Source organism: Bacillus sp. 005/A4HT-01/001, assembly GCF_004634445.1.
Classification (GTDB): domain Bacteria; phylum Bacillota; class Bacilli; order Bacillales; family Bacillaceae; genus Bacillus; species Bacillus altitudinis.
On sequence record NZ_SEIZ01000004.1, the window covers coordinates 246,115 to 303,785 of the forward strand.

A 57,671-nucleotide genomic window follows, 5' to 3' on the forward strand; every position below is an offset into this window, starting at 1 on the left:
AAAAATCCGTCAAAATGAAGCACTGAAAAATAAAAAAAATGCTTGCGGACACCGCAAGCAAAATGGAGTTTTTCAACAAAAACATAATATTTTTTTTAAAAAAACAGGCTCTCCAGCCTGTTCATTAGCGATAATTGACAATCTAATTCTTCTCTATTCGAAATTTCTCCTCCCAATTAAAAGAATCTTAATTGCGGACACCGCAACTGAAAAATAAAATTCCCACCATATTACCAATTATAAAGAAATAAATGGTAGCATTGGAATATATCAAAGAAAGTGAGTGATTTTTATAAGCCCTTGTCTCTTATGACTCTTTATGCAACCATTTTTTAGACTCTCTTATGATCCCCCAAAATAGGAACCTGTACAGAACTACAAGCAAGAAAAAAGTATAAACAAACTCAAAGGGAGAGAATGGTTCATAATCAATTATGTATGCATTAATAAACACTATTACCAAAGAAAACAATTCCATCAAAGAATCTATAAATCTGTTTTCTTTGAACACGTCCCTTGTCTTTTTGAAATTAAAGATGTCTTTAATTTCCCCACTGGAAAGTCCTTTGATTAAAGCTAAACCTATCAAGTACACACCAAAAGACATCTCAAAGGAAAAACTCAACATCTGTGTGATTACACAATAAATCAAAGTGAATAAGAATAAATACATTTTATTACTCTCCTTAACCTCTAAGTATTCCACCCCAATAGAAGGAAATACCATGTATGCGTTACCCCAAAAAACAAATAGGAGTGGCACGTATGTTTAAAAAATTTCTAGTAGTGTTATGTGTGCTTACTATTACATTTGGTTTCTCTTCTCCAATGATTAGTCATGCCAGTCAAGGTAATAATGAGACCCCCCCAGTCAGTGTAGATCAAAAACAATTGGAATTAGCAGAGAAACTATCTAATTTCTTTGAATTAGATGCGGATGGAAATATTCATTTTACAGCTGATAAAGAAACCCTTATGGAAATGGGAATTTCAGAACACGACAGTCTACTAATAACTTCAATGAAATCAGAAGAATTTAGTTTTGAAGAGAATGAGAAAAAAGGTGACATGCAGACATTAGGTTTTGTAGGTTTACACCTCAAATTAGGACCGAAAGTTAGAAGCATGAATGCCATAGTAGCAGGTGGATTTGCAGCCGGATATATCGGTTGGTACACAAGTCGAATTGCTGCTGCTGGACCATGGGGTGCTGGAGCCGCTGCGGCTATTACTGCTGGAACTTCTGGTGCTGTTGCATGGGCAGTTAAAAACAAATATAAGAAAGTTGATGTAGGCGTAAATATTATGTTTGTTAATTTAGCATATACTGTAAAAATACCTTAAAAATTACTGTTAAGCAACAATAAATAAAAAGGTCTCCCACAGACCTAGCCTAGCTTGGCTAAGTCTGTGGAAATCTTTTCATGTTCTAGCACGCAGCTGTGAAAAGAACTTGCACACTCACATTCTGTTTTCCCCTCAACCAACAGTAGCGAAGCCCATGCAGTTGTTTTGAATCTGCAAAGCTTCGCTCTATTTTTTCTTTTCTCTTTTTATATAACTTTTTTCTATAGATAGACAGACGATTTTGTCTAATCTTTTCTTTTTGTTCCTCCCATACATGTCTTGAGATCACTTTTTGATGATTTTTCGATCTTGTACAGCTTTCAAGGAAAGGACAAGAAACGCATTTTTTAGGGTCTGATTTATAGTACCTATAACCTTTTCGGTCAGTTGTCGTATATGATAGCTTTTCACCATTTGGGCATATGTAATGATCATGTTCAAAATGATACTGGAATTTCCTCTTGTTCGATGAAAGCGTCTATGTGCGATGACACCAAAAATGCGGCGATCGGATAAATCCTTTACAGATTGATGTTGTATCTCTATTATAAAATTTGAATATGGAAAATTTAAGAAAAAAATAAAGCTGTCGAGATTTTCTCGACAGCCTGAAACCCCTCCATCTTCTGGAGAGGTCTCTTATTTTATTTCCACCAGTCATCGAACATGGAAGCGGGTACTTGGCGTTTATGCTCTGATTGAACATAGCGTTTTTCAATCGCTTCTGCTGCTTGATCTGAAACTGGTTTTCCTTCTAAGTAATCATCAATATCATTGTACGTAATACCAAGTTCTGTTTCATCCGTTTGCTGAGGCTTGTCATCCAGCAGATCGGCTGTCGGTTTCTTTAAGTATAATCGCTCCGGCGCCTGAAGAGTCTCAAGCAACAACCGTCCTTGGCGTTTCGTTAAACCTGTGAGCGGAAGGACATCTGCACCGCCATCCCCATACTTCGTGAAAAAGCCCGTCACAGCTTCAGCTGCATGATCCGTTCCAATGACAAGTAAGCCTTCCTGTCCACCGACAGCATACTGTGCGATCATTCTCATGCGTGCTTTGACGTTCCCTTTATTAAAATCAGACAGCGCACCGCCTGTTTCCTTTTGATATTGTTCACTGAATGCCGTCACGGCAGGCGCGATGTCATATTTCCAAGACTTGTCCGGCTGAATAAATGATAGAGCCAGCTGCGCATCATCTTCATCTTGCTGCGTGCCATGCGGAAGACGGACTGCAATAAAGACAGCATCCTCTTTTCCTTCTTGACGAAGCTCACTTACAGCGAGCTGAGCGAGACGGCCGGCAAGCGTTGAATCCTGTCCGCCGCTAATACCAAGAACGAATCCTTTTGCACCGGTCTTTTTCAAGTAAGCCTTTAGAAATCCAACCCGTTTTTCGATCTCCTGCTTTGGGTCAATTGAGGGCTGCACATGCAACTCTTGGCTGATTTTTTTCTGCAAACTCATACACTTTTCCTCCTAAGCATCCTCTACATGAAGAGAACAGGTTTTACTTCCATTTCAATTGATTTACCTACGATTTTAGCCACTTTATTATATCATGTTTTGAAAAAAGATATTTTTTAGACGTTCCCCTTTTTCTTAAATGATCAAACATTCACAAACGAAATAGACCAAGTCTCTTTGACTGGTCTTTCCTTTTCAATCAATCTCCACCCGGATGGATGTACAGCTTGAGCCATTGCATTTTCCAATGTCAGCAGGACATGCAGACACCGCGACGATAAGGTCCATTTCTGCACGCAGACGAATGTAATCACCAGGGAGCGATTTTGGTAGCTCGACAGACAGTTTTCCTTTCTCATCAATGACTGTATTCATAAACGCATTAAAAGGATAATACATATCCTCCTTTGGAATCCCGAATGGCTCAAAAGCCGTTCTGAGATTATCGTAGCATGTATGCATGACCTCTAGGTGCGTACGCCCATATAAGAGCTGATACATTTCTTGCCGGCATGCAGGCATATATAAATCATGACATTCAACTGTATCTTCGATGACCGTAAACATTGGTTTATATAAATTAGAATATAGCTGATCTCCCTTTTTCACCTTGGAAGAGAACAGGCTGTCCATTGTAGCGCCTTGATCAAATTTTTCATAAAAATCCTTTTCATGATAGGCCATCACGTCTGCTACTTGCTGCCCTTCGACATCAACCACTCGAATACATTGTCCTTTTCCTAACCGAAAGCCAAATCCATCCTTTGGTAAAATCACGTATTCTCCATTCATCACATGCACTCCTTTCCATGTTGACAGTATGCCCAAAACGTCCTCTTGATCATGTATAAAAAAAAGAGGCGGTCACAAGCTAATGCTATTGAATCAGAAAGGTGTTGCACATGCATTGAAAGAAGAACAATCTTTATCTTGGTGGCAGCTTTCTCTTATCGGAGTCGGCTGTACAATCGGCACTGGTTTCTTCCTTGGTTCCAGCATCGCCATTACAAAGTCCGGTTATTCCGTCTGTATTTCATTTTTGCTTGCGGCAGTCGGCACATATCTCGTCTTTAAACACCTGGCTGCGATGACAGCCGAAAACCCAGATAAGGGATCATTTTGTTCCTATGCCCGAAAAGCCTATGGGCGCTGGGCGGGTTTTAGTAATGGCTGGGTGTATTGGTTTTCAGAAATGCTCATCACAGGGAGTCAGCTGACGGCGATTTCTCTTTTTACTCGTCACTGGTTTCCATCCATTCCACTATGGGTGTTTTCAGCGATTTATTCCGCTCTTGCCCTGCTTGTGATTATCATTGGGCTTTCTTCTTTCCAAAAGACGGAAAATGTCCTTGCCGTGCTGAAGACCGGGGCAATTCTGCTGTTTATGATTCTTGCCGTTCTTGTTTTATGTGGCATTCTCACAGAGCATAGGCCCACCCTTCATCTTCCAAATAATGATCACGAATGGATGCCGCTCGGTCCGCTCGGTCTATGGAATGGGCTAATTTATGCGTTTTATGCTTTCGGGGGGATTGAAGTCATGGGGCTGATGGCGGTTCATTTAAAAGACCCGAAAGACGCCGCAAAATCTGGACGTGTGATGCTGATCATTCTTGCTGTCATTTATATCGTCTCCATCGGACTTGCGCTTTTGCTTGTTCCAGTGACAGCCTTTAACGAGAATAGCAGTCCATTTATTACATCACTGGAGCCATTTCATTTATCGATTTTCCTTCATATTTTTAATGGCATTTTCATTATTGCGGGGTTTTCCACATTGGTTGCCTCCCTCTATGCGGTCACAACACTGCTCGGCACGATGTCGGAGCATCAGGATGCACCTGCTTGTTTTAAACAAAAAGAACCATCTCATGTCAGATGGTCTTCAATTCTTTTAACTGCTGCAGGGTTGATTGTCTCGATTTTGCTGGCACTCTTTTTGTCCAAACACATTTACGAGCATCTCACAACGGCAGCCGGTTTAACTCTTTTGTACACATGGGTGTTTATTCTGCTTTCAAGCAAAAAACTGTCAAAGCCATCCACTCGCCAAACGTGCGAAATGGTTCTTGCCCTGATCTTAATTGGTGCAGCTGTTTCAGGTACTCTGACAGAGGCAAGCGGACGACCTGGCTTTTTTATTAGCCTTGGAATCATTGCTGTCATTGGCATCATGGTACTCTTTATGAGAAAAAAGTGGAAACAGGATCAGGCCGCATCATAATTTCATCATGTTTTTTAAAGCAGTAAATGGACATTTGGCGGAGGCTGGTTTCTCCGCCTCATCATCTGAGAGAAAGTATTGTTTCCATTCTAAATTTTTCTGATCCCCATACCATTTTAATGCTGGGTGTACATCTACTTGATCATACGCCTTCAGCCTCTTCCGAACGAGTTTACTCATTTTTTGACCAAATGTGGTGGAACCGTTCATCTTTTCAAACACCCACCTTGGTTGAAAGGCCCACATCACATAAGGAAAGTGACGACTTTTTCTTAGCTTATGCGCTGGTGTCGCGCATAAAATAAAATAAGGCTCCCCATGAAAACAAAATTCCCATTCATGATTTTCAGGATCTGATGGAATTTCCTCTGGCCATTTCATTTCATCCTTTTGATGTAATTGCTGAACCATCGACCAAAACTGCTCCTCATACTCTTCGAGCGAATACTCCTTCATATCCTGCGGTGTTTCAAAAAAGCAAATGAACGAAGCATATTGACCGGTTTCCCTAGAGCAGCTTTGGTATTCCCTTAAAAGCTCTGCTAATTCATTCACGGCCTCTTCTCCCCGCGGATCACCGACAAACCCATAACGCAAATGATCGAGAAAAAATCCTTGTCTGCCTGGTACACACGGAAATGTATCTGCCTCATCACCGACCATTTCTCCAAACTGTGTGAAAGCATCCTGCTTCCATTCTTCGAGTGATCGTAGATTTTGATCAAGGCAACTTTTTGCATACAGCTGGGCCATTTTCTTCCACCTCGTTTTAGCGTCTTCTCCATAGCCTATGAGGAGGAAAAAGCTGTGGTGACTGTCCTTCAACGACTTTCACTGGACATTTACAAGGTGATTGATTTGCCGGATGAGGCAGGAATTCACTTCCATTTATCTAATCATGTATGAGTATGCTTCTGCAAATCATCATTTAGCCGCCTCTATCTAATAGAGTTGGTCATTATAAAAGAAATGGGTGAATGACATGCGTCTTCTTTTTCTCCATCCGATGTATCTGATCTTATTTACACTACCAGTGATGGCTTTCCTTTGGGGATTTGTTGGCTATCTGCTATTCAAGCGGATATGGCCTGTCCTCATATTAACGTCCGTGATCTCGATGATTTTCATCTTCGCTTATACTGGATTTGACCTTAGCAATCTATATTGGGTCCTTCTGATGACGGCTCTTGCTTTTGTATCAAGCGGACTCTCGAAGGTCATACACGTTCATGTTCAAGAGAAAAAACGGGAAAAGCCTTTATGATTGTTTCTTCTTTAAAAAGACGGAATCAAGCAGCCAATAAATAAAGGCCGCACAAAAGCTAAATAGATAAACTTTGTAGCTAATAAAGACAACAACACCATAATCAATCCATAAAGCAAGCGCCGAACAAACCACCCACGCCCCGATAAAATAAACCAATAAATCACGGCGTCGAAACTTCTCAGGATGACGGTGTAAAACCATTTGGATAGGTGCAGCAAATAGGACATAAGCGATCAAAATAAAAAGACTGGTGACCTCCACATAACTGAATCTGGATTCAGGTAGGGCAAACAACATGGTATAAACGAATGTCGCTGTGATCACAGACAAAATCAGCATACACACATAGTTGAATGCTGGCAGGAACATACGCATGGCAAAAACTCCTTCAATTTTATGTATCTTCCATCATTATTGAAGAGTGTCCTATTATTGTCAAATATGAAAAAGGGCTAAAATGATTTAAATTTTAGCCCTTTTTCTTATCAACCTTTCTATCCAATGAGCGCCATGATTCCTTGATATCCAAAATAGGCACCGAAGCCAAGTAAAGAGAGACCTGCCAGAACGGATAAGCCGTGCAAAATTCGTTCATTTAAATACCGTCTAAACGTACTGGCGAGCAGCGCCATACAGAAATCCCATAAGAGCATGCCGATGAAAATAGCAATGCTGTACATCAGCATTTGAGATGCCCCGTACTTTTCAATCGTATTGGCTAAAATACTGCCATAGATCCCAAGCCAAAATAATATACTAAGCGGATTGGAAAGGGAAATGAAAAATCCCGTCATGAACGAATGCCCGATCGACGTGTTTCCTCCGTCCTTCTTTGGGCTTTCATGCAAATTGATTTTACGAAGGCTTTCAATACCGGTATAGGTCAGAACGAAAAAGCCGAACAGCCACAAAAAGGTTTTCACAAGAGGTGCAGTCAAAAGCTGGGCGACACCAAAATAGATGAGGATCATATAGACAATATCCGCAGCCATAGCCCCCACACCAAAAATCCAAGCGTGCCAAAATCCACTTTTAATCCCTCTGTCGATTTGGGCTGCATTGACTGGCCCAACAGGCGCTGAAAGTGACAACCCTAAAAAGATATAACCAAAAAACACCGCCACATAGACGTCCTCCTTTTGATGCTGACTTGTACATGTTATTCACGCTTTCGTTGTTTTAGTACAAGTCCTTCGTCACCTTTTCTGAAGATAAGCTATACAAAAGGAGGAGCCACCAGATCAGCTGCTTATCGATCTGCTTTCATCGCCGGCGGCTGTGTGGGTATGGTTTCTTTTTTCCGAGATCGATTCATTTGAATGGCAGCCGCAAAAAGGAGAACAGCTAAAAAGGCGAAAACAAAGACGGCGCTTGCCGCACCTGCCCACTCAAGGCTAAACCCAATCAAAAAGGACAAACAAGCTCCACCTAAACTAGCGGCGGCAATAAAATAACTCGTGGCCTCGTCGATGGCATTTTCAATCATTAATGCAGATGCCGTTAGGGCAATAGGGAACATGCCAGCTGCGCACAGACCGATGAAAAAGATAAGAATTAGCTGCGCGGCGATGTGGGTGGCTAGAGCAAATATGGCGAGCAGCACAATCATCAGCGCTGCGCTTAACTTTAAAAAACGCAGCGGATGCAGCTGATCGGCTTTTCTCGCAATGACAGTTCTGCCAATGACGATCGCTGTCCAAAAAGTAGAGACCGCAAAAAGACCCCAGTTGTCTCCCCCTTTTTCCAGCATGATCGACGGTAAAAAGTTCGCAAAGTTCGTTTCAATTCCTGCGTAGAAAAACGCAAAACAGATCATCAGCACCACAATCATTCGATTCCCTCGATCAAACAGCAAGGACGATTTCTTCATGTCTTGAACAGGAGCCGCCATCTGCCCACGAGGGAGTTTATTCATAAAAGTAAGCCAGAGCATGAGAAAAAAAGTCAGTGCACCGACTTGAAATAAAAACACATAATGCCACGTTTCCTCTGTCACAGTCAACAGAATCAATAGAGGAAATAATAATGCACCTAATCCAAAAAAGACCTCCATGATGCTGATTCGCTTTGCACTGTTTGCCATTGAAATGACATACGCCCCGGCCGTCGTCTCAAGACTGCCTGCACCGCTCCCAAGGAAAAAACCTGCCACCACAAGAATCGTCCAGCCCGGCACTAAAAGGCCAAGAAGAAGCGCTCCGATCATCAGCAGCAATCCCATCGTCAGAACAGTGCCATAGCCTTTTTTCCTCACAAGAATGGGCGACAAAAGAACGCCTGTCAAAAAACCAATAAACTGAAAGAAGATTAAAGAAGATAATTCCCCAGGACCCTTATCATAACTAGACAGCAAATAAGGCGTTAAACTGCCAAAAAACACATGAATGGTCCCAATAAAAAAATAAAAGATACAGCCAAAATAAAACACCTTTTTCATCTTTTCACTTCCTCTAAAAAGGAGCGGAGTCATGATATCCTCCGCCCCACCTCTTCATTAATATGCGCGGGCAGAGACGACAGCCTCTTCCCTCTCGAAGCACGTATTCAGCGCAGCCTGCGCGCGATAACCATCTTCAAAATCAGCTACCTTCATATGAGATGGATATGAGTTTGTATTTACCCAATGCATCAGCTGATCACGGAATGTATCAGACCATCCATAAAATTCATTTGGTGGATCTGTCAGCAATGTTTGCGGCATTTGATGACGCTCTACACACAAGCCATCACTGATCTCATATTCGTTTTTCATGTTTGTATGGTATTTAAAAACCTTGTCATGCCCCACCACTTCTACACTAAATCCACATTCCTCCGGCTGCGTACTTTTGGACGTCACCAAATGAAAGAACACTTGATTCTCCATTTGCCCAAAAATTTCGGTATGGTCATCAACCTGTACCTTTTTCTCTTCTTTTTCCTTTACATGTGTCAGCATCTTCGTATTAAGGGATTCTTTTTTCATTTCACTGCCAAATAAGTACCACAGCATATCAATCAAATGAATCCCTAAATCTCCTAATGCACCGCTTGTACGCAGACTTTCGCCGCTGTCTCTCCACGAAAATGTCTTTCTTCTAAGGGCACTATTTTTCTTAAAATGTGTCCGTACTGTCAAAACGCGTCCTAATTCACCATTGGCGATCAAGTTCTTCAAAATATTCACAAAGGATAAATAGCGATAGTTAAAACCCATACTGGCTTGAACCTGGAACTGTTTGGCTGTCTCCACCATTTCCTTCGCTTCTTTTAACGATACAGCCATCGGTTTTTCGCATAAAATCGGCTGTCCTGTTCTAAGCGCCTGAAGGGCATGGTCCTTGTGACAGAAGTTAGGGGAAGCAATGATCAATCCATCTGATGCATCCGCTAGTGTTTCGATACTGGCATACACCCGTCCGCCGTACTGTTTAATAAATCCTTGTGCAACGGATTCGTGCAAGTCATAGACCCCAGATAATTCTGCACCTTTGATCGTTGATAATGCTCTAGCATGTGCTTTTGCAATATTCCCTGCTCCAACAATTCCAATTTTCTTCATGAATGTGCCTCCTCATGTTTATACATCACTGTTTTCAATGTTTCATAGATTCCTTTTGCATACCCATGATGACAAATTTGATGATGGTGCCGTTTGGCTTCGGCTGTTGCATTTTGGACAAGAAAGCCGTGCGTGACGGATTGAAGCATCCGCAGGTCATTCCCACTATCACCAAAAGCAAAGCCCTTATCTTTTGACAGGTTATATTGATTCAGCATAAACCGAACGATTTCATCCTTCCCTGTTCCCACTGGTAAAAAATCAACGTCATAGCAATCCGCAGGGTCACCCGCAAGTGGGTTGCATTTGTTGATGTTCACCGCCACACCCCGCTCCTTCGCAAGTGTTTGGATGAACGATAGATGATGGAGATCTGTTCGTTCATCCTGCTCCTGATAATAGAAATTCTTTTTATACCCAGAGCTGCCTAGCTGCGTTTGCGGCCTAAGGGTGATCCCCTTTTCACGTACGGCTTGCAGAATATCTTCAATTTTTTCGTCTGAAAAGCCCTGTGCATCAAGCCGTTTCATCCATTCTGCATCCGGCTGTCCAAATTTCCCATCTGATGTATACACGATTTCAGTTCCTAAATTCGACGCAATAAAATGCGGGAATTGATAGAAACCACCTTTCTCCATTTTGCTCGTAACAGAATCGAGGCTGCTTCCCGTCACCCAGCCCAGCATGAGCTGTCCGGCTTCGCTCTTTTCTGCCACAAAAGCTTCCAGCCGTTTTACATCCTCTCTCTGCTCCTCGGTCATTCCGTGAGAATAATAGGTCTCATCGAAATCACAGAAGACGATCCACTGCGGATGTTGCGGTTGATGCACAAGCTTTTTATTGAATGGAAGATTTGATAACATGATGGACCCCCTCGATGACTTTCTCCTGATCTTGCAGCGGCATACCTGGATAAAGCGGCAAGTGGAGTAATTGCTGTACGGCTTTTTCCGTATGTGGTAGTTCCGTTTGTCTATACTTTTGAGAAACAAGATTCGTTTGATGCTGATGCGATAAAATTGGGTAATAGACGTCTGTTTCTATGCCCATTTCCAATAATTTCTCTGCCAGCTCATCTCGGCTTCCCTTCACCACTCTGATCGGGAATAGATGCCATACATGATCGTCTGTCAGCTTCGGAAGCTTAATATAGCCTTCGTCATCCAGCCTTTGCAGCTGATCTATGTATCTCTTTGCCAAGTAAAAGCGTTTAAAGTTTTGTAAACCTAAATATTTCATTCGTTCTAGCCCGATTGCGGCCTGTAAGTTATCAATCTTAGAATTAAAGCCATAGTCACTGCGCTTCACGTTTTTCTTTCCTGGTTCAAAACCGTGATAGCTGATTTCCATGCATTTTTCTGCTAGGGCTTCATCATTTGTCGCGATGGCTCCAGCCTTCCCGCAAACTCCAAGGTTTTTGTACGGGTTAAAGCTGAGAACAAGTCCATCCCCAAATGCCCCAAGCCCGCTGCTGCCAATCGCCTGACAGCCATCCTCAATGATGGATAGACCATGCCGTTTCGCAATCGTCGAAATGGCCTTCATATCCGCTTGCTTTCCATACAAATGAACCGGGAGAATACATACTGTCTTATCTGTGATATGCTTTTCTATTTCATTCGGCGCTAGGCAGTAGGTGTCTGGATCAATATCGGCATAGACTGGAACCGCACCAATCGCAAGCACTGCATTTTCTGTTGCAGCAAAGCTGTTAGCAGGTAGGATGACCTCATCTCCAGGATGGACGCCTGCTGATATTAAACTGATCATCAAGGCATCTGTTCCACTTGATGTGGCAATGACATATTTTTTCCCTAAGTACGCTGCGAGCGTCTTTTCAAACTTTGGAATATAAGGGCCTGATGTAAAACGGCCTGAACTTAATACTTCTTTCAGCACCTGCATAATATCATCGATCTCATCCTCCGAAATCAGTTTATCGACCGGCAGGAACGGTATCTTTTTTTCCTTATTTTGTTTATAATGGAAGAGAATTTTTTCCAAACCCGTACGCGCAATATCTTGCTCAAGGAACGCAGCAAGCTTATCATTCGCTAGATTCTTTTCAACTGAATCAGCCTTTACTTGAACACCTTGATTGATCATATCCAGCAACGGTAGATAATCCTTGCTTTTACCTGATATCTTCGTCAATATTTGCATTCCATTCCCTCCAATTAATCAATTCCATTTGTTAATATTTAACTTGTTTCACATTGTAAATGATGTTATCGATTTCAGAACAATAACTTTGTGTAAAGGATTTGTTAATATGTGTACAATTTATGAAATTGCCAAACGCTGCGGGGTTTCAACGACCACTGTTTCTCGGGTGCTGAACAACCATCCATATGTATCAGAAGAAAAGCGCCAGCACATTTTACAGGTGATGAAGGAAATGGAGTATACACCAAGCTCAGCAGCCCGCACCCTTCGGTCACATCAGACAAAAACCATTGCTGTGTCTGTTCCAGCTGTGGACCATCCTTTTTTTGCACAATTGATTAAAGGCATTTCAAAGGAAGCACTGGATCAAGGGTATAAAGCCATCGTGCTCCAAACGTTTTATCAAGAATCAGTAGAACTTGAAGGGCTTCAATTATTAAAAAGAAAAGAAGTAGATGGTGTCATATTGGGGGCGTTAGAAAATAAGTGGGAAACAATCGAGCCATTTTTATCAAACGGCCCGATCGTCATGGCAAATGAGTATCATCAAACAGCAGACATTCCGATTATCGGATATGATGAGCGGGAAGCTGCTTATAAAGCGGTTGACTACTTGATTCAATCAGGGCGTACATCCATTGGATTTTGCTTTGATACAGAAAGCAGTGAAGCGCAAAAACAAAGAAAGCAAGGCTATCTTGATGCGCTTTCTGATCACGGTTTGCCGCTTAAAGAAGATTGGCTGTTCGGCGAGGCTTTTACCATTGAGGACGGCTTTCGTTTAATGGACTTAATCCACAGGATGCCGGATGCGCCGGATGCGATTTTCACCGGCAATGATCAAGTGGCAGCAGGCCTCATTAAACAAGCCATTTCATATGGATATGACATTCCTAAAGATTTAGCGGTGATCGGTTATGACAATCAAGACATTTGCGAGGTGACAGCTCCAACGATCACGACCATCGACATCCCTATCGTCGAGCTTGGCCAGCAGTCTGTCAAACAAATGATTCAGCTGTTGCAAGATCAAAAACCATTACAACGTGAACATATTCAGCTACCTACTCGGCTTGTCACACGAGAATCTACATAAAAAAAAGACTGAGAAATCTCTCAGTCTCAGCGTGTAGACAAACCCTCGCATTCTTTGTCAGTCCTGCGCTCTGGTGCTCACGAATGCCGAATTCGCTCCGCTCCAGTGCTCGTCCTTCCTAGACTGAAAAGGTTTTCTTTCACGCTGAAAAGAAGACAAAGGGCTAAAAAAAGTACATTTTAGCCCTTTGTTAACAATCTGAAGACTGAGAAATCTCTCAGTCTTTCATTTTTCAATCAATCGATCAACCTATATAAATTGAGCAAGAATGAATGTCCATATACATACGATGCCGAGCAAAATGAAGCTGTACTTCACTGTTTTTTGGAAGAGCTCAGATTCTTTACCTGTTTCTCCAACAGCTGCTGTTGCAATAGCGATAGATTGTGGAGAAATTAATTTCGCCATTACACCACCGGTCGTATTTGCCCCGATTAACAAACCTGCCTGAGAGCCGATTTGAGAAGCGGTGACTGCTTGAAGGTTACCAAATAAGGCATTGTTACTCACAACAGATCCCGTAATAAACACGCCGATCCAGCCAAGCACTGGGCTGACAAGCGGGAATAAATCGCCTGTTTTAGCAAGTGCTAGTCCGATAGCAGAACTTAGGCCTGCAAAGTTCGCCAAGTTGGCAAAGCCCATGACAAAACAAATCGTAAGAACAGGGACCCAAAGCTCTTTGACCGCTGCATTTAAGCAGGCAGCCCCTTCTTTTAATGTAATATGTCTGCTGAACAACCCTGTCAGCATCACCGCAATTAGAATGGCGGTACCTGTTGCACTAATAACATCAATTTTAAAGATCGCATCAATCGGTGTTTCTGTTTGGGCAATTGGTGGTAATTTCACAATTTGCTGATGCAGAAACGGCATTTTCACTAAAATGGTTGTCCAGTTAAGCGGTCCTCCTACAGCAAATAATGCTTTAAAAGCTGGTAGGCTCCATACAGTAATGACGGCAGTTAAAATATAAAACGGAGACCATGCTTTCAGCACCTCAACTCCGCTAAACGTTTGTTTTTGTTCAATGGCCGGTGCGCCTTCTTCACGGTAAATGTGTTTTGGCTGCCATTTTCGAAGAAATAGTGCCAGAATTCCCATACTCGCTAAAGCTGAAATAATATTGGCAAGCTCAGGACCCATCGTGACCATTGTAACAGCCTGCAGAATCGCATAGCTTCCACTCACAACAAGCAAGGCTGGTAGTGTTTCTTTGATTCCCTTAAAGCCGTCTACAATGAGAATCAGCAGAAATGGGATACAGAAAGAAATAAACGGAATGGTGTACACAAGGGTTTGAGACAGCTCAAGCGGCGTCATATTCCCCATTTGTGCTCCAGTAATAACTGGGATACCTACTGCACCAAAAGCGCCAGACGCAGCATTTGCAATCAAGCAGAGCATGGCGGCTTTTAGTGGTTTAAACCCAAGCTCTGTTAAAAGAGCGGCACTAATCGCAATCGGTACACCGAATCCAGCGGCTCCCTCTAAAAATGCGTTAAAACTAAAACCAATTAATAAGAGCTGTAACCGTTGATCTTGAGAAATTCCTGCAATACTAGAACGAATGACATCAAACTTTCCAGACTTCACAGCAATTTTATAGAGCCACACGGCCATGATGACGATATATCCAATCGGCCACAGCCCATTAGATACACCGAGCACCACAGCAGATAATGCTTTTTCAATTGGCATATGAAAGAAGAAAACAGCTGTTACAAAACTGACGATCAAGGTAAAACAAGCGGCTAATACCCCTTTTAACTTAAATACAGTCAATGCAAGTAGGAAAAACAAGATTGGAAGCATGGCCACCAATGCACTGACGAACTCATTACCAAACGGATCATATATTTGCTGCCACATAGTGATTCATCCTTTTCTGCTCAGATAGGTTGCCTTTGATTGATTAAAAATGAGGAGCTAAAATTTCTTTTAACACATTCACACTATGTGCGAATTTTTCTTTTTCTGTGTCGTTCAGTGCGAGCTCCATCACTTCTGTTGCACCATTTCGGTTCACGAGGGCAGGTACACCAATGTAGACATCTTCTGCTCCGTATTCCCCATCTAAATAAGTGCTGACAGTCAAAATACTGTTTTCATTGTGTAAAATGGCTCTAGTAATACGGGCTAAACTCATCGCTACGCCGTAATAAGTCGCTCCTTTTTTCTCAATGATTTGGTAAGCAGCATGACGGACATTCTCCATGATGTCGTCTAAATCTTCTTGTTTGTATTGGTCATTTCTCTTCATTAATTCTGTGATCGGTACACTTCCGATATTCGCATGGCTCCAAACAGCAAGCTCTGTATCTCCATGCTCTCCAATGATGTACGCATGCACATTGTGCGCCGCTGCTTCAAAGTACTCACTAAGCATGTATCTGAATCTTGCCGTATCAAGCGTTGTTCCACTACCAATCACTCGTTCTTTTGGCAGTCCGCTGAATTTCCAAGTCGCATATGTCAAAATATCAACTGGGTTCGTAGCAACTAAGAAAATACCATCGAATCCGCTTTTCATCACATTGTCTACAATGCCTTTAAATATATTTAAATTTTTCTCAACAAGATCAAGTCTCGTTTCACCTGGCTTTTGGTTTGCACCAGCGCAGATACATACAATGTCAGCATCCTGACAATCCTCATAATCTCCATACCAAGTATTCACAGGATGCGGGGCGAATGCTTTCCCGTGGTTTAAATCCATGACGTCACCCATTGCTTTATCTTGATTCAAATCGATGACTACCAATTCATCTGTGATTGCTTGATTTATTAATGTAAAGGCATAACTGCTGCCGACAAAACCTGCTCCAATAAGTGCTACTTTGTTTACTTTTTCGTTTGTCATTTATCTCATCCTCCTGAGTAAAACTAGGTTGTTTTTCTTATGTGAAGTATTTCACATTCTTATTGTGCAACACTTCACAAACTTTTGCAAGGGGATTGCTCAAAAAAATAATGTAGCCATTTTGTGAACACCTATGGAAATATAAAAAGTTTATAACAAATTAGTCACCTAACCTCGTTTAATGGTGTGCTATTCCTCTTAAACCCTCTCTTTTAATCGACATAAAAAAAACATTTTAGAATTTTATTTTCAGATAACCAATACCGAAATAAAATTAAAAAATGTTTTTATCTAAACCATTTGAGAACAACTATTCCGTCTTCAAAATGAGGAAAAATTATAAAAAAGTAATTTCATTAATTTCTAACTGATCGTAAATAGATTCTATAGAGTCAGGTTGTAAAGCCCACCGATAAGCCGGATGAATTTCCCAATCAAATCCAAAGTCAGCAAAATTTCCAGATATATATCTAGATTCCTCAAAATATTTTCTGTGCAACTTTCCATCTCCAGATAATTTTCTAGCCGTTAGAAAATTAATTTTATATAAAAATGCAGCTAATTCCTTAGAAGATGCCTTATTTCTATTTGAAAAGAGCATCTCTCCGCCTTGTAATACGTTAGAAATTTTAGTGTATAAATCAGCAGAAGTGTAAACATAACCCTTTGAAGCTCTCTTCTCAACTTTATTGGGTTTCATCCCCATTAGTAGACGCTCTATTTCAGGTAGCTCAGATCTGTACTCGTTTATTGTGTCTTGAATTCTTCCTTGAGAATACTCCTCAAAAATATTTTGAAAATCTAGTGAAGTAATAATACTTCTATCCGCTTTGTATGCTGACCTGGCAGCTAATGTACATAATTTAACCAAATCCCTGGGTCTCTTACGAATTAGCGACATAAGAATTTTATATGTCGGTACATGACTCCATTTTCCTTTACCTTTGAATATATGCTCCATTGTAGTGTTTAAATACTTTGAAAGTTCTTGTTGATTTTTAGATTCTAGATCTATATCGGGAATAGGATCGTTAAGAAATGTAGTAATACGTTTAACTAATAATTGAAGAATCTCATGATTACTCCAAGAGTACCAAATCACAGAACCTTCTATCTTATCAGTAGACTCGTCTGAAGTTCTAACAGCATAATAAACATCTGTTCTTAGTGCAATCTTGAATAAGACATTCCTGTTTTCATTTGAAATATCACGAATAGCATTTAATAAAGCGGAAATCCTTTTTATATCTTCTTTTTTGTTTAACCAACCTCTGTCTAAATCATCAATATAAACAACTACTTTTTTATTATTTAAAAATTGCTCGACTAGTTTTCTTTGAGTAGGATCTAAATCTATACTATCTTTAACGTTTTTTACTGTTTCCAATACAAATTCCATTATTTTGTTTCCAAAGTGCTTTATTTTTTGAATGTCATTATTATTATGGAAATTTAGTCTCTCTAGTATCTTTTTTTGAATAATGGTTTTCAGCCCTTCTTCCCACTCGCGCACTGAAGTTAAAAAATCATTGGAAGTGCTACTATTTATATTGTAAACATCATTTGGTTGAATAAATATGGGCAGCCGTCCGTTTTCATAGTCTTCAAATGCAGAAAACTTAACCATTGCTGATTTTCCAGTACCCTTATGCCCAACTAATATACGAAGAGGCAAATTTGATGTGAAATTATTGTATATTTTTGTCTTGAAAAAATATTGTTTTAATCTTTCATCATTCTCATCTTCTGCGGCCTCATGACCAAAAAGTTTTTGAATATTTTCATCATTGAAATCTAAATGAACTCCCATAATAATCTCCCTTTAGTATTGTATTTTAGGAAAATACATCCTCTATATAAATTTAATTTTCTATTTAAACTTATCCAAATTTTATTTTTTTGTCAATTCTTTCATGTCCTAGAAAACTTTTCGCATATAAACTTATAACCTATTAGCAATTGCTAAGTTCACCGTAGATAAAGCCCCAAGAATAAAACTGTAAAATCATATTACTACCATAACTATATGGTTCTAATATATTCTTAATTCCACTGGTAGCGCACGTGCCTCTATAAAACTTTTGATCATTTCTGTGAAAAGTTCTTTCTTTTCAAAAGTAAACGTATGTCCAATGTCAGGAACGATGACCCCCGCTGCATTTGGGTGTGCATTCGTAATTTTTTCTGCTGACTTAGTCATGATGCCCTTTTCCTTTTCTCCCACTGTCACAAGAATCCGTGCCTTCGCTTGTTGAAATGTGTCAGGAAGCTTGTAATGAAGATTTTCTTGAAACATCGTAAGCAGCGTCTTCTTCTGCAATTGTTTGGAATCCGCTGCATAATGATCCAGTACATCGTTTGGAAGTCCCATCTTTTCTGCTTGCAGCTGGATGAACCAATCTTTCTTTAATAACGGATATGTAAGAGGTAAAATGGGCCTTACCATCAAATAGAGCCATGGTAATGGCAACACAAGGGCGCTATTGATGATGGCGATGTCTGCGATGTCTGGCTCTCTCGATAACACATCAACGGCTACCTGTGCACCTAGAGAGAAGCCAATTAGAATGACTGTACGGCCATGTGCATGCTCCTTTATCCATGAAATGATTTCATAAGCACTTTCTCGCATGGAAAACGACGTTTCATTTGCTCTTGTCCCGTGACCAATAAAATCAGGGGTATAGCATTCATACGTTTCCTTGAATATTTCCATATGCTCCTGCCACATCCAGCTGCTTACGCCTCCACCGTGCAGGAAAATCATCATTGGTTTTTCCACCATCGACAACTCATCCACCATCCTTATATATAAGAAAAAGCAGTCGCTTTTTGAGCAGACTGCTTTTTCCATATGCTCCCTTCTATTATAAGGGAACTGTTATACAATTGGCTATTTTTTCAAATCTTCGATCGAGTTGACGTTTTTCATATAAGTCGGAACAACGAGACCCATGCGAAGACCCTTCATACTTGTACCGAGATCATCATATTTTCCTTTAAACTTCGCTGCATACGTTTTATGCGTATTTGGAAGCCATGCAGATAATGATGCATCAGCACTTCCGGTTGCAATTGCTGTCCACATTGGGCCCGCTTCAACCTGAGTCAAGGTCACTTTAAAGCCAAGTTCACGCAATACCTCTGCGGCCACATTGGTACTTGCAATCTCACTATCCCACGCAACGTAGGCAAGATTGATTTTGTCACCGTTTGACTTTTTTACGCCTTTTGTCCATTTCGCTACTTGATCTTTATGCTTTTTCACATATTTAACAGCAGCATCCTTTGGTTTGACGCCATCCTGAATATCAAGCATCACTTCACCCATGTCATCTTGAGACCATTTAAACTGACTGAGCATTTTGGCTGCTTCCGGCTGATCCTTCGCAAATCCTTTACGAGAAATGGTGTGAATTTCTTCTTCGTCACCATATGATTTTTTCGGATCATCTAAATATTTCAAATCGTAGCGGGAAAACATCCAGTGAGGATTCCAGCCAGTGATGATAATCGGTTTTTTACGGTCATACGATTTCTTCAATGTCGCTGTCATCGCTGCACTTGAGGCAGATACAACCGTCCAATCCTCTAAACCGTAATCCTTTTTCGCTTGATCGGTTAAGGCCATAATACCTGAACCCGGATCAATCCCGATAATCGTTTTATTGACCTGCTGTGCTGCACTTGCATTTGAATCTGATTGTGCACCACAAGCCGCTAGTAAAAAGACGAGCAGGGCGGTCATCCCAATGTAGAGAGACTTTTTCCACATTAAGCATTCCCCCTGGTTTTTTTCGTTTTAATGTTTTGTGTAATACGATCCAGTGTGATCGCTACAATAACAATGGCAATACCAGCTTCAAAACCAATCCCTGTTTTCAGCTGCGTTACTGCACTATATACTTCCGAACCAAGTCCTGGTGCACCAACCATTGCCGCAATGACGACCATGGATAGAGCAAGCATGATACTTTGGTTAATCCCAGCTAAGATGGTTTTTGTAGCAAGTGGAAGCTGAACTTTGAACAAACGCTGGAATGTCGTTGAACCAAAAGCTTCTGTTGCTTCAATTAAATCAGATGGTACTTGTTTAATCCCGAGAATGGTCATACGAATCGTTGGCGGCATAGAGAAAATAACCGATGCCACAACGCCAGGTACTACTCCGATGTTAAAGAAGAAGATTGCTGGTAAAAGATAAACGAATGCAGGCATTGTCTGCATTAAGTCTAAAATAGGTGTGACAATTTTACGCACCGTTTCCTTCTGTGATGCCCAAATACCGATCGGAACCCCGATCACGATAGAAATGACCACAGCTGTCAGAACGAGCGCAAGTGTTTGCAGCATTGGCTGCCAGTAGCCTAAATAGTCGATCAGTAAGAATCCGATAAGTGTGAAAAGAGCAACTCCTCTTGTACTGATCCACCAAGCAATGCCGGCAAAGATAAGCGTTAAAATAATGGATGGAATGACGCCAAGTGCAGCTACAATACCATTTACTGTTCCAGCTAATCCATTTGTGATGCCATCAAAGAAACCACCAAAGGTTAATGTTAACCAGTCAACAAATTGATCGATATAATCCGCGAACGGAATTCTAGGTAAATCACTCATACTAAACATCTTATTCTACCTCCTGTGCAGAAGGCTCTTGTGCTTTAATTTCCTCTAGCTTGTTAGAAGACATGTTGATATATTCATCATTACCTGATAATGCACCAATCAATGCACCTCTGACCACAATACCCTTCATTCTGTTTTTCTCATCTACAACGGCAATTGGAATGTTCGCATCAGACACCGCGTCAAAGATCTCTGTTAAATACGTTGATTCCAATACTGTCGTAAATTCTTTATCAAGAACAGTTTCTAGCGACGCACCCGTTTCTGCCGCTTTTTTCGCTGCTTGTGCAGAAATAACACCTAATAAATGCTTTTTCTTATCTACTGCATAGATAGACGAAATACCAAGGTTCTTCATGAGCGTGAGCGCAACACGTGCCCCTTTATCAAGCTGAACTGTTTCTGCACGTTTCATAATATGACCAGCGGTTAATACTTTAGAAAGGTCTACATCTTCAACGAAACGTTCAACATACTCGTTCGATGGGTTCATCAGAATTTCTTCTGGTGTTCCGATTTGAACGATATTCCCGTCTTTCATGAGGACAATGCGGTCGCCAATACGAAGCGCTTCATCTAAATCATGCGTGATGAAAATAATTGTTTTTCCTACAGACGTATGAAGCTCAAGCAATTCATCCTGCATGTCTTTACGAATTAATGGATCTAGTGCGCTGAATGCTTCATCCATTAACAAAATATCAGGGTCATTAGCTAGTGCACGTGCCAATCCAACACGCTGCTGCATACCGCCACTTAATTGATTTGGGTACTGCTCTTCAAAACCTTCAAGTCCAACAAGCTTTAAAGATTCAAGCGCTTTAGAGCGGCGCTGTTCTTTCTCTACACCTTGCAATTCAAGCCCGTATTCTGTATTCTCCAGAATGGTACGATGCGGGAACAATGCGAAGTTTTGGAAGACCATGCTGATCTTTTTCCGTCTAACTTCACGCAATTGATCCTTTGACATATTTGTTATCATATCCCCATCAATATAAATTTCGCCGGAGGTTGGTTCGATTAACCTATTTAGCAGCCGCACAAGTGTGGACTTTCCGCTCCCTGATAGCCCCATGATGACAAATATCTCGCCGTCATACACATCAAAATTTGCTCGATTGACACCAACTGTTGCGCCGGTCTCTTTTAGGATTTCTTTCTTTGTCTTCCCTTTTTCAAGCATTTGAGATGCTTTTTTAGCATTTTTACCGAAAATTTTAGATACATTATTTATCTTGATTTTGATCTTTCTCTCTTCAGAATTCATTTTTTCCCTCCAAATTAGCATCTTTATAACCGTAACATAAGCGTTATGATGCGAACAATCTTTAGAATTCGCTTATTTCCGTACAATATGTATGAATTCCATATAGAGGTCTGGTGATTACAGTTTATACGCCGTATTACTCGTAAATCCTATAGAATGCTTCATAAACTACATATTTTACGGGGTATTTTCTCTCACCATACAATATTTTACTGGAAATTCCTTATTGTGCTAAAAAATAAGTCGAATCCTTGTGATAGCAGCCTTTTTCTTTCATGGGTGAACCATGCCCCTGAACAGGATTTACCCGAAAAAGGTCACATAAAAACCTTTTTTCTCAAATTTTAATCAAATTCATGAAAAAACTGCCTGCAACTTTCGTTACAGACAGCCTGTTTTTTTAGGACTCTAGGGCAGCTTTCTTAATATTATCTTGAAGCTCAAGCATACGTTTTGTTCCGTCCTCACGTAATCGTTTGTTTTCTTCTTCAATCTGCTTCGTCTCTTTCATCCCTTGTACAATCGTATTGAAGGATGATTCGATCGTTTCAATGTCGATGCTTGGACGACCTGATAATTTAGCAATCTCAACACTTTGACTTGAGATATTTTCAGCATTTCGTTTCAGCATTTCATTCGTTCTTCTGTCCAGTTCACTCATGGAATCAGCCACAAGCTTTTGTCTCTTCACTGTCACCGCTTGAATGATTCCATTTTTGAAAATTGGAATCGTAATGATGAAGGCAGAGTTAATTTTCCCGATTAATTTCGTATTACCACGCTGTAGCAAACGGATTTGCGGTGCCGTTTGAAGTGCCACCATCCGTGCCATATCAAGATCATATACACGCTCTTCAAGCGCTTGAATCCCATTACGAAGCGTATCCAGCTCCATTTGTGCTAGCTGGTTTCCCCCCGCCGCTTTTTCTTCATAAGAAGGAACCAATTGTTTTAATTCTTCGATCTTCATTTGCCCTGCGACGACATACTTTTCAAGCTCCATATAGTATTGAATGTTATGCTCATACATTTCTTCAAGCGTAACCGTCGATTTGGTCATTTCATCTTTGTATTTACTGATTTCCACATTGATTTTTTCAATTTCTGCACCGAGCGTTTGATATTTGCTGAAAATCTTTTCGATCATGCTGCCACCGCGTTTAAAGATTTTTGATAACAAACCGCCCTTTGGCTCGTCAAAATCATTTTTATCAAAACGATCCATAATTTTTCCAAGCTGTGTAAGCATCGTTCCTGAGTCTGTGACACTTGTTGAACGCATCATAGAGAGAATACGGTCAGAAAACTTAGAGATTTCGACAGCCGGCTGTTTCCCGTATTCAAGCAGTTCAAGCTGATTTTTGGCATCAATCTGTCTCGCAATGTTTTGGACTTCTGGTTCATTGCGCAGCTGAACGCGAATATCGTCTGCCTTTTCAATCGTGATTTCCTCTTTATCAATTGAAATGATGTCATTTCCGTTTGTATTTGTCATAAGCTTTGATCTCCTTATCGGTTTTTAATGGATTGAAATAACTTTCTCACAATGGACGGCTCTTTAAACTCTTGGTTCATGACCATTTCATCAAGCCAATGTGTATCAAATAATTGATCGTCTATATACCGCTCTATACACTGATAGCCGGCGGGATGATACACGAAGAGATCCACACCCATTTCATTTAGGAAAATCAGGGCAGCCGCATCAGAACGAGTCAGCTCACCATTATATTCCGTATGGTATAAAATCACTTTCGGCACAGTTTGGGCATAATCAAAGGTTTGAATGAGTTCAATTACATCTTGGTTCATATGCAAAAGCTGCTTGAATAAATAAATACGCACATCTAATTCGGTCTCATGGCCTTCTTTTAACAGCTTCGGATGCTGACATATGCGAGAAATGGCCTCTGCGATCGCACGCTGCGTGCCCTCATACAAATGCGAGAACTGCCACACATTGCTTTTCATTAACAAATCAGGGTCAACCTCTCCTGCTTTAGAAAGTGCATGCTGATAATGAAATTGATAATTCGAAGACACTTCTTGTGTGAAAGGGAAATGACGGATCGTTTTCGTTTCTTTCCCCTCCATTAGCGTGTGGATACGGTCCCAATATTCTCGCTTGTCTCTCGTCACCCCCATCATCTTCGCAAAAAGATTCGGAATCTGTATGGTGTCACGGTCTGCTTTGAAATTCGGGCGGATAAACGACCGTTCCTTCGCAATTAAAAACAGCTCATCATACGTTGTCTTTAGCGTAATAGAATGAGGAGTATGATCTCTGAATTGCCATGGCTTATACAGCATGGAATCTTCTGTGTGAAGTACCTCTTCAAGCTCTCTTGTCGAACGGTACGCCACCGTTGATTTCCTCTCAGGCTTTTCAGTAGGGAACGGTTCAAGCTTTGACGTCCCTGGATACTGATCAATAAAAGTCAGCTTTTCTTCTGGATCTAATTCACGAAATTGATCCTTGCCTTCTGGATGAAACAGCACCACATCACAGCCAATCAGCATGACATAGTAAAGAAAATAAAGCTGACTTTTATTCGCCTCTCCATACCAAATGACAGCTGGCATTTTTTCTTCCATATTGCCTTCCTTCAGCCATGGTCCTAGATGATTATTTGAAAACTTCACCACATCTAGCAATACACGGCGGAAATCAGGATGCTGGAATCCCCCTTCATGCAGCTGCTTGAAATGTTCAAACACCTGAATTAACGAAAGGCGAATATGCCGGTTCATCACTGGGTTTGGATGACGGACAATGAGCTGTTCACCATCTAAGAAAGCCACAAATCGATTCACAGACAATCCCTTTTCTTCCTGATTGATCATATGAATCCGCTGGAGCGCTTGAAAGTGCTCCGGCTCAATATGCCGGTTGAGGGTTTCACTTAAAATATGCATGCCGTCAGTTTCGTATAATTCATGTAAATAAATAAAATAATCGGTTGCATCATGCGGAGTTCCAAGGACACGGGCGGCGAGACGCGGCAAGGATAAGGTGTGCTCGTCCTTGCCGTAGCCGTCTCGTTCAGGGAGCGGCTTTTTCAGCAGGTTTTTCCAGGCTTCCTGTTTCGCCCGTGTCTGGGTTACGTTGATTTCTTTATAGCTCACGCCGCTCCTTCCTTTCTCCTATATTTTCTCGAAAGCTACTACTATCATATCATTCAGCCTTCTACTTCTGCTATCGAATCGAAGGCTTTTTTGCTGTGTTCATCTTCTTTGCGACAGAAGCGGCGATTTCGTCTGCCGCCGCCATGCCAGAGGCTGTCGTCGGTTCAAGCGATAGATCAACATCTAAGACTTCCCCATGACTCGGAGCGAAGCCCTTATCCGCTTGACGTATGAGATCAGCATCTAACAAGGAATCGCCCGCACCATATACATATTCAAGGTGTAGCCTTTCTTTTAGAAAAGCAACAGCAGCCCACTTATTGAGCGGCTTTGGAATAAAATATAGCTTCCGGCCCTGAAGGGAAACCTGCCAGCCTCTCTCCTCACCCCACAGCCTTAATTCAGCAAGCGGAATATGAGAAAGAAACTCGTCTTTCATAATCAAATAAAGAAATCTTCCCTCAGCTGTTCGAGTACGTTTCACCCAAGCGGCAACCGGAAGTTCAGAGATCGCCCTCAGCATATCTCTCACCGGCATACACTCTTGCAGTCTCTCATCTACAATCGCCTGCCAATCCTCAAGCGGCTTACCGTGATGAAGGATACAGCCGCCGTTTGTCGTGACGGCATACTCTGGTTTGATCTCTTGCTGAAAGAGAGTGATTCGTTCAAATTGTGCTGTCGTTCTTGTCGTCACTGGGATAAACCAGCCTGCTTGATGAATTGCCTGCAAGGAGACTTTCGTTTCAATCGACATATAGGAAAGCGGCCGGTCGTCCAGCACCTCAATTAATTCGTATGCTCCCTTGTATGCATACTGCTCCAGCATTCGATGTGAGTATATCAGTGTCCGGTCTAAATCACTGGCAAATGCGATATTCTTCATGACGATTGCTCCAACGGGCGGATGAGCCCGCAGCATGTGTAGGACATGTTGGCATATTCAATGACGGGCACGCCTCTGTCCTCTGCGAGTAGTAAAATGTGCTTGAGCTTCTCCCGAGATCCAGGCTGAATGAGGATTTTCCAAGGGACTCTTCTGAGAAGCACACGGGTCGTCTCACCGACGCCCGGCTTAATCAAATGTGTATTGTCTATTTTGAAATCCTGACCAATTGCTTCAATGGAGGTCATCCCCCGCCAGTCAGGAGGCGTTCCTTGTGCGAGCAGGGTCTCTGCTTTCTCTTGTACATTTGCATCAAGTTCAGAAAACGCTTCTTCAATTGTATTGACATACAAATTAGAGACATCCTCATCAATGAGCTCTTCATAATACTTAGCCCCATGGAAATCATCGGCATGGATCCAGCGGTTGTTTAGCACCGTTCGACTAACTAGACCAGAGACCGTTGAATTCAAGCAGGCACTTGGAATGAGGAAATCCTCTCTCGTTCCGTAAACACTCGTACAATAACCAGGATCAGCCAGCACAGCTAGCTCACTCGAAAGACGAATTCCATATTTCTGTTCAAAATCGAGCACCGCTTTTTGAAGCTCTTTGGAAATAGCACCCTTTCCGGTCCAGCCGTCAATAAAGGCAATCTCAAAACCTGGATGTTCTTTGAGGATATAATGCAGCGCATTTTCATCTATTCCACGGTCACGAATAATAGAGATGCTATAATGCGGCAAATCGAGACCATACGTCTTTCTGATATACCGTTTAATAAGCACCCCGATTGGTGTCCCAGCCCGTGCCAAGCTGCACAGAACGGTTTGAAATCCTCGCTTTTTCACAATTTGTTCTGCGACAATCGCTACGGCTTCCGCTACCTTTTGCTTACTTTCTTCAAGAGATTGATAGAATAAGTCCATATAAGATGCCGTCGGCTTATATTCAATTGGCAGCATTTCTGAGTAATGGGCACCGCTTTGAATAGAGCGCTCCCGCTCTTCTGTACTTTTCTCCATCTCAATCGATGATAAATCCTTGAGTAAGAAGGTTACGTCCTGCTCTGGATAGCTTCCCATCTTTGTATACACGTTAGCCATTCACCTTCACCTCATCTGATAAAGTCACAATATGCACATGCTTCACATGCCGCTCGGCAAATAAGTGGATCAGCGGCATCAAAGCTTCTTGAGACACCTTTTTCTCAAAAAACAAAAAGACATCATCGTACTGATCTTTAGGGATATTGTACACGTAGTGCTGAATGCGGGCATCCTCTGGACTCAAAAATGCGAATCCGTTTTGAACGGCGTACCCTTCCTTTTCAACCGGATGAATCGGACTTCTTGTCGTCGAATGAAAAAGGACACCTTCGCCCATATGAGCTGCAAGTCTCATCGGCACATACATCAATTCTCCTGTTCCTAAGCAGAGTGTCTGTTTTCCTTTTCGTTCTCGCTGAAGCTTCAGCCCAGCCTCAGCAGTTGCTTGATCAATGGCGTCCGTGTCCACTGCGCTTAAACCGAAACGACCTGTTTCATGGATATACGGCGAATGCCCCGCCGGATTGACTGCATGGGAAAGTGAATATGGCACTTGCTTAAAGAAGGATTGAAGAGAATGAAAAGAGAGTTCAGGTCTTTTCTCTTGCGCAGCAATTTCATACGAATAAGCAGGCTCATCCAGCGTTGTCCCCCGAAACATCATCTGCCCTTTTAATAAAGATAATGATGTGATATTTACCCCTAGCTCCTCTTGAAGCTGAAGCATCGCTTCCTCGTGCTCCTCTGTTCTCCAATCTAAAATGGATAGAATCGTATAAGAGGATCTAGGGTGCTTTGCGTGCAGATCCCGAATGATATTCATATTTGTCCGGCCTGTCGTGACCTCATCATCTACTAGCACAATCGGGCGATCCGTCCGAAGTAAGGCGTCATCTGCGTAGCAAAGCTGATCTGTCGCATGAGAATGTTCCTCTTCAAATACGAGTGAAGGATCAAGATCCAACAGCTGTTCACGTGTCGTATGAATGTAAGATGCTCCTTCTATGACGTCATACACACCATGACCAAGCGCTGTTGCCGTTTCAGCAAAGCCGATCACAATCGGCTCGTTTACCGCCGAAAGCTTCTCTTTTTTGAGCGCAGCATAGGCTTCAGTTAACTTAACATGATCATTCGTTTTTAGTGCTTCTACTACATCGTCTTGATGCGGGGGCGTCTTGCCTGTTTGTTCTTTTGCATAAGCCATTGCCAAAAGACCTGAGACGAGGAGTGGTTTCAACGGGTGAACAGGCATATGTTTCCCGAGCACCTTACTAACAAATAAAAAGGCTCTCTTTTTGTTCACCCGTGCCGCCATGTCAAAAAGATGTTCTTTTTCAAGCTGAAGCGTACCCTTTTTGAGGTTAAGCTCCACCTCCATATGTTCCAAGATGTTCAGCGTATGCGGCTTCTGATTCTGTGAGTATGTCGATATAGCTTCTATTTTCATGAAACACCCCGTAAATGTCTGACTTCATTAAAATGTTTTCCGCCCAGCGATAGTGCGGCTTCGTTTCGTTCATTTTATTGGAGAAGGTACTCTTCATCACGCCGACTGTACCATCTGCATGCTCTAAAATACTTAATGCATCCATGTACTCTTCCTTTGTGACAACGTACATGCTTTGAACTGGCTTGAGATGTGTTGGATGGATGACTGTCTTGCCATGAATACCGTTTACCACATCCAGCTTTGTCTCTTTGAGCAGACCTTGCATATGATCGAGTTCAAATGAGGAAGATTCACCGCTCTTAGAAATTGCACGGATGAATGGATTTAGTTCTTTTCGTGCCGGTCCAAAATGCTCCCATACAGCACCTGATATCACAAATGAACGACCAAAATAATTGATGATATCTGTGATCAACTCAGCAATGACTCTGATCTCATAAATGGTGGTCTCGCGATCACGGCGAATGCCGTATAATCCACACAGATCCGTTGCCCCAATGCGAATATTCAAAATATATTCCTCATCATTCAGCATGATCTGCTTTAATTCAGACAACACCTGATATCTCGTTTCTTTTTCTAATAAATCTGGTGTTTCTAAAATGGGCATTCCGTATAGTGTTTTCTGAGTTTGTGCTGAAGCCTGTTTCAAACTGTCCACATATTCCTTTGCATTGTGAACGGAGCACTTTGGAAACACAAAACCAGTCAGTAAATGAAGAGAGGGACCGAGCAAATCTGCCATTTTGAGCAGTTGTTTGGGCGAACGAACTCGAATAAATAAAAGCGGCAAATGCTCAGCTATTTCTGGAGAGTGATGAATTGTCTCAGAAAGGCAGGTCAATTGTGCCACTATATTCTGTTCAGCCATGTCCACTTCCTGATCACCAATGGCATCCTCCAAGCAAAACACAACAGAGCAAAGCGCTTCATATTTCTGCGAAAGCAGCATGTCTGCTACATCCTGTCTTGTCGCAGGCATATACAAAGTAGCACCTAATGCATGCGCAAGTACATGCCTTGGCGTCGATGAATGAACTGCCGCCGGCCGCTTCAAAAAAATATCGTGCTGCCTCGTCTCTGATAAAAAACGAAAATATCGCATGCAGTGCCACCTCCTGTTGTAATGACTTGATGATTCAAAAAAGGATGGAGCCGCTAGTCAACTCCATTCCTTTTTGATCGTCCTATTCTTCTTTTGAAGCCGCAGCTTCGTTTGTTACACCTTGATGCTTCTTCTTATTGATTTTATGAACAATAAACGTTCCGATAAACGCTAGGATAATAATCGCAAAGAATGCGAGATGCGGGATTTCAATATGAGCAGCACTTAAGCCCATTTTGATGGCAATAATTCCAATGAGAATAAATGCCGTATTCTCAAGCTCTGGTATACGGTCGATGAGCACAAGGAATAATTGTGCCACTGTACGCATCATGAGAATTCCAAGCATTCCACCTAAAAGAAGAATCCATACTTCCTCAGATACAGCGAATGCAGCAAGAATACTGTCTACCGAGAAGGCAAGGTCCATAATTTCTACAGAAATAACAGTTGCCCAGAAGACGCCAAATACACGAATCATCCAGCCTTCTTTTTTCAATTCCTTCGCTTCGTCATCTCCGTCACCTAACCAGAAGTGCTTAATGACCAGCCAAGCTAAGTATGCAGCGCCTAGTACCTTAATCCACCAAAACTTAATAAGCAGCATCCCTACGCCAATAAATAGAAAACGGAAGAAATAAGCGCCAATTAATCCGTAGGTTAATGCCTTTTTACGCTGCTTTTCAGGTAAATGTTTCACCATAACAGCTAATACAAGTGCGTTATCCGCTGACAACAAACCTTCAAGCACGACAAGGGTCCCAATAAGCCCCCAAGAGACAGGGTCTGTTAATACCTCTGCCCACATATGCCAATCAAAAAACGAGGCATACGTGTCCAACATATGTTTCAAAATGTCCAACTGGTTTTCCTCCTATAAGTGTAGAAGCATCAGCAGGCTTTCGCCTGCTGTTATTCTTGATCGCTGTTTCTTTCTCACTTTGGAAAATACCCTCATATGAGTCATTGGCAGCGCCTCTTGAATGAAGTTGTTTCTTCTCTTTACACTTCTAACCCATAATTTTGACAAAGAGCAGCAAGTCCGCCAGAGAATCCGCTTCCGATTGCGTTAAACTTCCAATCGCTGCCGTGTCTGTATAGTTCGCATACGACGACAGCTGTTTCAATTGAGAAGTCCTCCCCTAAATCAAAACGAATCAATTCTTCCCCGCCCTCTTCATTTACAACACGAACAAATGCATTAGAGACTTGTCCAAAATTCTGGCTGCGTGCCTCTGCATCATGAATCGTCACTGTAATTCCGATACGATCAATGTTAGCAGGAATTTTCGAGAAATCAACGAGAATTTGCTCGTCATCTCCATCTCCTTCACCCGTACGGTTATCACCGGTATGAGTAACACTGCCGCTTGGATGCTGCAGATTATTATAGAACACAAAGTCTGTATCTTGTTGACAACGATTGTTTGCATCTACTAAGAAAGCCGAAGCGTCCAAATCAAATTCGGCTCCGCCTGAATATTTATTCGTATCCCAGCCAAGTCCGATCATCACTTTTGTCAGCCCTGGATTGGTTTTCGTTAAATCGACACGTTGTCCTTTTGAAAGCTGAATCGCCATATTCGTATCTCTCCTATCTTCTGAAAATATGAAAACGGGCGTTACCCGATATCTAAGCCGAAGTCTGTTGCAATGCGGGCAAGTCCGCCTTGATATCCTGATCCAACAGCTGAGAATTTCCACTCTCCGCCATGACGGTATAATTCACCTACAATAATCGCTGTTTCAATTGAAAAGTCTTCTGCCAAATCATAGCGAATGAGCTCTTCATTTGATGCCGCATTTAAAATACGGACGTAAGCGTTAGACACCTGTCCAAAGTTTTGGCTGCGTGCTTCTGCATCATGGATTGTAATGACGAAGGAGATTTTCTCAATACTTGCTGGTACAGTTGAAAGATCAACATTGACCTGCTCGTCATCTCCGTCTCCTTCACCTGTACGGTTATCGCCTGTATGTACAATACTTCCGCCACCGCCAGTTGTTTGATTGTAGAAGACAAAGTCAGATGGAGAGTTTGCTTTCCCTGCTGCATCTAAAAGGAATACGCTTGCGTCTAGATCAAAGTCATGTCCGCCATCATACTTGTTTACATCCCAGCCAAGACCTACGACTACTTTTGTTAAACCTGGATTCGTTTTTGTTAAATCAATTTTTTGACCTTTCGCTAAAGAAATTCCCACTAGGAACCTCTCCCTTCTAATTAAATGTAGTTTCTCGTAATATCGGCAAGCTTCGCATCGTTTGTACCATTTCCTACAGCTACAAACTTCCACTCATTCTCGTGGCGATAAAGCTCTCCAACGATTAATGATGTTTTACCTGCATATTCATCTTTCAAATTATATTTCACTAATTCTTGATTGTTTGAACGGTCAACAATTCGGATGTAAGCATTTTGAATCATACCAAAGTGTTGGTTTCTTCTAAGTGCATCATAAATGTTCACAACGAACACCAATTTATTCACATTGCCTGGCACCTTGCTTAAGTTGACGAGGACTTGTTCATCATCTCCGTCTCCTTCACCTGTCAGGTTGTCACCTGTATGCTCAACACTGCCGCATTTGCTTTTCAAGTTACCAAAGTAAATCAAATCTTTATTTTCAACAAACTTATCATTTTTCAGCATCAGCACTGAAGCGTCACAATCAATATCAGCACCGCCGCCTCCGCCAAACAGCTTTCCAAGAAAACCGCCGCCTTGTGACACAGGGTCCCAGCCAAGTCCAACTAGAATATTGGTTAGTCCTGCTTTTCCTTTTGTTAAATCAATACGTTGACCTTTTTCTAATGTAATCGCCAAATCAATCACTCCTCCAGCATAATAAAAATCTATTTATTAAGCGATGGACCCTATTAAAATCATCATACATGAAAATTCGACAAAATTCATGAAATGACATTGGAGCCTCTTACTCTTTTTTCTATTTACTAGTATATACGATCTATGTATAAAAGAGGTTTCAATATGATGATATTTTTTTAAAGAAAGATCCATGACAAAAATGATTCATGTCGTAAAAGAAGTGTTTCATGTGAAACATTGTCGAATGTTCCCGTTATACAGCCTCTCGCTTAAAAACAGAGCTCGCCTCCACTTCATATGTTGATATAGAAAATTCACATACATAGCTGTGATAAACCCTTTCATTTCCTTCCGTTCATGACTTTCTTTATACTTATGAATAGAATTCAACGTATTGATGAAAGGGTGTTGATGATGCCATCACTTCATATATTAGATCAAGTCGCCATCCCTAAAGGCCAGTCCGCACAAGAAACATTGGTTCATACGACAGAGCTGGCCAAGCTTGCGGAAACACTGGGGTATGAGCGGTATTGGTTTGCTGAACACCACAGCACGAGAGGACTCGCGAGTACAGCGCCTGAAATATTAATGGCACATATTGCTTCACACACATCGACATTGCGCACAGGCTCTGGGGGGATTTTACTCCCGCAGTACAGCCCTTTTAAAGTAGCAGAAGTCACCCGCCAGCTTGAAGCCCTTTACCCTGGGCGGATTGAGATCGGGGTTGGTAAATCCCCAGGCGGAATTGAACGGACGAGACTCGCTTTGACAGACGGCGTGAAGAAAGAACTGTCTCAATTTGACCGCCAGTTGGAGGACCTTCTTTTTTACTTATCTGACAGCCTGCCTTCTGGTCATCGGCATGCAGGAGTGAAAGCGGCTCCGCTCGTTGATTCTTATCCGCCAGTCTGGCTGCTTGGACTCGGGGAAAACAGTGCCATCCAGGCGGCATCACTTGGAATCAACTATATTTTCGGACATTTTATTCATCCTGCACGAGGCCGGCAAGCTTTTGAAGCGTATCGGTCACACTTTTCTCCATCCGTTTTCTCACGTCAGCCTCAGTCTATGTTTGCTGTCTTTGTGATCTGTGCAGACACAGACGAGGAAGCAAGCCGCATTGCCACCAGTACAGATTTATGGCTGCTTCGGGTTGAAAAAGGGCTGGACAGTCGCGTTCCTTCTATAGAAGAAGCAGAGAACTATCATTACACTGAGCAAGAAAAGAAAAAAGTGTTACAAAACCGCCAGCGAATGATTGTTGGCTCAAAGCAAACAGTGAAAGAACAGCTGCAAATCTTAATGGACCGCTATCAAACAGGCGAGATCATGATATTAAACAATTCATTTGATCCAATGGAAAAGCAGCGTTCCTTTGAACGAATCGCAGAACTATTTTGAAGCCAATCTTTCGTTGGCTTCTTTTTTACATTGTCATAAAAAATGGGAAATGTAACATCGAGATGTCAAAAAGCTTCCTTCTGTCATCTGATCGCAAATGTGTCTTCTAATCGTTAGCGAACTGTAAACGCATTGTAGGTGTACCTTTTATATAGTAGAGGTACATATGAAGTAACGGTTTACAATGCTGAGAAGGAAGGAGATGACTGGCCATGAATAAGCGACTCGACTGGGTGGATGCGGCTAAAGGAATCGGCATTCTGCTCGTCGTTATGGCGCATGTACCCATTCCTGATTCATTCAAGCAATTTATATACTCTTTTCATATGCCACTCTTCTTTTTACTATCAGGTATGATGTTTCGATCATCCTCACAACCTGCTATATCATTTATACAGAAAAAAGCGAAAAGCTTGCTCTTACCTTATCTCTATTTCTCCATTATTACGTACGTTTTCTGGTTCACGGTGACCCGATTTTTCGCCTTTAAGGGGCAAACAGATATTGATCCCTTCGTTCCATTTACGGGAATTTTCATTTCAAATGCCGATGAAGCAAGACTGACGCATAACCCAGCCATCTGGTTTTTAACGACGCTCTTTTTAGTGGAAATGTTGTTTTTCTTGATGCATCGTCTGACAAAAGGAAAACCAGCTGTATTGATGTTACTGACCGTCCTTTGCGGCGGAGCCGGATATGCTTCCACGCTATTGTTAAACCAGAGTCTCCCTTGGAATGCCAACGTTGCGTTAACAGCTGTTGTGTTTTATTCAATCGGATTTTTAGCAAAACAATGGTTTGTGGAATTAAAAACAGATCCCACCCTTCTGTTATGTACAGGTCTGCTTGTACTGACTGCATATATGCAAAGCTTTAATTCACGAATTGATATGCGGGTCAATGACTATGGAGATCTATTCATTTTTTATGCTTGTGCACTGCTCGGTTCAGCTGCTGTCATTTATTTAAGCTTCAAATTGAAAACGTCCACGATATTGACGTATCTCGGACGTCATTCCATTGTGATTCTCGTCCTGCAATTTGCCGGTATCGATATCATGAAGGCATTTGTTTATTACGGACTAGGCATCAATATCTCTGATACAGCGCAGCTTTCTTGGACGCTCTTTTATACGATCGGTACATTGCTGCTCATGGTGCCATGTATCTCTTTCTTGAGCAAGTATCCTATGCTGCTCGGCAAACCAGCAAAGTCAGCACACCGCTACAAAGAAAAAACATCCGCCGGCTAATGGGGCGGATGTTTTTCTATTATTCATCATTTAATTGAGATGGATAAAGTGTCATTCCTCCATCAACAAATAATGTAGTACCTGTAATATAGGCAGCTTCTTTCGATACGAGAAATGCAGCGGCAGACCCAATCTCTTTCGGATCGCCAAACGTTCTCATTGGAATTTTCTCAAGCTGCTTTTGTTTTTTCTGTTCGTCTTGAAGGTCGTCATTTGATTCCGTTGCCATTGTACCTGGTGCAATCGCATTGACCCGAATACCCGCTACGGCATAATCAAGAGCCAGCGTCTTCGTCATCATATTCATTCCTCCTTTAGAAGTAGAGTAATGAACATTAAACGGACGCGGGATCTCTTGATGGACACTGGATATATTCAAGATTGATCCTTTCACATCATGTTCCATCATATAGGCAATCGCTGCCTTTGCTCCTAAAAATGAGCCTGTGATATTCACATCAATGACCTTTTGCCATTGTTCCAGCGTCATTTCATGCGGCATTGCTTCTTCACCATTAAATCCCGAATTATTGACGAACACGTCTAGTGCGTTAAAATTCTCCAGCGCGGCATCCATTAACGCCTGAATTCCTTCCTCTTTGGAGACATCAGCGTGTACTTTCACCGCCCTACCTCCATGCTGCTGAATGGCTTGTACTGTTTCTTCAGCACCCTCTTCATCGCCTTTATAATTCACAACCACGTTCATTTGTTCTTGTCCAAATCTCAAGGCGATGGCTTGTCCAATTCCTTTAGAAGAACCTGTCACAATGGCTGTTTTCCCTTTTAAATCTTGATACATCTTCATTTCCTCCAATCACGTGCTTCATCTTGTTGATACACAATGGTTACCCATTTTGAAAAAAAGAAAAACACAATCCTCTTGAATACAAAGGATTGTGCTGTTCATCAAGCTAAAAGGTGTTATAAACATTCTCACATGTTTCAGCTGTGGGCTGGTAAAAGCAATGTGACTTATATCTTGCCACAAACGGCTGATTGTACCAAGTGGATGGACAATTTCCAGGCGGTTTGAAATACCAAAGACTGAATTTCGCAGGCCAAAATCGTTCACCATTAATGTTCCTCCGTGCAAGTGTCTTTTCACTTTCTCGTGCTCGCTGATAAAAATAGCCATGTGTGACTGCCTCAAACGCATGCTCCTGATAAATCATTTGTGGAATCGTACGCAGCCCTTTAAAGTCAGAACAGTTGGCACGCAAACGATTGATGCCTACATTTCCTACAAGCAGCATCCCTTGTTTCCCTTCACCTTCCGCTTCGGCTCTCAGCAGTCTGGCCATTAAATCAATATCAGAGCTTGTCGCTCTTACCACTGCCATACATCCACCTCCCATTCATTTCTCTTTTATTTTATGTAGGGTTTCTGTGTAGATGACTGCCATTTTGAAGGGAAAAGACACATTCCGTGTCGAGAGCCTGTCTAAATACCTCAACATTTCGCTGGACAAGTGTCTCTATGTCAACAACACACAAACCTAGTGATCATACACATCACAGGAAAAAATATTCATTACTAACGACTCATTTACAAGTCATAAAAATCCTTCTATTTGCTACATCTTCTTCAAAAACAGTCATTTGAACCTATTCAATAATCCGACTCAAAACCTTAAAATATAAAATGTTGAGTTTTTACAGGAGATTTCAAACAATAAAATACACATTTCTCCTCTCAACTTAGTGTCATTTTTACTACTTGAAGTGGATGAACCTTTCGAACGCACTGAGGTATTGACAGTACTTTCGCTTCATTCTACAGTAAAAAACATACAGTATTTTTCTTTTTGTGCAAAAAGAATGATATGAACTAAAGATTTCCAATGAAATTCACCATAAAACCCGAGGAGGAAAACATCTCATGTTTAAAAAGAAATTATCCCTGTTTCTTCTGATTTTGTGTGTAACTGTTGTCGCTGCTGCTTGTAGTGGTGGAAAAGACAAAACTGCTGCGAAAGAAAGCGATACAAAAAAATCTCTTGATGCAGCTGAAGTAAAAGTAGAAAGTGCTGAGTACACTTTACCACCTCAATACGATACATCTGTTCAGGATGATCAATATGTCCTAAAAGTGAATGTATCTGTAAAAAACATCAGCAAAGAACCATTGAATGTGGATAAAAGCAACTTTACGCTTTACCAAGATGACGCTCAGGTGTCTACCATCTCTCCTGATGACTACAACGAAGTATTATCTTCAAGCTCTCTAAATGCGGGTAAAGTATCAAAAGGCGGTCTTTTCTTTGTGGTTGATAAAGAAAAAGACTATCAACTTGTCTACACAGAGCCTGGTTCTGGATCGAAAAAAGATGACAAAACACTAGAATTCGATATTAAAGGAAAAGACTTGATGAAAAAGGCAGATACACTTCAAGCGTCTGCAAAAGCCCTTTCTTCTTATATTGATGTCATGATTTTTGGTAAGAAAAATGACGATTTCGAAAAACTAACAGGTGATAACAAATCAACTGTCGTCAACGAATTTGATAAATCATTCAAACAAGGCTACATTTCTTCTTCTGGTATTTCATCTAGCTCAGCAAAAGACGAAAACCTTGATAAGCTTCTAAAAGCTGTGAAAGAAACATTAGCTGAAAAATCAAAAGTATCAACGAAAACAAAATCAATCAGCGGTGATAAAGCTGTCGTGACTGTGACACTTACACCAATTGATGCAAGCCCGCTTGTCGATCGTTTAAAAGAAAAAGCAACTGAATTCTACAGCAAAAACCGTACAGCATCTTATGATGATGCACAGAAATATCTACTTTCTATCTATCCAGATGAATTTAAAAAATTAGGACCATCATCTTCTGAAGAAACAGTAGAAGTGAACATGAAGAAAAACGATATCGACCAATGGAAACTTGATTTGAACGACTACAAAACAAGCTCATTGGTTGAAAAGTTCATCAAGAACTAAAGAAAACCCCCGGGAACCGGGGGTTTTCTTTAGTCTTTTTTTGATTGAAGTCTATATTTGATTCCGACATACAAGCAAGTAAGGAAGAAGATGGTGACCCATATCCACAAGACGTTCACCATCAATAATATGATGGCTACTATGATCAAAATCGTCAGATCAAGTTTCTTTTCTAGTTTTTTATGGGTAAGAACGAAAGTGATTAATAGAAAAGCGATGAAGCAGGCGATTCCATAACTGAAGACTGTTGGCAATTCTCGCATCTCCTTATCGGGAAGGCTTATACTGACAAAAGGAAGCATATTATGAAGAGGAATTCCCTTTTTCAGCATCATATTCTTTTATGATGTCAATTGGATCAATGGCATCGTCTTCTTGCATGTATTCCTCTACATAAGGAGTGTTTAATTTCTCGAACCTTTGCTCATCGTTTACTAAAGCAATATAAGTTTCATAGCCTTCATAATCAGATGGGAATAAATGTGCAACAGAACTACCTGTTTCTAAAGCTCTATCAATTGCATTTCTCAATTCTATCAGTCCTTTTTTATTCCCTAAAATGAAAGCTTCAAAATGATGTGTTTGCTGAGCATATATATTACATAATCCCAAAACATCATCGTCTTCTACTTGATAACTCATATACAAAACCCCTTTTAAGTAAAATTAAGTAAAATTTTACACGACTGAGCATTTTTATTCTATAACCCCCTTCACATTGTGACCCAATTTTTATCACTCATTTAAACATAAAAAACAAAAAACTTGTAGAAAAAATCTACAAGTTCTTCATCTTTATCAATGAAATGATCTTTCTATTTCGCAAGCATCCATTTCTCTTTCATAAACAAACTTCTCACGATGACAAACAAGATCATCACTGTCAGCGCCGAGGAGCCGAGCGTCAGGGCAATTGACATTGGGTCAACGATGCCAAACATCAATTGCTTACATAGTGCATGAATATTAAGGAATGGGATAGCAAAGTAATACGTATCTAGCTGCGTAGCGCCTGCTCTCATGGTGAAAAACATCGGAATCACACCTAGTGTAATGATCATGGACATGTACGATTGTGCTTCTTTCACTGAGCTTGAAACGACACTGAGCAGCAGTTCGATCATTGATACCATGAATGAGAAAATAATTAATGCCGCTAACATAACGCCGATGATGCTCCACACTTGATCTCCGAAGTTCAGCGCTTGTTTCAGTTTTTCTGTAAAGAGCAATGTAGAGAGCAGCAGCATGCCAATCGCCACAATGCCACTTAATATACCAAACATAGAAACAGCTAGCCATTTTCCAATTAAAAGCTGAAGTCTGCTGGCCGGTGTCAGGAATAAAGCTTCAATTGACTTTCTATCCTTTTCACCTGCTACGATATCAAGCGCAGCTGGCAAAGCACCTGAGATCACGGACGTCACTAAAATCATTGGAAGGAGAATCGACAGCAGCATGGTGGTCACCCCGTTTTCTCCATCCCCGTCCTCTCCTTCTTGCACATCAACTGATTGCACCTCAAACGGATGAATCACTGACGATTTGATCTGATCCTGTGCCAAACGCTTTTCTACGACTTGGTTTTGATATTGTTCAAGCAATGATTGCAGCATTTGAACCGCAATCACTGAATCATCATCTGTTGGATACCCATGGACTTTAATGGCAAACGATGTTTGATGCTGAAGCATATCGCCTGCATCTTTTGGCATTTCTAGATAAGCATTTGCCTCACCGTCTTTAACGGCTTGCTGCGGGTCATCAAATGTTTCAAGTTCCAGGTTTTTCACTTCTTTGATCATGTCATTCATATCGGACGGAAGCTTTTCATTGATCGCGACTGTATACGTTTTATCGCCTGGATCAGCGATCATGCTTTCGTAGAAAAACACGAGTCCGAGCATCGTCAAAAGAGGGATCAACACTGTTAAGAGCAACGTTTTCCTGTCTCTGAGCGAATCTGTCATTTCTTTTAAAAAGACGGTTTTCCACATTATGCATTCCCCCTTGCGAGCTTCGACATAAAGATGTAATTCAAGTCTTCACTTTGTTCCTGTGCATATAATTCTGGAAGCGTTCCTTTGTACACGAGCTCCCCTTGATGTATCATCATGACACTGTCACAAAGCAGGCTGACTTCTTCCATGATGTGGCTTGAAAATAGAATCGTTTTATTTTGCTGTTTCAACTGATGAATAAACTCTCTAAAAATATTACTCGATGTGATATCTAAACCTGTTGTCGGTTCGTCAAACAAAATAATGTCAGGGTCATGAATCAATGTTCTGGCAATCGCCACCTTTTGCTTCATCCCTCTTGAAAATCCTTTTACCTTGCGATCCATGTACTGCCTCATCCCGAATCGCTTTGCCAAATCCTCAATTCTTGCTTTGATTTCATGCTGATCTAAGCCATATAATTTCCCAAAGTATTCAAGGTTTTCACGAGCCGTCAAACGGTCATAAAGTCCCGTCTCGCCGCCAAATAAGACCCCAATTCGCTTCTTCACTTCAGTTGCTTCTTTGACTGTATCAAAACCTGCAACATTGACTGTTCCATGAGTAGGCTCCAATAATGTCGCAACGGCGCGTAATAATGTGGTTTTCCCCGCACCATTTTCTCCTAAGATGCCGACGACTTCTCCTTCCTTCACGGAGAACGTCATATGTTTCATCGCCTTTACGACTTTTTTCTTATCTGTAAACCAGCAACTACAATCGCTGAGAGTAATCATTTGGTTCGCCCCTTTCGACTATCTACGTCTATGATAGAAAAAATACCGCCTGTCTGACATAAAAATGTCGCGAAACGTCCTTTTTCTGTCTTGAAATGATCCATTTTAAAAAACAAATGGTAAAATAGACAAATAATAAGAAGAGTCATAGGTGATTTTTATGATAAAAGTAGGTCTTGTCGATGATTACCGAGTGGATTTAGAAAAGCTGCATGCCATTGTCGGCAGAATGGATGCCGTTGACATCGTTTTTGTGACGCAGTCAGCGGAGGAGGCATATGAGAAGGTCAAACAGGGCGACATTGATCTATTGTTTGCAGACATTGAGATGCCTGGCATGTCAGGCTATGAATTAGCAGACCTTATTCACTCTCATGCACTGAATGTAGATGTTGTATTTGTGACGGGGAACAGTGGGTATGCTGTCCATGCCTTTGATTTGAATGTCCATGATTATATTATGAAGCCTTATCAAGCTGATCGAATCGCCAAATCCTTAGAGCGCTACATGTCCACCAAGCAGGAGAAAAGCATTCACGGACGGCTTCTCATCAAGCAGCAATCAAATATCCATGTACTGCAAAAAAAGGATGTCATCTTTGTTGAACGTACTGGCAGGTCGACGACCATTGTCACAACAACAGGAGATATTCAGACATACCAAACTCTCAACGAGTTAAAAGGTGATTTAGCTGAGAAAGACTTTATCCGCTCCCACCGCTCGTTTATCATCAATATTCATTACATCAAGAACTTTTCGGCGTATGCCAAAAATTCATTTATCGTGTCTTTTGAAGGGACTGATAAAAAAGCCATGATGACGAAGCAGCAATTAGAATACTTTAAGAAATACTACTTTTAAGGAGAACGAACGTGAACGCTTTCTATCTTGGATTTCGCATATATACGCTCATCTGGCTCGGTCTTGCAGTTCAAGCTGCTGCTAAAGCTGTTCTGCCTTTGTCATCAAGCATGGTGTGGCTTCTGACCTTTTGCATCTTGTGCCTTTACACCTTTTTCATTTACAAAAGGTTTTGGCTAGGTATGAGTGGTTACGTGATATTAGGCGCTTTTGTGCTCATCACCTGTTCAGGCATTTCACTTTTTCTCAATCACGGAAATGGACTCAGCCATCTTTTAACTGTCATTATCATTTTGACAACCGATCTCCTTTCCTTCAAGATAATGCAAACGGAGCAACGATTAAATGGACGGCTTCAAGAGCTGATTCATGCTGAGTCGAGGACCAATGACTTGCTGCTTGAGCTGCGAAGTAAACAACATGAAACAGCTAGACATTTAAATGCCTTTTCCGCATCGAATGACGAGCATGAGATCAAAGATTTGATTGAGCAATACGTGAAACATTTCCCTTGGATCAAAGGGGAAAATGCTTATTTGGCTTCCACCCTTCATTCCTTTTTCCAGCGGGCTGAAAAAGAGGACATTGCCCTTTCACTAGATCTTCAAGCACCCTTTTCTTCTCTTCCTTTTTCTAAGGCGGATCAGGTGAGTTTTACTGGCAACCTGCTTGATAACGCATTAGATGCCGCCATTGAAGCGAAGCAAGCTGGGAACGAGGGAAGCATCTCGATCACGACTTCCATCCGGAGCGGGCTCTTTTTGATTCATTGTGAAAACAGTACGAAGGGAATGGAAAAACACGTATTAGATCATCTGTTCAAGACGTTTGGCCGCTCGACAAAAGGCGGTGATCATCAAGGTGTGGGTACTTATATCATTCATCAACTTGTTGAAAAGGCAGACGGCACGCTTGATTTTACGTATCGTTCTCCAAACCTGAGGCTCGTGATCAAGATTCCTCTCACAATGGCATAAAAAATAAGGTGCTACTTGGCACCTTATTTTTTATATTATGAAAAGATCTGATCAATTTCGTTGATTTCTTCTTTTGTTAATTGAACATCATTTGTTTTCAAGTTTTGTAAGACTTGCTCGGCTCGTTTTGCACCCGGAATTATGGCATCAATGCCATCCTGCGCCAATAGCCACGCCAGCGCTACATGAGCTGTTTCGGCATGTTTTGATTGCGCAATGGCCTTCAGCTTGTCTACTTTTTCGAGGTTTTGAAGGAAAGCATCACCTTGGAAAAGCGGGTCCTTTGCTCGAATATCATCAAATGTCGCATCCTTTGTAAACTTCCCAGTCAACAGGCCTGACGCCAATGGAAAATAAGGGATAAAGGAAATCCCATGCTCCACGCAGTATGGGAGAAGGTCTTGCTCGGCCTGACGTTTCAGCAGAGAATACTCTGATTGAAGCACGTCTAGGTATCCATCTCGATTAAAGGTTTGAAGCTGTTCAAAATCAAGGTTTGATGCCCCAATTGCCCGGATTTTCCCCTCATCCTTCAATTCCTTTAAAGTACCGGCTACTTCATCCAGCGGCGTGCGACCGTCTGGGAAATGCATATAGTACAAATCAATATAATCGGTATGCAGCCTCTTCAGGCTGTCTTCGACCTGCTGTCTTAAGAAATCTCGGCTATTATCCAGTTCAATTTGTCCGTTTACTTCTTTATGAGCCCCTTTTGTCGCAAGAACCAGTTCTTTTCTGCCGCCTCTTTTGGCAATGATCTCGCCAATCAATTCTTCTGAACGGCCCAGCCCATAAATAAAAGCAGAATCTAAGAAATTGACACCATGATCAAGAGCAGTTTCTACTAGCTCCCGCCCTGCATCTTCACTCAGATTCGGGAATAAATTATGCCCGCCTACTGCATTTGTTCCAAGCCCTATCGGATTCACCTGTAAATCAGTTCGTCCAAGCGTTACTTTTTTCAAAAGCTCATCTCCCTTATCTGCTTAATCATCCTTATTTTCCCATGAATCATTTTCAACATTCAAGTATTCTGCTCTCTGAAAATCAATCTGGAGGTGGACGCTTTGAAAGAAAAAAGTTTTGCGATGTGAATTCTAACACATCTTTTGAAATGAAAACTACCTCCACTTCAAGAATTTTATACAAAAAACATTTAAAACTCATGATAAATAGATAAATTAATTCTTATTAACTAGTATATTCTACTTATTAAATTCCGTTTTTTATAGGTATTTGTGTAAAAATCTATCAAAGATAGGGACTATAACCTATTCCTCATCACGAATGAAATTCGATAGAATGAATAGTGCAAATCGTCATTAGGAGATTTTCCCCTTTAACACCCGAATATACCATTCTATCTGTTTCTTTTTTCTCAGTCAGATAGCGGGAAGAAAATGACGAAAGAAAAGCAAAGGAGCATCAACTGTGAATCTTAAAAAAATAAGTGCACTCCTCATGATTTCATTCGTGATGATCATCTCTGCAGCCTGCCAGAGCTCAGCAAAATCAACAAAGGCTGACCAAAAATCAACAAAAACAGCAGAGGTAAAAGTGAATAGCTACGAATATACGTTACCAGAAGACTCAACAACTACCTTGCGAGACAATGAATTGGTGTTAAAAGTCAACCTGACGATCACCAACAAAGGTGACAAAGCCCTTTCACTATATAACTCTGATTTCACCCTTTATCAGGACGATGCCAAAGTCTCTGATTTAAAATTCTACGGCAGTAAAGACCGCCTTGATCTTGGGTCATTGAACAAAGGGAAATCACTATCAGGAGCGCTTTATTTCCTAGTAGATAAAGGCAAAAAATATCAGTTCGTGTACCAAGATAGCATCAAGAAAAACAGCGATTCGATCGAAATTGAACTAGATGGCGAAAAGATACTGGATTCAGCGAAAAAGCTAGATAACCCAGCAAAAGCACTATCTGCTTATACAGATCTCATTGTTTTTGACAAAAAGAATGATCAATTCTCAGAATTAACAGGTGACAATCAATCAGATGTCGTTAATAAATATCACGAAATGTTTGTGAAAGACTTTAAGAGAAGTGCAGGCATATATGGAAACGAAGTCAGTGACCGCGATATTTTATCCATGTACAAACGCATGCAAAATACAATGAAGGATAAAGCGAAAGTAGAAACAAGTGTGAAAACCATCTCAGATGACGAAGCGAAGGTTGTCTCTCAAGTAACCGGTATTGATGCTTCTAACTTAAAAGACAAACTAGACAAACAAAGAGATGAGTTTTACAACGGCAAAATCCGTTCGAAAGAAGAATTGTATAAGAAAAGCTTGAATATGTACGCATCTGAGTTTGAAAAGCTTCCTCCAGTCTCAAGCCCTGCTGAGTATGAAGTGAAAATGAAACGTAACGGAGATGGTCAGTGGAAAATTGACCTCAATGATTATAATACAGAGCAATACATGAGTGGTTTTATTAAAACAAGATGATGAAAAAAAGACGCTGACTCCTTGAAAGGTGCCGCGTCTTTTTTCATGCTATGATACAGTCGTCTCTTGCTCTTCTTTCACCGCTTTTTCAATGTCTTTAAATCGGCTCGATACAGTGGACGCACTAATTCCATACTTTTTAGCAACTTGTGCTTGAGAAAGCGGGGCATCGCTTGCAAGTGAATGAATATAATATTCGATTCCTGCAGCAAATGACGCCGCTTTACGGATCACAGGTGCTTTCTGATCACAGTAAGCTTTCCAAACCGTTAAAGCGCCATCTGTCAGGCTTTGGTCACCGTGCTCTTTCATCCCGTCTTCAATCAGCTTGGCTGTTTCCAGCTGAACGTCACTAGCCCATTCCATACGATCTGCTGATAGTCCTACTGTACTTCCTTCTGTTTGAGCAGGCGCTTCTGTTTCTTCAACTTCTTGCTTCGCAAACATACACTTCAGCACTTCAGGGAAGGCTTCTCTCATAAATGTGCTGCGTGCTCTTCCGTTTGCCTCATGCGCTTCAACGAGCTGGCGAACCTGAAGAAGAAGCGTATCAGTAAACTCTTTCGCAAACATCGTATATTGAATGAAAAACTCTGCCTTTTCTTCAAACTGAACAGGGAAACCTAGAACAAGACTACCTTTCTCTGGCAGCACAGTTTGATCCGGCTTCACATCAACTTCAACCTTCTCAGCTGTCACCATATTCTCAAAGTAAAGAGACTCGTCCGTTTTTTCATTTAATAAAAGCAAAGATGGCTCCATGTCTGTCCAAGATTCCACCACTTGTCTTGTTTTAGGACGGGTAATATCTTCTGCTTTTTTTGTCAGGAATTCTTGGAAGATGGTCTCTTTCTTATCTGTTAATGGGCGGAAGAAGATGCCCCATACACTCAAATGAAAGACTGAGATTTGTTGCGTTTCTTTATCCATATCTGCTAGGAAAGAAAACTCATTAATGAATTGATTGATCGCTCTCTGATGCTTAGAGAACGCATAATTCATTAAATCCTTTTGAACTTGTACAGCTTCCTTAAACACAAGCTCAGACGTTTGTTCTCCGCCTGACTTTTGACCACAGCAATGTTTATATTTTTTTCCGCTTCCGCATGGGCAGAGCGCATTTCGTTTAATTTTTCCCAAAATAAAACCTCCGACATTCTAGTCTAACCTCACTATTTTAACAAACGATTGCACAGGAGAGTTTTATTTTCAAGAAAAAAGAAAAATCAGAATGATCAGATAAATAACAAAGACGTCTAAAAGAGCAAGGCGGCTCATAGTCAAAAGCACTCTGTCTCTGTTTATTTTCTCCAATCATTCCAATAGATTTCCCTCAGCTCATCCCTTCGAATAGCTGCTTTGCTTCAAAATAAAAGATTTGCACGAACTTTTTCGTATTGACTCTGCCTGTTGACCCTGCGGATGAAGAAGTCTTCTGCATTTCTTTCATTCTTTGGCTGACATCAGTGAAATCAAAAAACTTCGACGCATAGTGCTCAAATTTAGGGTTTGAAAAATCTGTAAGCCCTAGTGATGCGAAATGATTTAAGGAATGATGGATGGCTCGTCTAATTCGCTGCTCTGCTGCTTTCACTTCCCGCATCACTTCCACATCCGACGCACCACGACCAAGCTTTCGTTCCGCCGTTTTGATAAATAGCTGCTTTAATGGCGGAAAATTCACCTCATGAGAATTGGCTGTCTGCGTTTCATGTAAGTAGATCAATATCTCTAGTAAATCCTTAGAGCCACTCTCTCCGACAATTCCTAATTCAGATAGGAGGAATTCTCCTGCCTCTTTCATCGTTCTTCGCTTTGATCCAGTACCTGTCTCATGAGAAATCACTGGCTCTAATGGCAGCACATGTCGAAGAGAAGCTTGAATATCGTAAATTGATTTTTCCAGCTTGATCCGCTCCATGACCTTTCGAATGACACTGACAATTTCAATTCGATTGACAGGTTTATGAATATAATATTCAATTCCAAGTTCATAGGCTTCTGCCATCATCTCTTTTGCTTCTACTTGAGATATCATGATGACCTTGCCTTTGAATTCAGGGTGAATATGACGTATGGTTTGAATGCCGTCTCTAGCTGGCATTAAAAGATCAATCAGAAGGATGTCTACTTTTTTCAGGTTCAATGAATGCGCCTCTAATCCAACACCATCATCAGCCTCATCCACGACCTCTCCCAAATCCTCATCCTCGATGATCTGACCTAAAATCGAGCGTATTGCACGATCATCATCTGCAATGAAAAATCGCATACACTCACCCTCTCTGTATTAAATTTTTTATCGGAAGGACAAGCTGAAAAGCTGTTCCTTTCGTTTCTTTTTGCTCAATCTGGATTTGACCGTCCAGCTCTTGAACCAGCTCTCTCACATAGGATAAGCCAATCCCAGTTGACGGTGTTCCATATGCATCAAATTTTGAGGTATATCCAGGATCAAATACAATCTCTCTCAATTTCTCAGGAATACCCGGTCCATCATCCTCAACCCGAACCTCTATTTTATCATGACTGCCTTTCAATACGAGTGAGATGGCTCCATCATCCTTGATTGCTTCAACTGCATTTGCCATTAAATTATTAATCAGCGATAAAAAAATGAACACATGATACTCATGCAAGTGAATGCCTTTTATATCAGATGTAAAGGAAATGTTCTTCCCGAGAGATAGCGCATATTTCTCTTGAATGCGAATCACGATTTGAACAAGATCCTCTGCCCTCATATAATCTTGCATATTTTCCTTTGAAATCAGCTTTGAAAGCCCAGCGTAAATACGCTGATTGTCCTTTTTGACTTCATGTATTTCCCCTGCAAGCTTGAGCAGCTCCTGACTCACTTTCCTTCCCGCCTCATGTTCATTCAGCAGACGATAGAGCCGATAGGATTCTTGCGTTATGTGCTCTGTATGATTTAACGTTTTCTTTAAATGAACTGTTTCCTCATATAAATTTGAAATGACCATCATCATATGCTCATTTTGCTTCATGATTTGTTTCTCTCTTGATTGTGCCTCATACAGCCTCATCATATTAAAAAAGCTGATGACCACGAAGCTGTGAGCAAATGCAATGAGGATCATATCACTCAGCTTTGAGAAAGTCATGGTTGTATCAAACACTAAAAATTGTACAAACAGCTCAACAAAATCAGCAAGCAGTTCAATCATCAGTCCGATCAGCCCAATAAAAATGGAACGCTGCTTAAAACGTCCTGTACGGACAACAAAGAAAAGAAAAGCATAAGTAAAGTAAAAAAAGAAGCTTGGAAACTGCTGATAAAATGACAGAGCCAGATCAGCTTTTTGCTGAATAAGATCTAAACCTACCCGAAATAGGACAATGGCTGCGCCTGTTAAAAACCCTGGCAGCAATGGTCTTGATTTTCTTAAAAGTAATAAGCAAAAGAAAAACGCAGGTGCCCCAAAACTAATACGAAATGTTTCATTCACAGGATAAAACTTCAGCTCTCCCGCAAGCGGCACAATGACGATCATAAAAATCAAAATAAATGCGTCTTTTTTGACAAGCTGGTTTAAACTCAAATGACTGACATCCCTTCCCCTGTTTACATAGCCACAGTATACAAGGAGACTCTTTGCTCCACAATGAGCAAAAAAATTATTTTCACGGCTTCTTCTCTCTTCAAAATCATTTTTTATGACTATTCTCCGAGGAGGCATGGTGACCTTTCAGCTATTCTACGATTTGGAGATTGTCTACAATAATGGGAATTGTTTAGACAATTGCATGTAGACTGATTTTTATTTGTAAGTTTTTCTGTAGATTTTCGTCAGATTGTGTAGTTTCCAAGATAAATTGAATGAACAATTTTAGTGAAACTATATGTAAGCGTTTTCTGAATTTTCACTAAAAACCCTTTTTGTTGTTTCGCCGCCAAAGCCTTCATTTGAACATATATTTAGGTGTAAAGGAGTGGTACAAGCAGCGCATGACAAGTTCTTTGAAGATGTGTAACATGTTTTCGTGCCTATTTGATCGCATTTTTTGTCATCCGCCAATTCAATAGGGTACTTTTTGATTTTTGATTGGAGGAATCGTATGAAAACAGCAATTTCTAATAATACACAACACGCATGCCAGTCTTCTGTTGATCAATGGGCAGAAGAAATACGTCCGTATTACAAAAACGGGCAGAACGCTGGCTACATTCCAGCACTCGGAAAAGTAAATTCCTCTCAACTTGGTATCAGCGTGATAGGCCCAGATGGATCATCTGTACGTTATGGTGATTGGGACGTTCCCTTTACCCTGCAAAGTATCTCAAAAGTCATCAGCTTTATAGCTGCCTGTTTAGGAAGAGGCGTTCCGTACGTCTTGGATCGGGTAGATGTAGAGCCAACTGGTGATGCATTTAATTCCATCTACCGCCTTGAGATGCATAAACCAGGGAAGCCCTTTAATCCAATGATTAATGCTGGAGCTATTACCGTATCCTCCATCCTTCCTGGAAAGACTTCTACAGAAAAGCTAGCATATATTTTCGATTTAATCGAAAACTTAATAGGTAAGCGTCCTTCTGTTAATGAAGAGGTTTATCAATCAGAATGGGCAACTGCACACCGCAACCGGGCACTTGCTTATTATTTAAAAGAAACCAATTACTTAGAATCAGATGTCGAGGACACGTTAGAAGTGTATTTAAAGCAATGTTCCATTGAGGTCACAACAGAGGACATCGCCTTGATTGGACTGATTATTTCAAGTGATGGCTACCATCCCTTTAAACAAGTCCAAGTCATCCCAAAAGATATCGCAAGACTAACAAAGGCATTGATGCTGACATGCGGCATGTACAATGCGTCTGGTAATTTTGCTGCTTTCGTAGGCGTTCCAGCCAAAAGTGGTGTGTCTGGAGGAATCATGGCTTGCGTTCCGCCAAGCGCAAGAAGAGAATTCCCATTTCAGACAGGCTGCGGTATCGGCATTTATGGTCCTGCCATTGACGATTGTGGAAATAGTATTACCGGTGTCATGATGCTGAAGAAACTCGCCAAAGAGTGGGATCTCAGTATTTTTTAAAAAGAACAGTGATGAATTCGAAGAGGTGATGTTATGAACGAAAAAGCTTTGCTATCTTATTTAACAACTACAAATGATTTTATTTGGACTTATCTTGTCATTGCTCTGTTACTTGGAGTAGGGGTCTATTTCACATATAGATCACGCTTCTTGCAAGTCAGAATGCTGAAAGAAATGCTGCGTGTTCTAAAAGAAGGAAGAAAAGAAAAAGAGGGAATCTCACCGTTTCAAGCATTTGCCATCAGTATGGCAGCACGTGTAGGAACAGGGAATATCACAGGGATTGCCATCGCTATTGCGATCGGTGGACCTGGCGCAATCTTCTGGATGTGGATCGTAGCGATTATCGGTTCTGCTTCAAGCTTTGTTGAAAGTACACTAGCTCAGGTGTATAAAGTAAAAGATAAAACAGGATTCCGCGGTGGACCTGCTTATTACATGGAAAAAGGGTTAAATAAGCGCTGGATGGGGATTTTATTTGCCATCCTGATCACGATCTCTTTTGGGATTGTCTTTAACGCAGTGCAATCAAATACAATCACCGTCGCTTTTAAAAACTCTTTTGGTCTAGATCGTTTAACTGTCGGAATCGTTATGGCTGTTATTTTTGCAGCGATTATTTTCAAAGGGATCAAAGCGATTGCAAAAGCATCTGAATATATTGTCGTTGTTCTTGCCGTTGCTTACATCGGTATTGCTTTCTTTGTGATTGTCACAAATATCACTGAACTGCCAGGTGTCATCAGTACGATTGTGAAACATGCTTTCGGATTTGAACAGTTTGCCGGCGGTACACTAGGCGGAGCACTGTTACAAGGGATTAAACGCGGTCTCTTCTCAAACGAAGCTGGTATGGGTAGCGCCCCTAACGCAGCAGCAACTGCTGTCACGAGCCACCCTGTCAAACAAGGGTTAATCCAAGCATTTGGTGTGTTAACAGATACGTTAATTATATGTACAAGCACAGCCTTTCTTGTCCTGTTCTCTGATGCTTATAAAACAACCAATCTGCAAGGAATTGAGCTAACTCAGGCTTCATTAAGTCAGCACATTGGGCCTTGGGCTTCTGGATTCCTAGCGATCATGATTTTCTTATTCGCTTTTAGTACGTTAATCGGTAACTATTACTATGGTGAAACGAACATTGAATTCTTGGGAGCGAATAAAATTTGGCTCAACATCTATCGTGTGGCTGTCATTGGCATGGTTCTATTCGGAGCCATTGCCACTGTTCCTCTCGTTTGGGGTCTGGCCGACTTATTCATGGGTCTCATGGTCATCGTCAACCTCATTGCCATTACCATGCTGTCTAAAGTCGCCTTTGCAGCACTGAAGGATTACATGCGACAGAAAAAAGAAGGCAAAGATCCTGTTTTCTATAAAAACGCCGTTCCGAACAATGAACAGATTGAATGCTGGGACGACGAACCTGTTTCCTTGAAAAAGAATCAAATCGGATAAAACAAATAAGCTCTGGTCATATGATCAGAGCTTATTTCTTTATGTTAAAAATTCGAGTATGAGCTTATTCACGACATCTGGTTTTTCATGATTGATCCAATGAGTGGCATCATCGACAAAAATCAGCTGTCCATTTGGGCAAATTTTGATCGTTTCTTTTGCGAGCTTTCTGCTTAGAAACTTGTCCTCCATTCCCCAGATCATGCGGACAGGAACGAGAATTCGTTTGGAAATCGGTTTTTCAAAGCCGCCTTTTTTAATACCTCGATACCAATTCAACATGGACGTAATGGCTCCCGGCTGCGTCCATGCCAGCTTATAGCTTGAGACATCTTCCTTCGTGAACAGATGAGGTCTAGCAGACAGTCCAATGGCTTCATCCAGTCTTTGAAAGTGATTTTCTTGAAGGGCTGCCTCTGGTACATTTGGAAGCTGAAAGAACGCGATATAAGAGCTCTTCTTCCACTGCGGCGGATAAAACGGAAGGACCTTCATCATCACACGAGGATGCGGCATGTTGACGATGATTAATTTTTCTACATATTGAGAACGGGTTGAAGCAAGATGCCAAGCAACAGCTCCACCCCAATCATGTCCGCCGACAATGGCCTTTTGATTTGGACTCAGCGCCTTAATTAACCCCACGATATCATCTCTTAATTTGTCTAAAACGTATGATTCGACTCCTTCTGGTTTGTCACTCAGATGGTATCCCCTTTGATCAGGAACAACGACACGATACCCCGCCTCAGCTAGGGGGAGGATTTGATTTTTCCAACCATACCAAAACTCAGGAAATCCATGCAGCAGGACCAGCAGCGGACCATCTTCAGGACCAGCCATTGCTGTATGGAGCTTTATGCCGTTTGTTTGAATATATTGAAACTCAACTTGATCCATTCCTTTTCCACCCTTTCCCCATGTCTTATCATTCTTCCAACATAGCATATTTTCCATTTTTCAGAAAATAAAAACACTCACAAAAAAACCTTCACAAGGGTGAAGGTCTCAGATTACTGACAACGAATGCGAGGGTTTGTCTTCACGCAAAACGTCTTTATTTCATATAATTCAGCACCCATATCAGACCATTCTTCCGATCTTGTACTTGTCCATGAAGTGCGCCAAAAAACGTATCCTGTAATTCTACAAGGACATCTCCGTCAGCTTCAAGCGCCTCGTATACAGCCTTTAACTCTTCCTCATTGTCAAACTGCATGATCAATCGAAGATTCTCCGGTTTTGGTGTGCGGCCAAATGTATCTGAAAAGTGGAGCAGTGATTCTCCAAGGTGTAGCTCAGCATGCAATACACGGTCTTGATGTTCATTTAAGATACGAATATCTCCGCCAAAAATTCCTTGATAATATTGAAGAGATTCTTTGACGTCTTCTACGACAATATAAGGACTAACGCTGATCATTTCCCTCATCCTCCTCTTGTTCCGTTCATTATCTCTTATATAGCTTATCCCAAATCGTATGAAAAAAGGCACAAATCGTCAACGGATTTGCACCTTTTTCTCAAGCAGATTTCGCTAATTCACTGTGTTTGTTAGAATACGCTGCATACATGACGACACCGATCATCAGCCAAACCCCGAAGTACAGCCATGTCCGGCCTGGTAAATTGAGCATCAGAAACACACAACAGCCCATCGAGATAATTGGCAAAACCGGTACAAACGGAACCCGGAATCCCCTTTCCAGCTGTTTATGTGTCTTTCTCAAAATGAGTACGGATAAACTCACCATCGCAAACGTTAATAATGCACCGATATTGGCTAGGTTGGACAGATCCTTCAAATCAATAAACCCTGAAATAACAGCTGTCATCCCGCCAATCACCCATATACTGGCAACAGGTGTATCACTTTTGTTTGTTTTTGAAAACACTTTAGGCAAGAGCCCGTCCCGCCCCATCGCAAAAGCAATTCGAGTTGCCGCATAATTATTGGCGAAAATCACAGCCATCAATCCAATCACAGCACCGACAGAAATAATACCAGCCACGCTATGTTGATGGACACTTTGCAGTACATAAGACATTGCCTCTGTCACATTCAACTTCGTATAGTGCACCATGCCTGTCATGACCAAACAAACGACAATATAAATGATCGTACAAATGAGCAATGAACCAATAATGCCAATTGGCAGGTTCCGCTGTGGATTTTTCACCTCTTCTGCAGAAGCCGAAATGGCATCGAATCCTAAAAAGGCAAAAAACACAGCAGCGGCTCCAGCAATAATCCCTTCCGTACCAAACGGAATGAACGGCTGCCAATTGGCTGGTTCTACATAAAAACCACCTACTACAATGAAAAGAACAATAATGCCAAGTTTCACAAACACCATGATATTATTGAATTTTTTACTTTCTTTCGTTCCTCTAGATAGGATCCACGCAATGAGTAAAGCAATGATAATTGCTGGCAAATTCATATATCCGCCTTGTTCTGGACCAGCTAAAAATTGATGTGGAATTGAGATTCCAAACCCCTCCAGCAGGCTGTTAAAATAACTCGACCAGCCACTCGCTACAGCTGAAGCAGTCAGCATATAAACAGATAATAACGTCCATCCCATGAGATGACCTACGAGTTCACCCATTGTGGTATATGAATAAATGTACGCACTGCCGAACACAGGCAGCGCGGAAGCCATTTCTGCATAACAAAGTGCTGCTAAACTGCACACAATCGCTGCGATCGCAAAGGAGAAAATAACAGCCGGTCCTGCATCCTTAGCTGCTGTAATTCCGGTTAACACCATGACCCCCGTCCCAATCACAGCCCCTATGCCAAGGAGCGTGAGATCGAGCCCGCCCAGTGTTTTCTTTACCTTTTGCTGTCTGCTCTGTTCTAACAAATCGTGAATGTGTTTCTTACGAAGTATATGTCGCAAACCCTTTCCCTCCAAAACGTTAGAAAAACAAAAAAATCATTCAAATTTCATTATAGCAGAATAGGTCCTACGCATTCACAACCAATTCACGTAAATCTTTCTTCATGATTTTACCAAGTTTATTTTTTGGCAGATCGTGCGTGAAATGAATGGATGGCACTTTGTAATCTGCTAAACGTTCCTTGCAGTAATTCAACACATCTTCTTCGCAGAAATCGACAGATTCGTCTTTTACGATATACGCACTTGGTACTTCACCATATAAGTCATCTGGTACCCCAATGACAGCAGATTCAATTACACCTGGAATTTGATCAATGACCTCTTCCACTTGGTCAGGATAAATATTATCCCCACCGTATAGAATCACATCTTTGTATCTCCCTGTGATGTAAAGAAAACCGTCTTCATCCAGATAGCCTGCATCCCCCATATGGAACCAGCCATCTTTGAGCACTTTCTCTGTCGCTTCAGGTTGATGATAGTAGCCTAAGAAATAAAATGGGCTTCTCATGACGACCTCGCCAATTTCTCCAGCTGGGAGCGCCTCCTCTGTCTCAGGATGCACGATTTTGACTTCTACATCCGGATCCACTTTACCAGCAGAGCCCATCTTATCCTCGCCCATCGCTGGATGCCACGCACTCACAACCCACGCTTCTGTACTTCCATAGCCATGCATCATCTGAATGCCTACTTCTTTGTAATCTTTAATTAAGCGTACCGGTACCTTCGTACCGCCGGAAATTGCAATTTCAAAAGATGAGAGATCGTAAGAACCGCGCTTCATTTCTTCTAGCATGTACGTGTAAGCTGATGGGAAAGCCATCATAAACGTAATTCTTTCTTTCTCAATTGTTTCTAAAATGCGTTTCGGCGTTGCATCATGTAAGAAGACTAACGTATACCCTTCAATTGCAGCTGCAATCAGGTGATTAATTGAACTCATATGATACAGCGGATGACTTGCCAAGTACCGTTTTCCTCTCAGATCAAATCCTCGATTCCCACGTCGTGTTAAAAATTGATAGATTCGTCCATGTCCGACCATACAGCCTTTTGGATTACCTGTTGTACCTGAGGTGAATAAAATCATGGCCAAATCTTCTTCTGATACCTGTTCAGCAAGATCAATGCCATCATTAGACGCCAATATGTCTTCAAACAGCTGTGTTGTTTTCGCATTGACACCAGATTCCACCATGAGACAATCTTCTAAAGACACATTCACTGCCGCAATGATGTCACGGAATTCACGGTCAAAAAATAAAGCCTTTGGCTCTGCTTTTTTCAAGATACCTTCTAGCTCAAAAGAGGTAAGCTGCCAGCTAAGCGGTACGGCGACAGCACCTGCTTTAATGGCTGCGAGCATAATCGTAGAAAAGTGATGATGGTTTTGACAAATAAAGCACACCCGGTCACCTTTTCGAATTCCTTTACGATGTAAGTAATGCGCCAGCTGATCAATGCGTTTTGCATATTCTTCAAATGTATAAGACACACCTCCGCCAGTTACCGCTTCAATTTGTGAAGAGCGTTCCATTCTGTCGTTTAGTAATGCCTGTAAAGTATTCAATATCTTCATCTCCAAACGTTTGATGTCCAATAGCCAATTTCCAGTGAATTGGATTGGCAGATTTTATCTCATTCACATTCTAAAATAAAAAAAGGTGAAAGTAAAATCATTTCATTTTGGAATTGTTCCTTTTATTAATTGATAATATAGGTAATTTTATAGCCGTCTTCCATTTTGGTTTAAATGATGATGCTTATTATGATAAGATAGACCTAGTAATTGATCGGAAAATGCGAATGCAATAGGAAAAGAGGTATGGAGAATGCAACATTTCGAGCTAGAGGCAAGTTTGTTAGACCATGCACTGACAAAGTATTTAAAGGCGACGAAACGAATAGATGAAGAGAATATCCCGAAAAACGTCACGAATGTAAAAGGGTTTATTTTACGCATCATCTACCGCCATCAATCATGTACTGTGAAAAATATTCTGCAGGAAGTTTCATTATCTCCCTCCGCAACAACAACCGCTCTCAATCACTTAGAAGATGAAGGGCTGATTATCCGCTCTAGAAATAACAATGACCGCCGTACGGTATGGATTACACTCTCTGAATCAGGTGAACAAATCGCCAGACAAATGATCGACAATCGTCAGCTGCTTGTCAATCAACTGTTCAATCACCTATCAGAAGAAGATAAAAAAACATTTTTTGAATTAATCGAAAAAATGATGGACGAGCGCACATTAAAGGCTTAGGAAATATCCTAAGCCTTCTTTTTATGGCTTTAAGATGACTTTTATACAATCATCTTGTTTTTCATTGAATATGTGATACGCATGAGCTGCATCATCTAGCGGTAATTGATGTGTGATGATCGCTCTAGGATCAATTTCCCCGGTTGTCACTTTTTGATAAAGCTTTGACATGTACCCTCTCGCCGGTGCCTGTCCCATTTTCAGCGTGACGTTTCTTGCGAAAAAAGCACCCAATGGGAACATATTGTAAAGACCTCCATACACACCCGTCAGCTGAACAGTCCCGCATTTCCTCACGGCTTTTGTGGCAATTTGAATAGGCCCTATCGTTCCGCCTTGCAGCTTGAGCTTCTGTTCAATCTTTTCAAGCGGTGACTTTTTTCCATCCATCCCCACACAATCAATGACAACATCCGCCCCGCCTTTAGTGAGCTCTTTTAGGGTTTCTCCCATGTCAGGGTCTTCTGTAAAATCAAATACTTCTACGCCGCTCATTCGTTTTGCATGGTGAAGGCGATAGTCTATGTAATCAACAGCAATGACCCGCTCTGCTCCCTTTTGCCAAGCAAATTGCTGTGCCATTAACCCAACAGGTCCACACCCCAGCACAATGACTGTATCCCCCTTTTTTACACCTGCGTGTTCTACACTCCAATAAGCAGTTGGCAGAACATCTGATAAAAACAGCAATTGTTCATCCTCTAGCTCACAATCATCCGGCACCTTAAATGGTGTATAGTTTCCAAAGGGCACACGTAAATATTCAGCCTGTCCTCCGGGGTAATTCCCATATTTCTCACTGTATCCAAAAAGTCCGCCTGAATCATAATGGGGGTTTGAGTGATCGCATTGACTTTCTAGATGATGATGGCAATACTGGCATTGACCACATGCCACGGTAAATGGAATGACGACACGATCTCCCTTTTTCACCGCAGTGACATCCGGCCCGACTTCCTCTACCACCCCCATCGGTTCATGCCCAATCACATAGCCGATA

The 57,671-nt window shown here is 41.4% G+C and carries 53 protein-coding genes and 1 pseudogene (1 of these 54 running past the window's edge); 12 read left to right on the forward strand and 42 right to left on the reverse strand.

What is annotated here, in order from left to right; genetic code table 11:
• Positions 1-765: 765 nt before the first annotated feature.
• Complete coding sequence (locus tag ES896_RS13875; protein WP_135226900.1) at positions 766-1,344, forward strand: hypothetical protein; 579 nt, start codon at positions 766-768, stop codon at positions 1,342-1,344.
• Positions 1,345-1,388: 44 nt separating this feature from the next.
• Here ES896_RS13875 and ES896_RS13880 read toward each other — a convergent pair.
• From ES896_RS13880 to ES896_RS13890, 3 genes and pseudogenes are all read right to left on the reverse strand, one after another.
• Positions 1,389-1,885, reverse strand: a pseudogene (locus ES896_RS13880) (transposase); the annotation flags it as partial.
• A gap of 106 nt (positions 1,886-1,991) precedes the next feature.
• A complete protein-coding gene (gene nadE, locus ES896_RS13885) occupies positions 1,992-2,813 on the reverse strand; it encodes an ammonia-dependent NAD(+) synthetase (RefSeq protein ID WP_048001318.1) in 822 nt (273 codons plus the stop codon).
• A gap of 195 nt (positions 2,814-3,008) precedes the next feature.
• Positions 3,009-3,605, reverse strand: coding sequence for a DUF1989 domain-containing protein (locus tag ES896_RS13890; RefSeq protein ID WP_046527192.1), 597 nt, complete (start codon positions 3,603-3,605; stop codon positions 3,009-3,011).
• An 82-nt stretch (positions 3,606-3,687) separates the two neighbouring features.
• Between ES896_RS13890 and ES896_RS13895 the strand changes: the two genes are divergently transcribed.
• Complete coding sequence (locus ES896_RS13895; RefSeq protein ID WP_035390523.1) at positions 3,688-5,037, forward strand: amino acid permease; 1,350 nt, start codon at positions 3,688-3,690, stop codon at positions 5,035-5,037.
• Here ES896_RS13895 and ES896_RS13900 read toward each other — a convergent pair.
• The 7 genes from ES896_RS13900 to ES896_RS13935 all read right to left on the reverse strand — a co-directional run bounded on the left by ES896_RS13900 (position 5,032) and on the right by ES896_RS13935 (position 12,008).
• On the reverse strand, positions 5,032-5,790 hold the full coding sequence (locus ES896_RS13900) for a YqcI/YcgG family protein (RefSeq protein ID WP_035390524.1): 759 nt from the start codon (positions 5,788-5,790) through the stop codon (positions 5,032-5,034). The two genes, ES896_RS13895 and ES896_RS13900, sit on opposite strands and share 6 nt — an antisense overlap.
• Positions 5,791-6,295: 505 nt before the next feature.
• Positions 6,296-6,679 (reverse strand): UPF0715 family protein, encoded by a 384-nt coding sequence (locus ES896_RS13910; RefSeq protein WP_135226901.1) that lies wholly within the window; start codon positions 6,677-6,679, stop codon positions 6,296-6,298.
• A gap of 119 nt (positions 6,680-6,798) precedes the next feature.
• Positions 6,799-7,428 (reverse strand): LysE family translocator, encoded by a 630-nt coding sequence (locus ES896_RS13915; protein ID WP_008342111.1) that lies wholly within the window; start codon positions 7,426-7,428, stop codon positions 6,799-6,801.
• A gap of 125 nt (positions 7,429-7,553) precedes the next feature.
• Positions 7,554-8,741, reverse strand: coding sequence for an MFS transporter (locus ES896_RS13920; protein ID WP_098680986.1), 1,188 nt, complete (start codon positions 8,739-8,741; stop codon positions 7,554-7,556).
• A 57-nt stretch (positions 8,742-8,798) separates the two neighbouring features.
• Positions 8,799-9,845 carry a Gfo/Idh/MocA family protein gene (locus ES896_RS13925; protein WP_135226902.1) on the reverse strand — a complete coding sequence of 349 codons (1,047 nt, stop codon included), beginning with the start codon at positions 9,843-9,845 and terminating at the stop codon, positions 8,799-8,801.
• A complete protein-coding gene (locus ES896_RS13930; protein WP_024718989.1) occupies positions 9,842-10,708 on the reverse strand; it encodes an HAD-IIB family hydrolase in 867 nt (288 codons plus the stop codon). The genes ES896_RS13925 and ES896_RS13930 overlap by 4 nt, the downstream gene beginning before the upstream one ends.
• On the reverse strand, positions 10,683-12,008 hold the full coding sequence (locus ES896_RS13935; protein ID WP_135226903.1) for a DegT/DnrJ/EryC1/StrS family aminotransferase: 1,326 nt from the start codon (positions 12,006-12,008) through the stop codon (positions 10,683-10,685). The genes ES896_RS13930 and ES896_RS13935 overlap by 26 nt, the downstream gene beginning before the upstream one ends.
• A gap of 109 nt (positions 12,009-12,117) precedes the next feature.
• Here ES896_RS13935 and ES896_RS13940 point away from each other — a divergent pair, with 109 nt between their 5' ends.
• Positions 12,118-13,107, forward strand: a complete 990-nt coding sequence (locus tag ES896_RS13940; RefSeq protein ID WP_046342561.1) for a LacI family DNA-binding transcriptional regulator — start codon at positions 12,118-12,120, stop codon at positions 13,105-13,107.
• A 249-nt stretch (positions 13,108-13,356) separates the two neighbouring features.
• Here ES896_RS13940 and ES896_RS13945 read toward each other — a convergent pair whose 3' ends face one another.
• The 17 genes from ES896_RS13945 to ES896_RS14025 form a co-directional block, all read right to left on the reverse strand.
• Entirely contained in the window at positions 13,357-14,979 is a 1,623-nt protein-coding gene (locus ES896_RS13945) for an L-lactate permease (protein ID WP_046342560.1), read from the reverse strand.
• A gap of 43 nt (positions 14,980-15,022) precedes the next feature.
• Entirely contained in the window at positions 15,023-15,970 is a 948-nt protein-coding gene (locus ES896_RS13950; RefSeq protein ID WP_007498309.1) for an L-lactate dehydrogenase, read from the reverse strand.
• 337 nt (positions 15,971-16,307) lie between these two features.
• Positions 16,308-17,780 carry a P-loop ATPase, Sll1717 family gene (locus ES896_RS13955; protein WP_047945853.1) on the reverse strand — a complete coding sequence of 491 codons (1,473 nt, stop codon included), beginning with the start codon at positions 17,778-17,780 and terminating at the stop codon, positions 16,308-16,310.
• Between the two features lie 222 nt (positions 17,781-18,002).
• On the reverse strand, positions 18,003-18,755 hold the full coding sequence (locus ES896_RS13960) for an alpha/beta fold hydrolase (RefSeq protein ID WP_240688387.1): 753 nt from the start codon (positions 18,753-18,755) through the stop codon (positions 18,003-18,005).
• A gap of 108 nt (positions 18,756-18,863) precedes the next feature.
• Positions 18,864-19,745 carry a glycine betaine ABC transporter substrate-binding protein gene (locus ES896_RS13965; protein ID WP_008342122.1) on the reverse strand — a complete coding sequence of 294 codons (882 nt, stop codon included), beginning with the start codon at positions 19,743-19,745 and terminating at the stop codon, positions 18,864-18,866.
• Positions 19,745-20,590, reverse strand: coding sequence for a glycine/proline betaine ABC transporter permease subunit OpuAB (gene opuAB / locus ES896_RS13970; protein WP_024718999.1), 846 nt, complete (start codon positions 20,588-20,590; stop codon positions 19,745-19,747). The genes ES896_RS13965 and opuAB overlap by 1 nt, the downstream gene beginning before the upstream one ends.
• 10 nt (positions 20,591-20,600) lie before the next feature.
• Entirely contained in the window at positions 20,601-21,866 is a 1,266-nt protein-coding gene (opuAA, locus tag ES896_RS13975; protein WP_135226905.1) for a glycine/proline betaine ABC transporter ATP-binding protein OpuAA, read from the reverse strand.
• 400 nt (positions 21,867-22,266) lie between these two features.
• Positions 22,267-23,361 carry a toxic anion resistance protein gene (locus ES896_RS13980; protein ID WP_025206695.1) on the reverse strand — a complete coding sequence of 365 codons (1,095 nt, stop codon included), beginning with the start codon at positions 23,359-23,361 and terminating at the stop codon, positions 22,267-22,269.
• Between the two features lie 14 nt (positions 23,362-23,375).
• On the reverse strand, positions 23,376-24,992 hold the full coding sequence (locus ES896_RS13985) for a YceG family protein (protein ID WP_135226906.1): 1,617 nt from the start codon (positions 24,990-24,992) through the stop codon (positions 23,376-23,378).
• A 70-nt stretch (positions 24,993-25,062) separates the two neighbouring features.
• Positions 25,063-25,878 (reverse strand): HAD family hydrolase, encoded by an 816-nt coding sequence (locus ES896_RS13990; protein WP_135226907.1) that lies wholly within the window; start codon positions 25,876-25,878, stop codon positions 25,063-25,065.
• Positions 25,875-26,984, reverse strand: coding sequence for a cysteine protease StiP family protein (locus ES896_RS13995; protein ID WP_135226908.1), 1,110 nt, complete (start codon positions 26,982-26,984; stop codon positions 25,875-25,877). The genes ES896_RS13990 and ES896_RS13995 overlap by 4 nt, the downstream gene beginning before the upstream one ends.
• Positions 26,977-28,308: a phosphoribosyltransferase family protein gene (locus ES896_RS14000; protein WP_135226946.1), complete on the reverse strand. Its 1,332-nt coding sequence runs from the start codon at positions 28,306-28,308 to the stop codon at positions 26,977-26,979. Before ES896_RS14000 ends, ES896_RS13995 begins: the two co-directional genes overlap by 8 nt.
• The gene (locus ES896_RS14005; protein ID WP_135226909.1) at positions 28,292-29,485 is read right to left on the reverse strand and encodes an HpcH/HpaI aldolase/citrate lyase family protein; all 1,194 of its coding nucleotides are present in this window, start codon (positions 29,483-29,485) and stop codon (positions 28,292-28,294) included. The genes ES896_RS14000 and ES896_RS14005 overlap by 17 nt, the downstream gene beginning before the upstream one ends.
• Positions 29,486-29,567: 82 nt before the next feature.
• On the reverse strand, positions 29,568-30,347 hold the full coding sequence (locus ES896_RS14010; protein WP_008342130.1) for a TerC family protein: 780 nt from the start codon (positions 30,345-30,347) through the stop codon (positions 29,568-29,570).
• Between the two features lie 140 nt (positions 30,348-30,487).
• Positions 30,488-31,066 carry a TerD family protein gene (locus ES896_RS14015; RefSeq protein WP_007498343.1) on the reverse strand — a complete coding sequence of 193 codons (579 nt, stop codon included), beginning with the start codon at positions 31,064-31,066 and terminating at the stop codon, positions 30,488-30,490.
• Positions 31,067-31,107: 41 nt separating this feature from the next.
• On the reverse strand, positions 31,108-31,689 hold the full coding sequence (locus tag ES896_RS14020) for a TerD family protein (RefSeq protein WP_008342133.1): 582 nt from the start codon (positions 31,687-31,689) through the stop codon (positions 31,108-31,110).
• Between the two features lie 20 nt (positions 31,690-31,709).
• Positions 31,710-32,312: a TerD family protein gene (locus ES896_RS14025; protein WP_008342134.1), complete on the reverse strand. Its 603-nt coding sequence runs from the start codon at positions 32,310-32,312 to the stop codon at positions 31,710-31,712.
• A gap of 417 nt (positions 32,313-32,729) precedes the next feature.
• Between ES896_RS14025 and ES896_RS14030 the strand changes: the two genes are divergently transcribed.
• Together ES896_RS14030 and ES896_RS14035 are read left to right on the forward strand one after the other, a co-directional pair.
• Complete coding sequence (locus tag ES896_RS14030; protein WP_039963220.1) at positions 32,730-33,722, forward strand: LLM class flavin-dependent oxidoreductase; 993 nt, start codon at positions 32,730-32,732, stop codon at positions 33,720-33,722.
• A gap of 212 nt (positions 33,723-33,934) precedes the next feature.
• On the forward strand, positions 33,935-34,975 hold the full coding sequence (locus ES896_RS14035) for an acyltransferase family protein (protein ID WP_035703090.1): 1,041 nt from the start codon (positions 33,935-33,937) through the stop codon (positions 34,973-34,975).
• A gap of 19 nt (positions 34,976-34,994) precedes the next feature.
• On the opposite strand, the gene ES896_RS14040 is transcribed toward ES896_RS14035, so the two are convergent.
• Positions 34,995-35,777 (reverse strand): glucose 1-dehydrogenase, encoded by a 783-nt coding sequence (locus tag ES896_RS14040; RefSeq protein WP_017358597.1) that lies wholly within the window; start codon positions 35,775-35,777, stop codon positions 34,995-34,997.
• A gap of 112 nt (positions 35,778-35,889) precedes the next feature.
• Positions 35,890-36,318, reverse strand: coding sequence for a cell wall hydrolase (locus tag ES896_RS14045; protein WP_008342138.1), 429 nt, complete (start codon positions 36,316-36,318; stop codon positions 35,890-35,892).
• A 539-nt stretch (positions 36,319-36,857) separates the two neighbouring features.
• Between ES896_RS14045 and ES896_RS14050 the strand changes: the two genes are divergently transcribed.
• The gene (locus tag ES896_RS14050; RefSeq protein WP_007498351.1) at positions 36,858-37,919 is read left to right on the forward strand and encodes a DUF4352 domain-containing protein; all 1,062 of its coding nucleotides are present in this window, start codon (positions 36,858-36,860) and stop codon (positions 37,917-37,919) included.
• A 29-nt stretch (positions 37,920-37,948) separates the two neighbouring features.
• Here ES896_RS14050 and ES896_RS14055 read toward each other — a convergent pair whose 3' ends face one another.
• From ES896_RS14055 to ES896_RS14070, 4 genes are all read right to left on the reverse strand, one after another.
• On the reverse strand, positions 37,949-38,173 hold the full coding sequence (locus tag ES896_RS14055) for a hypothetical protein (protein WP_135226910.1): 225 nt from the start codon (positions 38,171-38,173) through the stop codon (positions 37,949-37,951).
• Positions 38,174-38,222: 49 nt separating this feature from the next.
• Entirely contained in the window at positions 38,223-38,561 is a 339-nt protein-coding gene (locus ES896_RS14060) for a hypothetical protein (protein ID WP_135226911.1), read from the reverse strand.
• Positions 38,562-38,734: 173 nt separating this feature from the next.
• Entirely contained in the window at positions 38,735-39,916 is a 1,182-nt protein-coding gene (locus ES896_RS14065; protein ID WP_135226912.1) for an ABC transporter permease, read from the reverse strand.
• Positions 39,916-40,656 (reverse strand): ATP-binding cassette domain-containing protein, encoded by a 741-nt coding sequence (locus ES896_RS14070; RefSeq protein WP_007498365.1) that lies wholly within the window; start codon positions 40,654-40,656, stop codon positions 39,916-39,918. Before ES896_RS14070 ends, ES896_RS14065 begins: the two co-directional genes overlap by 1 nt.
• Before the next feature lie 160 nt (positions 40,657-40,816).
• Between ES896_RS14070 and ES896_RS14075 the strand changes: the two genes are divergently transcribed.
• The gene (locus ES896_RS14075; RefSeq protein ID WP_135226913.1) at positions 40,817-41,518 is read left to right on the forward strand and encodes a LytR/AlgR family response regulator transcription factor; all 702 of its coding nucleotides are present in this window, start codon (positions 40,817-40,819) and stop codon (positions 41,516-41,518) included.
• Positions 41,519-41,529: 11 nt separating this feature from the next.
• Complete coding sequence (locus ES896_RS14080; protein ID WP_025206685.1) at positions 41,530-42,495, forward strand: sensor histidine kinase; 966 nt, start codon at positions 41,530-41,532, stop codon at positions 42,493-42,495.
• A gap of 35 nt (positions 42,496-42,530) precedes the next feature.
• Here ES896_RS14080 and ES896_RS14085 read toward each other — a convergent pair whose 3' ends face one another.
• Positions 42,531-43,460 carry an aldo/keto reductase gene (locus ES896_RS14085; RefSeq protein ID WP_135226914.1) on the reverse strand — a complete coding sequence of 310 codons (930 nt, stop codon included), beginning with the start codon at positions 43,458-43,460 and terminating at the stop codon, positions 42,531-42,533.
• 466 nt (positions 43,461-43,926) lie between these two features.
• Here ES896_RS14085 and ES896_RS14090 point away from each other — a divergent pair, with 466 nt between their 5' ends.
• Positions 43,927-44,967, forward strand: coding sequence for a DUF4352 domain-containing protein (locus ES896_RS14090; protein ID WP_129548062.1), 1,041 nt, complete (start codon positions 43,927-43,929; stop codon positions 44,965-44,967).
• Between the two features lie 48 nt (positions 44,968-45,015).
• Here the strand turns inward: ES896_RS14090 and ES896_RS14095 are convergent, their stop codons facing one another.
• The 3 genes from ES896_RS14095 to ES896_RS14105 form a co-directional block, all read right to left on the reverse strand.
• The gene (locus tag ES896_RS14095) at positions 45,016-46,107 is read right to left on the reverse strand and encodes an SEC-C metal-binding domain-containing protein (RefSeq protein ID WP_135226915.1); all 1,092 of its coding nucleotides are present in this window, start codon (positions 46,105-46,107) and stop codon (positions 45,016-45,018) included.
• A 193-nt stretch (positions 46,108-46,300) separates the two neighbouring features.
• Complete coding sequence (locus tag ES896_RS14100) at positions 46,301-47,239, reverse strand: response regulator (protein ID WP_008342149.1); 939 nt, start codon at positions 47,237-47,239, stop codon at positions 46,301-46,303.
• 4 nt (positions 47,240-47,243) lie between these two features.
• Entirely contained in the window at positions 47,244-48,530 is a 1,287-nt protein-coding gene (locus ES896_RS14105; protein WP_048003137.1) for an ATP-binding protein, read from the reverse strand.
• 517 nt (positions 48,531-49,047) lie between these two features.
• Here ES896_RS14105 and ES896_RS14110 point away from each other — a divergent pair.
• Positions 49,048-50,028 carry a glutaminase gene (locus tag ES896_RS14110; protein WP_008342152.1) on the forward strand — a complete coding sequence of 327 codons (981 nt, stop codon included), beginning with the start codon at positions 49,048-49,050 and terminating at the stop codon, positions 50,026-50,028.
• A 33-nt stretch (positions 50,029-50,061) separates the two neighbouring features.
• Positions 50,062-51,489 (forward strand): alanine/glycine:cation symporter family protein, encoded by a 1,428-nt coding sequence (locus ES896_RS14115; RefSeq protein ID WP_008342153.1) that lies wholly within the window; start codon positions 50,062-50,064, stop codon positions 51,487-51,489.
• Positions 51,490-51,528: 39 nt separating this feature from the next.
• Here ES896_RS14115 and ES896_RS14120 read toward each other — a convergent pair whose 3' ends face one another.
• The 4 genes from ES896_RS14120 to ES896_RS14135 all read right to left on the reverse strand — a co-directional run bounded on the left by ES896_RS14120 (position 51,529) and on the right by ES896_RS14135 (position 55,971).
• A complete protein-coding gene (locus ES896_RS14120) occupies positions 51,529-52,389 on the reverse strand; it encodes an alpha/beta fold hydrolase (protein WP_065459765.1) in 861 nt (286 codons plus the stop codon).
• A gap of 157 nt (positions 52,390-52,546) precedes the next feature.
• Positions 52,547-52,912: a VOC family protein gene (locus tag ES896_RS14125; protein ID WP_008342155.1), complete on the reverse strand. Its 366-nt coding sequence runs from the start codon at positions 52,910-52,912 to the stop codon at positions 52,547-52,549.
• Between the two features lie 100 nt (positions 52,913-53,012).
• Positions 53,013-54,395, reverse strand: coding sequence for an amino acid permease (locus ES896_RS14130; RefSeq protein WP_046526605.1), 1,383 nt, complete (start codon positions 54,393-54,395; stop codon positions 53,013-53,015).
• A 67-nt stretch (positions 54,396-54,462) separates the two neighbouring features.
• On the reverse strand, positions 54,463-55,971 hold the full coding sequence (locus ES896_RS14135; RefSeq protein WP_050826890.1) for a class I adenylate-forming enzyme family protein: 1,509 nt from the start codon (positions 55,969-55,971) through the stop codon (positions 54,463-54,465).
• 262 nt (positions 55,972-56,233) lie between these two features.
• On the opposite strand from ES896_RS14135, the gene ES896_RS14140 reads away from it, so the two are divergent.
• The gene (locus ES896_RS14140) at positions 56,234-56,671 is read left to right on the forward strand and encodes a MarR family winged helix-turn-helix transcriptional regulator (RefSeq protein ID WP_007498406.1); all 438 of its coding nucleotides are present in this window, start codon (positions 56,234-56,236) and stop codon (positions 56,669-56,671) included.
• A gap of 21 nt (positions 56,672-56,692) precedes the next feature.
• Here the strand turns inward: ES896_RS14140 and ES896_RS14145 are convergent, their stop codons facing one another.
• A protein-coding gene (locus tag ES896_RS14145) for a zinc-dependent alcohol dehydrogenase (protein WP_048003134.1) crosses the window boundary here: on the reverse strand, positions 56,693-57,671 show its 3' portion. The gene runs 155 nt beyond the window's last position; the window shows 979 of its 1,134 coding nt (coding positions 156-1,134); its start codon lies off the right edge, out of view — the gene reads right to left on this strand; the stop codon is at positions 56,693-56,695.

Coding starts and splice junctions, on each gene's coding strand:
- ES896_RS13920 (WP_098680986.1), bottom strand. CDS start 8,741: ATGAAAAAGGTGTTTTATTTTGGCTGTATCTTTTATTTTTTTATTGGG.
- ES896_RS14035 (WP_035703090.1), top strand. CDS start 33,935: ATGAATAAGCGACTCGACTGGGTGGATGCGGCTAAAGGAATCGGCATT.
- ES896_RS13945 (WP_046342560.1), bottom strand. CDS start 14,979: ATGTGGCAGCAAATATATGATCCGTTTGGTAATGAGTTCGTCAGTGCA.
- ES896_RS14075 (WP_135226913.1), top strand. CDS start 40,817: ATGATAAAAGTAGGTCTTGTCGATGATTACCGAGTGGATTTAGAAAAG.
- ES896_RS13930 (WP_024718989.1), bottom strand. CDS start 10,708: ATGTTATCAAATCTTCCATTCAATAAAAAGCTTGTGCATCAACCGCAA.
- ES896_RS13875 (WP_135226900.1), top strand. CDS start 766: ATGTTTAAAAAATTTCTAGTAGTGTTATGTGTGCTTACTATTACATTT.
- ES896_RS14065 (WP_135226912.1), bottom strand. CDS start 39,916: ATGTGGAAAACCGTCTTTTTAAAAGAAATGACAGATTCGCTCAGAGAC.
- ES896_RS13960 (WP_240688387.1), bottom strand. CDS start 18,755: ATGGTGGAAAAACCAATGATGATTTTCCTGCACGGTGGAGGCGTAAGC.
- ES896_RS14070 (WP_007498365.1), bottom strand. CDS start 40,656: ATGATTACTCTCAGCGATTGTAGTTGCTGGTTTACAGATAAGAAAAAA.
- ES896_RS13925 (WP_135226902.1), bottom strand. CDS start 9,845: ATGAAGAAAATTGGAATTGTTGGAGCAGGGAATATTGCAAAAGCACAT.
- ES896_RS13955 (WP_047945853.1), bottom strand. CDS start 17,780: ATGGGAGTTCATTTAGATTTCAATGATGAAAATATTCAAAAACTTTTT.
- ES896_RS13940 (WP_046342561.1), top strand. CDS start 12,118: ATGTGTACAATTTATGAAATTGCCAAACGCTGCGGGGTTTCAACGACC.
- ES896_RS13910 (WP_135226901.1), bottom strand. CDS start 6,679: ATGCGTATGTTCCTGCCAGCATTCAACTATGTGTGTATGCTGATTTTG.
- ES896_RS13990 (WP_135226907.1), bottom strand. CDS start 25,878: ATGAAGAATATCGCATTTGCCAGTGATTTAGACCGGACACTGATATAC.
- ES896_RS14115 (WP_008342153.1), top strand. CDS start 50,062: ATGAACGAAAAAGCTTTGCTATCTTATTTAACAACTACAAATGATTTT.
- ES896_RS14030 (WP_039963220.1), top strand. CDS start 32,730: ATGCCATCACTTCATATATTAGATCAAGTCGCCATCCCTAAAGGCCAG.
- ES896_RS14050 (WP_007498351.1), top strand. CDS start 36,858: ATGTTTAAAAAGAAATTATCCCTGTTTCTTCTGATTTTGTGTGTAACT.
- ES896_RS14125 (WP_008342155.1), bottom strand. CDS start 52,912: ATGATCAGCGTTAGTCCTTATATTGTCGTAGAAGACGTCAAAGAATCT.
- ES896_RS14000 (WP_135226946.1), bottom strand. CDS start 28,308: ATGGAGGTGGAGCTTAACCTCAAAAAGGGTACGCTTCAGCTTGAAAAA.
- ES896_RS13950 (WP_007498309.1), bottom strand. CDS start 15,970: ATGACAAACGAAAAAGTAAACAAAGTAGCACTTATTGGAGCAGGTTTT.
- ES896_RS14040 (WP_017358597.1), bottom strand. CDS start 35,777: ATGTATCAAGATTTAAAAGGGAAAACAGCCATTGTGACAGGTTCTTCT.
- ES896_RS14005 (WP_135226909.1), bottom strand. CDS start 29,485: ATGCGATATTTTCGTTTTTTATCAGAGACGAGGCAGCACGATATTTTT.
- ES896_RS13895 (WP_035390523.1), top strand. CDS start 3,688: ATGCTATTGAATCAGAAAGGTGTTGCACATGCATTGAAAGAAGAACAA.
- ES896_RS14100 (WP_008342149.1), bottom strand. CDS start 47,239: ATGCGATTTTTCATTGCAGATGATGATCGTGCAATACGCTCGATTTTA.
- ES896_RS14060 (WP_135226911.1), bottom strand. CDS start 38,561: ATGAGTTATCAAGTAGAAGACGATGATGTTTTGGGATTATGTAATATA.
- ES896_RS14045 (WP_008342138.1), bottom strand. CDS start 36,318: ATGGCAGTGGTAAGAGCGACAAGCTCTGATATTGATTTAATGGCCAGA.
- ES896_RS14015 (WP_007498343.1), bottom strand. CDS start 31,066: ATGGCGATTCAGCTTTCAAAAGGACAACGTGTCGATTTAACGAAAACC.
- ES896_RS14110 (WP_008342152.1), top strand. CDS start 49,048: ATGAAAACAGCAATTTCTAATAATACACAACACGCATGCCAGTCTTCT.
- ES896_RS13890 (WP_046527192.1), bottom strand. CDS start 3,605: ATGAATGGAGAATACGTGATTTTACCAAAGGATGGATTTGGCTTTCGG.
- opuAA (WP_135226905.1), bottom strand. CDS start 21,866: ATGAATTCTGAAGAGAGAAAGATCAAAATCAAGATAAATAATGTATCT.
- ES896_RS13965 (WP_008342122.1), bottom strand. CDS start 19,745: ATGTGGAAAAAGTCTCTCTACATTGGGATGACCGCCCTGCTCGTCTTT.
- opuAB (WP_024718999.1), bottom strand. CDS start 20,590: ATGAGTGATTTACCTAGAATTCCGTTCGCGGATTATATCGATCAATTT.
- ES896_RS13935 (WP_135226903.1), bottom strand. CDS start 12,008: ATGCAAATATTGACGAAGATATCAGGTAAAAGCAAGGATTATCTACCG.
- ES896_RS14120 (WP_065459765.1), bottom strand. CDS start 52,389: ATGGATCAAGTTGAGTTTCAATATATTCAAACAAACGGCATAAAGCTC.
- nadE (WP_048001318.1), bottom strand. CDS start 2,813: ATGAGTTTGCAGAAAAAAATCAGCCAAGAGTTGCATGTGCAGCCCTCA.
- ES896_RS14140 (WP_007498406.1), top strand. CDS start 56,234: ATGCAACATTTCGAGCTAGAGGCAAGTTTGTTAGACCATGCACTGACA.
- ES896_RS13995 (WP_135226908.1), bottom strand. CDS start 26,984: ATGGCTAACGTGTATACAAAGATGGGAAGCTATCCAGAGCAGGACGTA.
- ES896_RS13980 (WP_025206695.1), bottom strand. CDS start 23,361: ATGACAAATACAAACGGAAATGACATCATTTCAATTGATAAAGAGGAA.
- ES896_RS13900 (WP_035390524.1), bottom strand. CDS start 5,790: ATGGCCCAGCTGTATGCAAAAAGTTGCCTTGATCAAAATCTACGATCA.